The sequence below is a fragment of the Polaromonas sp. Polasp52 genome (assembly GCF_059491565.1).
The window spans coordinates 3566506-3621688 of sequence record NZ_CP168513.1; the positions used below are offsets into that span (position 1 = coordinate 3566506).

Annotated in this window: 52 protein-coding genes (2 of these 52 running past the window's edge); 23 read left to right on the forward strand and 29 right to left on the reverse strand. The window is 65.9% G+C overall.

All coding sequences use genetic code 11. The annotated features are described in order from the left end of the window. The 8 genes from urtA to alaC all read left to right on the forward strand — a co-directional run. On the forward strand, nt 1-173 hold the 3' end of the coding sequence (urtA, locus tag ACEN9P_RS16720) for an urea ABC transporter substrate-binding protein (RefSeq protein WP_495619865.1). The gene continues 1090 nt to the left of window position 1, outside the view; the window shows 173 of its 1263 coding nt (coding positions 1091-1263); its start codon lies off the left edge, out of view; it ends in the stop codon at nt 171-173. Nucleotides 174-402: 229 nt separating this feature from the next. Then, nucleotides 403-1980 carry an urea ABC transporter permease subunit UrtB gene (urtB, locus tag ACEN9P_RS16725; RefSeq protein WP_495619866.1) on the forward strand — a complete coding sequence of 526 codons (1578 nt, stop codon included), beginning with the start codon at nt 403-405 and terminating at the stop codon, nt 1978-1980. 2 nt (nt 1981-1982) lie between these two features. Then, nucleotides 1983-3122 (forward strand): urea ABC transporter permease subunit UrtC, encoded by a 1140-nt coding sequence (urtC, locus tag ACEN9P_RS16730; protein WP_495619867.1) that lies wholly within the window; start codon nt 1983-1985, stop codon nt 3120-3122. Then, on the forward strand, nt 3119-4003 hold the full coding sequence (urtD, locus tag ACEN9P_RS16735; RefSeq protein ID WP_495619868.1) for an urea ABC transporter ATP-binding protein UrtD: 885 nt from the start codon (nt 3119-3121) through the stop codon (nt 4001-4003). The genes urtC and urtD overlap by 4 nt, the downstream gene beginning before the upstream one ends. A 9-nt stretch (nt 4004-4012) precedes the next feature. Continuing rightward, the gene (urtE, locus tag ACEN9P_RS16740; RefSeq protein WP_495619869.1) at nt 4013-4705 is read left to right on the forward strand and encodes an urea ABC transporter ATP-binding subunit UrtE; all 693 of its coding nucleotides are present in this window, start codon (nt 4013-4015) and stop codon (nt 4703-4705) included. A gap of 163 nt (nt 4706-4868) precedes the next feature. Next, nucleotides 4869-5714, forward strand: coding sequence for a DUF817 domain-containing protein (locus ACEN9P_RS16745; protein WP_495619870.1), 846 nt, complete (start codon nt 4869-4871; stop codon nt 5712-5714). A gap of 42 nt (nt 5715-5756) precedes the next feature. Then, nucleotides 5757-6167: a ribosomal maturation YjgA family protein gene (locus tag ACEN9P_RS16750; RefSeq protein ID WP_495619871.1), complete on the forward strand. Its 411-nt coding sequence runs from the start codon at nt 5757-5759 to the stop codon at nt 6165-6167. A gap of 243 nt (nt 6168-6410) precedes the next feature. After that, on the forward strand, nt 6411-7619 hold the full coding sequence (gene alaC, locus ACEN9P_RS16755) for an alanine transaminase (protein WP_495619872.1): 1209 nt from the start codon (nt 6411-6413) through the stop codon (nt 7617-7619). On the opposite strand, the gene ACEN9P_RS16760 is transcribed toward alaC, so the two are convergent. The 6 genes from ACEN9P_RS16760 to ACEN9P_RS16785 all read right to left on the reverse strand — a co-directional run bounded on the left by ACEN9P_RS16760 (nt 7616) and on the right by ACEN9P_RS16785 (nt 13839). Further along, a complete protein-coding gene (locus tag ACEN9P_RS16760) occupies nt 7616-7957 on the reverse strand; it encodes a hypothetical protein (protein WP_074575804.1) in 342 nt (113 codons plus the stop codon). The two genes, alaC and ACEN9P_RS16760, sit on opposite strands and share 4 nt — an antisense overlap. A 138-nt stretch (nt 7958-8095) precedes the next feature. Then, entirely contained in the window at nt 8096-8584 is a 489-nt protein-coding gene (locus ACEN9P_RS16765) for a hypothetical protein (protein ID WP_495619873.1), read from the reverse strand. Nucleotides 8585-8804: 220 nt separating this feature from the next. After that, complete coding sequence (locus ACEN9P_RS16770) at nt 8805-9284, reverse strand: VOC family protein (RefSeq protein ID WP_477664330.1); 480 nt, start codon at nt 9282-9284, stop codon at nt 8805-8807. A 152-nt stretch (nt 9285-9436) separates the two neighbouring features. After that, nucleotides 9437-10267: an urease accessory protein UreD gene (locus ACEN9P_RS16775; RefSeq protein ID WP_477664331.1), complete on the reverse strand. Its 831-nt coding sequence runs from the start codon at nt 10265-10267 to the stop codon at nt 9437-9439. Between the two features lie 729 nt (nt 10268-10996). Continuing rightward, nucleotides 10997-11482, reverse strand: a complete 486-nt coding sequence (locus ACEN9P_RS16780; RefSeq protein ID WP_495619874.1) for a cyanophycin metabolism-associated DUF1854 family protein — start codon at nt 11480-11482, stop codon at nt 10997-10999. 14 nt (nt 11483-11496) lie between these two features. After that, complete coding sequence (locus ACEN9P_RS16785) at nt 11497-13839, reverse strand: cyanophycin metabolism-associated ABC transporter (protein ID WP_495619875.1); 2343 nt, start codon at nt 13837-13839, stop codon at nt 11497-11499. Between the two features lie 333 nt (nt 13840-14172). On the opposite strand from ACEN9P_RS16785, the gene ACEN9P_RS16790 reads away from it, so the two are divergent. Both ACEN9P_RS16790 and cphA read left to right on the forward strand, forming a co-directional pair. Continuing rightward, on the forward strand, nt 14173-16386 hold the full coding sequence (locus ACEN9P_RS16790; RefSeq protein WP_495619876.1) for a cyanophycin synthetase: 2214 nt from the start codon (nt 14173-14175) through the stop codon (nt 16384-16386). Beyond that, entirely contained in the window at nt 16386-18980 is a 2595-nt protein-coding gene (gene cphA, locus ACEN9P_RS16795; protein WP_495619877.1) for a cyanophycin synthetase, read from the forward strand. The genes ACEN9P_RS16790 and cphA overlap by 1 nt, the downstream gene beginning before the upstream one ends. 675 nt (nt 18981-19655) lie before the next feature. On the opposite strand, the gene ACEN9P_RS16800 is transcribed toward cphA, so the two are convergent. The 3 genes from ACEN9P_RS16800 to ACEN9P_RS16810 are packed head-to-tail and all read right to left on the reverse strand — an operon-like array spanning nt 19656 to nt 22254. Beyond that, complete coding sequence (locus ACEN9P_RS16800) at nt 19656-20423, reverse strand: ABC transporter permease (RefSeq protein ID WP_495619878.1); 768 nt, start codon at nt 20421-20423, stop codon at nt 19656-19658. Continuing rightward, nucleotides 20420-21244, reverse strand: a complete 825-nt coding sequence (locus tag ACEN9P_RS16805) for an ABC transporter ATP-binding protein (protein WP_495619879.1) — start codon at nt 21242-21244, stop codon at nt 20420-20422. Before ACEN9P_RS16805 ends, ACEN9P_RS16800 begins: the two co-directional genes overlap by 4 nt. A gap of 2 nt (nt 21245-21246) precedes the next feature. Further along, complete coding sequence (locus ACEN9P_RS16810) at nt 21247-22254, reverse strand: ABC transporter substrate-binding protein (protein ID WP_477663593.1); 1008 nt, start codon at nt 22252-22254, stop codon at nt 21247-21249. 745 nt (nt 22255-22999) lie between these two features. Between ACEN9P_RS16810 and ACEN9P_RS16815 the strand changes: the two genes are divergently transcribed. From ACEN9P_RS16815 to ACEN9P_RS16825, 3 genes are read left to right on the forward strand one after another with little or no spacing between them, the layout of a single operon-like run. After that, nucleotides 23000-23884 (forward strand): phosphate/phosphite/phosphonate ABC transporter substrate-binding protein, encoded by an 885-nt coding sequence (locus ACEN9P_RS16815; RefSeq protein ID WP_477663581.1) that lies wholly within the window; start codon nt 23000-23002, stop codon nt 23882-23884. A 3-nt stretch (nt 23885-23887) separates the two neighbouring features. Continuing rightward, on the forward strand, nt 23888-24967 hold the full coding sequence (locus ACEN9P_RS16820; protein ID WP_495619880.1) for a hypothetical protein: 1080 nt from the start codon (nt 23888-23890) through the stop codon (nt 24965-24967). Then, entirely contained in the window at nt 24964-25836 is an 873-nt protein-coding gene (locus tag ACEN9P_RS16825; RefSeq protein ID WP_477712831.1) for a phosphate/phosphite/phosphonate ABC transporter substrate-binding protein, read from the forward strand. Before ACEN9P_RS16820 ends, ACEN9P_RS16825 begins: the two co-directional genes overlap by 4 nt. Before the next feature lie 39 nt (nt 25837-25875). On the opposite strand, the gene ACEN9P_RS16830 is transcribed toward ACEN9P_RS16825, so the two are convergent. The 3 genes from ACEN9P_RS16830 to gcl are packed head-to-tail and all read right to left on the reverse strand — an operon-like array spanning nt 25876 to nt 29394. Then, a complete protein-coding gene (locus ACEN9P_RS16830) occupies nt 25876-26781 on the reverse strand; it encodes a 2-hydroxy-3-oxopropionate reductase (protein ID WP_495619881.1) in 906 nt (301 codons plus the stop codon). Between the two features lie 12 nt (nt 26782-26793). Next, on the reverse strand, nt 26794-27573 hold the full coding sequence (gene hyi, locus ACEN9P_RS16835; protein WP_495619882.1) for a hydroxypyruvate isomerase: 780 nt from the start codon (nt 27571-27573) through the stop codon (nt 26794-26796). Between the two features lie 27 nt (nt 27574-27600). Beyond that, a complete protein-coding gene (gene gcl / locus ACEN9P_RS16840) occupies nt 27601-29394 on the reverse strand; it encodes a glyoxylate carboligase (RefSeq protein ID WP_477663576.1) in 1794 nt (597 codons plus the stop codon). A gap of 133 nt (nt 29395-29527) precedes the next feature. Between gcl and ACEN9P_RS16845 the strand changes: the two genes are divergently transcribed. Further along, on the forward strand, nt 29528-30442 hold the full coding sequence (locus ACEN9P_RS16845; protein WP_477663575.1) for a LysR family transcriptional regulator: 915 nt from the start codon (nt 29528-29530) through the stop codon (nt 30440-30442). A gap of 25 nt (nt 30443-30467) precedes the next feature. Here the strand turns inward: ACEN9P_RS16845 and ACEN9P_RS16850 are convergent, their stop codons facing one another. The 6 genes from ACEN9P_RS16850 to ACEN9P_RS16875 all read right to left on the reverse strand — a co-directional run bounded on the left by ACEN9P_RS16850 (nt 30468) and on the right by ACEN9P_RS16875 (nt 37366). Beyond that, on the reverse strand, nt 30468-31169 hold the full coding sequence (locus ACEN9P_RS16850; RefSeq protein ID WP_477663574.1) for a GntR family transcriptional regulator: 702 nt from the start codon (nt 31167-31169) through the stop codon (nt 30468-30470). A 46-nt stretch (nt 31170-31215) separates the two neighbouring features. Further along, nucleotides 31216-32535, reverse strand: coding sequence for a C4-dicarboxylate transporter DctA (locus ACEN9P_RS16855; protein WP_495619883.1), 1320 nt, complete (start codon nt 32533-32535; stop codon nt 31216-31218). 211 nt (nt 32536-32746) lie between these two features. Further along, entirely contained in the window at nt 32747-34000 is a 1254-nt protein-coding gene (locus ACEN9P_RS16860) for a M20 family metallopeptidase (protein ID WP_477700941.1), read from the reverse strand. Nucleotides 34001-34005: 5 nt separating this feature from the next. Beyond that, nucleotides 34006-35772 (reverse strand): 2-oxo-4-hydroxy-4-carboxy-5-ureidoimidazoline decarboxylase, encoded by a 1767-nt coding sequence (gene uraD, locus ACEN9P_RS16865; RefSeq protein ID WP_495619884.1) that lies wholly within the window; start codon nt 35770-35772, stop codon nt 34006-34008. Between the two features lie 2 nt (nt 35773-35774). Beyond that, entirely contained in the window at nt 35775-36710 is a 936-nt protein-coding gene (gene puuE, locus ACEN9P_RS16870; protein WP_495619885.1) for an allantoinase PuuE, read from the reverse strand. Further along, a complete protein-coding gene (locus ACEN9P_RS16875) occupies nt 36707-37366 on the reverse strand; it encodes a GntR family transcriptional regulator (protein ID WP_477663569.1) in 660 nt (219 codons plus the stop codon). The genes puuE and ACEN9P_RS16875 overlap by 4 nt, the downstream gene beginning before the upstream one ends. 70 nt (nt 37367-37436) lie before the next feature. Here ACEN9P_RS16875 and uraH point away from each other — a divergent pair, with 70 nt between their 5' ends. Together uraH and ACEN9P_RS16885 are read left to right on the forward strand one after the other, a co-directional pair. Then, nucleotides 37437-37790 carry a hydroxyisourate hydrolase gene (gene uraH / locus ACEN9P_RS16880; RefSeq protein WP_495619886.1) on the forward strand — a complete coding sequence of 118 codons (354 nt, stop codon included), beginning with the start codon at nt 37437-37439 and terminating at the stop codon, nt 37788-37790. A 108-nt stretch (nt 37791-37898) separates the two neighbouring features. Beyond that, on the forward strand, nt 37899-38906 hold the full coding sequence (locus ACEN9P_RS16885) for a tripartite tricarboxylate transporter substrate binding protein (protein WP_477663567.1): 1008 nt from the start codon (nt 37899-37901) through the stop codon (nt 38904-38906). Nucleotides 38907-39136: 230 nt separating this feature from the next. On the opposite strand, the gene ACEN9P_RS16890 is transcribed toward ACEN9P_RS16885, so the two are convergent. Further along, the gene (locus tag ACEN9P_RS16890) at nt 39137-39673 is read right to left on the reverse strand and encodes a hypothetical protein (protein WP_495619887.1); all 537 of its coding nucleotides are present in this window, start codon (nt 39671-39673) and stop codon (nt 39137-39139) included. Between the two features lie 133 nt (nt 39674-39806). Here ACEN9P_RS16890 and xdhC point away from each other — a divergent pair, with 133 nt between their 5' ends. Together xdhC and ACEN9P_RS16900 are read left to right on the forward strand one after the other, a co-directional pair. After that, a complete protein-coding gene (xdhC, locus tag ACEN9P_RS16895; protein ID WP_477663565.1) occupies nt 39807-40670 on the forward strand; it encodes a xanthine dehydrogenase accessory protein XdhC in 864 nt (287 codons plus the stop codon). 144 nt (nt 40671-40814) lie between these two features. Continuing rightward, the gene (locus tag ACEN9P_RS16900; protein ID WP_477663564.1) at nt 40815-42020 is read left to right on the forward strand and encodes a urate hydroxylase PuuD; all 1206 of its coding nucleotides are present in this window, start codon (nt 40815-40817) and stop codon (nt 42018-42020) included. Between the two features lie 3 nt (nt 42021-42023). On the opposite strand, the gene ACEN9P_RS16905 is transcribed toward ACEN9P_RS16900, so the two are convergent. Further along, complete coding sequence (locus ACEN9P_RS16905; protein WP_495619888.1) at nt 42024-42959, reverse strand: LysR family transcriptional regulator; 936 nt, start codon at nt 42957-42959, stop codon at nt 42024-42026. Nucleotides 42960-43051: 92 nt separating this feature from the next. Here ACEN9P_RS16905 and ACEN9P_RS16910 point away from each other — a divergent pair, with 92 nt between their 5' ends. Together ACEN9P_RS16910 and ACEN9P_RS16915 are read left to right on the forward strand one after the other, a co-directional pair. After that, a complete protein-coding gene (locus ACEN9P_RS16910; protein WP_477663562.1) occupies nt 43052-44131 on the forward strand; it encodes a tartrate dehydrogenase in 1080 nt (359 codons plus the stop codon). Nucleotides 44132-44161: 30 nt separating this feature from the next. Next, nucleotides 44162-45169 carry a Bug family tripartite tricarboxylate transporter substrate binding protein gene (locus ACEN9P_RS16915; protein ID WP_477663561.1) on the forward strand — a complete coding sequence of 336 codons (1008 nt, stop codon included), beginning with the start codon at nt 44162-44164 and terminating at the stop codon, nt 45167-45169. A gap of 27 nt (nt 45170-45196) precedes the next feature. Here ACEN9P_RS16915 and ACEN9P_RS16920 read toward each other — a convergent pair whose 3' ends face one another. Beyond that, nucleotides 45197-45529: a DMT family transporter gene (locus tag ACEN9P_RS16920; RefSeq protein ID WP_495619889.1), complete on the reverse strand. Its 333-nt coding sequence runs from the start codon at nt 45527-45529 to the stop codon at nt 45197-45199. A 135-nt stretch (nt 45530-45664) separates the two neighbouring features. Between ACEN9P_RS16920 and ACEN9P_RS16925 the strand changes: the two genes are divergently transcribed. Then, the gene (locus ACEN9P_RS16925) at nt 45665-47014 is read left to right on the forward strand and encodes a glycerate kinase type-2 family protein (protein ID WP_495619890.1); all 1350 of its coding nucleotides are present in this window, start codon (nt 45665-45667) and stop codon (nt 47012-47014) included. Between the two features lie 57 nt (nt 47015-47071). Next, nucleotides 47072-48034 (forward strand): hypothetical protein, encoded by a 963-nt coding sequence (locus ACEN9P_RS16930; RefSeq protein ID WP_495619891.1) that lies wholly within the window; start codon nt 47072-47074, stop codon nt 48032-48034. 6 nt (nt 48035-48040) lie between these two features. Here ACEN9P_RS16930 and ACEN9P_RS16935 read toward each other — a convergent pair whose 3' ends face one another. From ACEN9P_RS16935 to ACEN9P_RS16945, 3 genes are read right to left on the reverse strand one after another with little or no spacing between them, the layout of a single operon-like run. Beyond that, on the reverse strand, nt 48041-49558 hold the full coding sequence (locus ACEN9P_RS16935) for an amidase (RefSeq protein WP_495619892.1): 1518 nt from the start codon (nt 49556-49558) through the stop codon (nt 48041-48043). A gap of 11 nt (nt 49559-49569) precedes the next feature. Further along, a complete protein-coding gene (locus tag ACEN9P_RS16940; protein WP_477663556.1) occupies nt 49570-50568 on the reverse strand; it encodes a Bug family tripartite tricarboxylate transporter substrate binding protein in 999 nt (332 codons plus the stop codon). A gap of 53 nt (nt 50569-50621) precedes the next feature. After that, nucleotides 50622-51755, reverse strand: a complete 1134-nt coding sequence (locus ACEN9P_RS16945) for an NAD(P)/FAD-dependent oxidoreductase (RefSeq protein WP_495619893.1) — start codon at nt 51753-51755, stop codon at nt 50622-50624. Nucleotides 51756-51831: 76 nt separating this feature from the next. Here ACEN9P_RS16945 and ACEN9P_RS16950 point away from each other — a divergent pair, with 76 nt between their 5' ends. After that, entirely contained in the window at nt 51832-52449 is a 618-nt protein-coding gene (locus ACEN9P_RS16950; RefSeq protein WP_495619894.1) for a helix-turn-helix domain-containing protein, read from the forward strand. Nucleotides 52450-52466: 17 nt separating this feature from the next. Here ACEN9P_RS16950 and ACEN9P_RS16955 read toward each other — a convergent pair whose 3' ends face one another. The 5 genes in view from ACEN9P_RS16955 to ACEN9P_RS16975 are tightly spaced (at most 17 nt apart) and all read right to left on the reverse strand, a layout consistent with a single transcriptional unit that may run on beyond the window. After that, entirely contained in the window at nt 52467-53108 is a 642-nt protein-coding gene (locus ACEN9P_RS16955; RefSeq protein WP_495619895.1) for a hypothetical protein, read from the reverse strand. After that, a complete protein-coding gene (locus ACEN9P_RS16960; protein WP_495619896.1) occupies nt 53105-53734 on the reverse strand; it encodes an SCO family protein in 630 nt (209 codons plus the stop codon). Before ACEN9P_RS16960 ends, ACEN9P_RS16955 begins: the two co-directional genes overlap by 4 nt. Nucleotides 53735-53742: 8 nt before the next feature. Beyond that, complete coding sequence (locus tag ACEN9P_RS16965) at nt 53743-54351, reverse strand: c-type cytochrome (protein ID WP_495619897.1); 609 nt, start codon at nt 54349-54351, stop codon at nt 53743-53745. A 17-nt stretch (nt 54352-54368) separates the two neighbouring features. Beyond that, nucleotides 54369-54971 (reverse strand): cbb3-type cytochrome c oxidase subunit II, encoded by a 603-nt coding sequence (locus tag ACEN9P_RS16970; protein ID WP_495619898.1) that lies wholly within the window; start codon nt 54969-54971, stop codon nt 54369-54371. After that, nucleotides 54961-55183 carry the 3' portion of a cbb3-type cytochrome c oxidase subunit I gene (locus ACEN9P_RS16975; RefSeq protein WP_495622191.1) on the reverse strand. Its footprint extends 1442 nt past the window's final position, so only the last 223 of its 1665 coding nucleotides appear in the window; the start codon falls outside the window, past its right edge — the gene reads right to left on this strand; its stop codon occupies nt 54961-54963. Before ACEN9P_RS16975 ends, ACEN9P_RS16970 begins: the two co-directional genes overlap by 11 nt.

Sequence of the window (55183 nt, forward strand, 5' to 3'; positions counted from 1 at the left end):
CGAAGATGGACGAGAAGAACCACCACCTGCACAAGTCGGTGTTTATCGGCGAGATCAAGGCTGATGGCCAGTTCAATGTGGTGTGGAAGACGCCTGGCCCTGTGAAGGCCAAGCCATGGTCTCCCTATATCGAGGGTAACGCTTCCAAGCCTGACGAGCCTGTGAAGAAGTAAGAGGCTGTGGGGTGGGTGAGGGCCGGTTGGCCCCCACCCTAACCCTCCCCCAGCGGGGGAGGGGATGAAGGCCCCTCAGTGTTTCTTTTCTTCTTTCTTGCTCCTTCCCCCACTGGGGGAAGGTTGGGATGGGGGCCAGCCGGCCTCCACACCCCAAGGAAGCTGCAGCCTGGGCACCAGACCGACTCACAAATCCGGTCCACGCGCCCAAGCTACAGGTTCTTTCCACATGCTGCTACGCCACCTACTTTTCTCAATACTCACGCTCCTGACAGCCTCCCACGCCCATGCCTTGACCGCTGAGGAGGTCAAGGGCATGGCCATTGGCGAGACCGAGGCGCGGGTGGAGGCTTTGGCCAAGGCCGCGGCGGTTGCGGACGACAAGACGGCGGCCTTTATCCAGGCGCTGTCTGACGACGCGGTGAAGACCAAGGGCGACAAGGTGTTTGTCGTGAAGGACGACAAGGCTTATGACCCGGTCACGGGTGCCGAGACGCCGCTGCCGGCCGATGCCGAGGATGTGATCAATCCCAATTTGATGCGCAGCGAGATTGACAATGCGCTGGCGGCGCTCAAGCTCTTCTCCAAAGACGAAAAGCAGCGGCGCGATGCGATCAAGACCCTGGGTGGCGACAACGACGAGGCCCGCCTGCCTTTGATCGAAAAAGCCTACGCGGCCGAGACCGTGCCCGAGCTGAAAAACCAGCTCGAGCTGATGCGCTCGGCCATTTTGCTGGGCAGCAGCGACAAGGCCAAGCGCCTGGCCGCGGCCGCGCAACTGGCCGGCAGCAAAAACCCCAATACCAAGACCGTGCTGATAGAGCGCCTGGGCACCGAGGCCGATGCCGACGTCAAGGTGGCTCTGCAGGCGGCGCTGGCCAAGGTCGAGGCTTCGCTGGAGTGGGGCAACAAGCTGGGCGCGATTTTCAGCGGCATCAGCCTGGGCAGCATCTTGCTGCTGGTGGCCCTGGGCCTGGCGATTACCTACGGCCTGATGGGCGTGATCAACATGGCGCATGGCGAGCTCATGATGATTGGCGCTTATGCCACCTATGTGGTGCAGGGTGTGTTCCAGAAGTACTTTCCGGGTCTGTTTGACTGGTACCTGCTGGCGGCCGTGCCTGTGGCTTTTATGGCCTCGGCGCTCATGGGCGCGGCGCTGGAGCGCGGGGTGATTCGCTTCCTCTACGGCCGGCCGCTGGAGACTTTGCTGGCCACCTGGGGTATCAGCCTGATGCTGCAGCAGCTGGTGCGCTCCATCTTCGGCGCGCAAAACGTCGGTGTGGAAAACCCGGTGTGGATGAGTGGCGGCGTGCAGGTGCTGGGCAACCTCTCGCTGCCTTACAACCGGCTGATCATCATTGTGTTTGCCGTTGCGGTGCTGCTGGGCGTGGCCTGGCTGATCAGCCGCACGCGCCTGGGCCTGTTTGTGCGCGGCGTCACGCAGAACCGGCCCATCGCCTCGTGCATGGGCGTGAACACCGCGCGTGTCGATACCTATGCCTTCGCGCTGGGCTCCGGCATCGCGGGCCTGGCCGGCTGCGCGCTGAGCCAGGTGGGCAATGTGGGCCCGGACCTGGGCCAGGGTTATATCGTCGACTCCTTCATGGTGGTGGTGCTGGGCGGTGTGGGCCAGCTGGCCGGCACCGTGTATGCCGCGCTGGGCCTGGGCATCCTGAACAAATTCCTCGAAGGCTGGACGGGCGCCGTGCTGGCCAAGATCGCCGTGCTGGTCTTCATCATCATCTTCATCCAGAAGCGGCCGCAGGGCATCTTCGCGATGAAGGGCAGATCGGCAGAGGCCTGATCATGAGCACCCCCATGGCAACCCCCAACACCGCGGCCTCCCGCGTGCAACTTCCCACCAAAGGCCCGCTGCTGACGCGCGGCGGCTGGAGCGCCTTCATGATGGCGCTGATCGCCGTCTGCGCCCTCGCGCCCGTGCTGAACCTCTGGGTGCCCGAGGGCAGCATGTTCCATATGAGCACCTATGCGGTGGCGCTGCTGGGCAAGATCATGTGCTACGCCATCTGCGCGCTGGCCATGGATTTGATCTGGGGTTATACCGGCATCCTGTCGCTGGGCCATGGCGTGTTCTTTGCGCTGGGCGGCTACACCATGGGCATGTATTTGATGCGCCAGATCGGCCGCGACGGCAATTACAAAAGCGATTTGCCGGACTTTATGGTCTTCCTGGACTGGAAGGTGCTGCCCTGGCACTGGGCCTTGAGCGACAGCTTTGTGGCCACCTCGATTTTGATTGTGGCGGTGCCCGGGCTGGTGGCCTTTGTGTTTGGTTTTTTTGCGTTCCGCTCGCGCATCAAGGGGGTGTATTTCTCCATCATCACCCAGGCCATGACCTTTGCGGCCATGCTGCTGTTCTTTCGCAACGAAACGGGGTTTGGCGGCAACAACGGTTTTACCGACTTCAAGCGCATTTTGAACATCCCGCTGGCCACGCCTTCCATGCGCATGACGCTGTTTGTGCTGACGGGCCTGACGCTGCTGGGCTTCTTTTTGTTCGCCAAATGGCTGGTGGGCAGCAAGTTCGGCCGGGTGCTGCAGGCCATACGCGACGCGGAAACGCGGGTGATGTTCTCGGGCTACAACCCGCTGGGCTACAAGCTCACGATCTGGGTGATCTCGGCCGTGATGTGCGGCGTGGCCGGCGCGCTCTATGTGCCGCAGGTCGGCATCATCAACCCGAGCGAGATGAGCCCGGCCAACTCGATTGAAATCGCCATCTGGGCGGCCGTGGGCGGGCGTGCGAGCCTGATTGGCCCCATCGTCGGCGCCTTTATCGTCAATGGCGCCAAGAGCTGGCTGACCGTGGCTTATCCCGAGTTCTGGTTGTACTTTTTAGGCCTGCTGTTTATCAGCGTGACGCTGTTCCTGCCCGATGGGGTGGTGGGCCTGGTGAAGAAGCTGCGCAAGGGAGGTGCGAAATGACACCCGACCTGCTTGAACAAGGCGCGCGCCGTGTGGAAGAGCGCCTGGCCGCGCTGAATGCCGGCAAAACGAACACCGAATCGGGCGGCCGCAGCGCCAGCGGCAGCCGCGTGGCCCACCCCGCGGGTGAGGTCGACGTCACCCACGGCCGCATTCTTTACCTTGAAGATGTGAGTGTGAGCTTCGACGGCTTCAAGGCCATCAACAAGCTGAGCCTGGACATCGCGCCCGGCGAGCTGCGCTGCATCATTGGCCCCAACGGCGCCGGCAAGACCACCATGATGGACATCATCACCGGCAAGACCCGGCCCGATGAAGGCACGGTGTTTTTTGGCAGCACGATCGATTTGCTGCGCCACAAGGAAGCCGAAATCGCCCAGCTGGGCATAGGCCGCAAGTTCCAGAAGCCCACGGTGTTCGAGCAGCTCACCGTGTTTGAAAACCTGGAGCTGGCATTAAAGACCAACAAGGGCGTGAAGCACTCGATGTTCTTCAGGCTGGACTCGGCCCAGAGCGACCGCCTGGCCGAAGTGCTGGTGACGATCCACCTGGCCGACAGCGTGGGGCGCCTGGCCGGCAACCTGAGCCATGGCCAAAAACAGTGGCTGGAAATCGGCATGCTGCTGATGCAGGACCCGAAACTGCTGCTGCTCGATGAACCGGTCGCCGGCATGACCGACGAGGAAACCGCGCGCACCGCCGAGCTGTTCCTCACGCTCAAGGGCCAGCACTCCCTGATGGTGGTGGAGCACGATATGAGTTTTATCAAGACGATTTCGGAGATCGTCACCGTTTTGTGTGATGGCTCGGTGCTGGCGCAGGGGACCTTGGACCAGGTGCAGGCAGACGAGCGGGTCATCGAGGTCTACCTCGGACGTTGAGGACACACCATGCTGAACGTCAAAAACATCAACCAATACTACGGCGGCTCCCACATCCTGCGCGACGTGAGCCTTGACGCCCACCTGGGCAAGGTCACGGTGCTGCTGGGCCGCAACGGCGTGGGCAAGACCACGCTGCTCAAATCGCTGATGGGCCTGGTGCCGATCAAGACCGGCACCATTGAATTCGACGGCAAGCCCATCCAGGCCGCGACGCCTTATGAACGCGCCCGCGCCGGCATAGGTTTTGTGCCCCAAGGCCGCGAAATTTTTGCGCGCCTGACGGTGGAAGAGAACCTGCGCATGGGCCTGGCCTACAAGAGCGCTGCGACGCCGATTCCGGCGGAGCTGTATGAGCTGTTCCCGGTGCTCAAGCAGATGCTGGGCCGCCGCGGCGGCGACCTCTCGGGCGGGCAGCAGCAGCAGCTCGCGATTGCGCGCGCGCTGGCGGCCAAGCCCAAGCTCTTGATCCTGGACGAACCGACCGAGGGCATACAGCCCAGCATCATCAAGGACATAGGCCGGGTGATACGCATGCTGGCCGACCGCGGCGACATGGCCATCCTGCTGGTGGAGCAGTACTACGACTTCGCGCAGGAGCTGGCCGACGACTACCTGGTGATGGAGCGCGGCGAGTTCATCGCGCGCGGGCAGGGCAAGGACATGGAAGCCAACGGCGTGCGGCAGCTGGTGGCGATTTAACTGGACTGGCCGCATCGCCTTGCGTCAAAGCCCGGTTCGTCCGGGCTTTTTTCCGTGTGCCAGAATCGCATCGGTCGCCGGCTGGCGGCCGCGAGGGGGCCACAGCCCAGGGGCATAACAAACCGGCTGTGGCAATCAATCAAGAAATAAAAGGTAGATGCCGATGGCTTTGCTCGCCTTGGACAACTGGCTGATGCGGGAAAAATCGCATGAAGGCCTGTCGGGGTTTCGCCGCTTTCTGGTGGAGTTCGGCTGCTTTGGCTTGAAGGAGGCCAGGGCCTGCCTGTTTGCCGGGCTGTTCTTTGCGGCGGTGTTCCTGGTGCCGCGAGCCGGCCTGGCCGGTATCCCGCGCTATGACCTGCTGCTGGTGATCGCATTGCTCATTCAAGGCTGGATGGTGCTGGCCAAACTGGAAACGCTGGATGAGCTCAAGGCCATCTGCCTGTTTCATGGGGTGGGTTTTGCGCTGGAGGTTTTCAAGACCTCGGGGGCTATCCAGTCCTGGAGCTATCCGGACTTTGCCTATACCAAGCTGTTTGGCGTGCCGCTGTTTTCGGGTTTTATGTATGCGGCGGTCGGCAGCTACATCATCCAGGCCTGGCGTTTGTTTGACCTGCGGATCCGGCACCACCCACCATACTGGATGGCGGTGGTGATGGCGGTGCTGGTTTACGCCAATTTTTTCACCCACCATTACTGGGGCGACTACCGCTGGTACATCGCGGCCTGCCTGGCGGGTTTGTACGCCAGGTCTTCGGTGATCTTCCGGCCCTATGACCGGGACCGCAGCATGCCCTTGCTGCTGGGCTTTTTGCTGATCGGCTTTTTTATCTGGGTGGCGGAGAACATCAGCACCTTCTTCAGCCTCTGGCACTACCCCAACCAGCTGGGCGCCTGGTCCCTCGTGCATGTGGGCAAATGGAGTTCCTGGTCGCTGCTGGTGGTGATGACCTTCACCATTGTGGCCAACCTCAAGCATGTGAAGGCGCGCATCCATGTGCCCGAGTGAAGCGGGCGGGCCGAGTGGGGCGGGTGGGGTTGGGCCCTTCGCATGAAGCTGCGTTTTGACCGCGAGGCGGCGCTGTGGGCCGTCCTTATTTTCATCATTGAAGTGCTGATCGCGACCGTGTGGTCGCAGCACCGCTGGCTGCGCGGTTTTGTCGGCGACGTGCTGGCGGTGGTGTGGGTGTACTTCTTGTTAAAGACCGTGCTCAAGGCCAACACCTTAAGCCTTGCGCTGCTGGCGTTTGCCGTGGGTTGCGGGGTCGAGCTTGGCCAGTATGCGGCGGCCGCGAACGGCTGGCATGTCGAGGACCGGGTGCTGCGGATTGTGTTGGGTTCGGTGGCCGACTGGATGGATGTGCTGGCTTATGCGGTCGGGTTTTTGGGGGTGCTGGGTCTTGAATCGTTTCTTGCGCGGCTGCGGTTTTTCCTTTCGCTCTCGCGGGGGGAGCAGGCGTAAATGCCCCGGCCAGGCATGGCGGCGCAACAACACCTGGTTGCTATCTAGCGAAAAGCTGCTCAAAAACTCAGCGAAGCGGTCCTGGCTAGGCGCGTCGCCGCAGACAGTGCTCAAGCACGGCAAGGCGGCGCAACAACGCCAGGAGAGTTTTTGAGCAGCTTTTCGGTTAGGATGCTTTCGGGCCGGCCCCATTGCCGGCCACGTCGCTCGGACGGTTCCGGGCGCTTACGTGAAAGTTATCCTATGTCCGCTTCCCCAGGCAAGCGCCGCTTTGCGCGCATTGACCGCCTTCCCCCCTACGTCTTCAACATCACGGCCGAGCTCAAACTCGCGGCGCGCAGGCGCGGCGAGGACATCATCGACATGAGCATGGGCAACCCCGATGGCGCCACGCCGGCGCACATCGTGGCCAAGCTGGTCGAGGTCGCGCAGCGGCCCGACACCCACGGCTACTCGGCCAGCAAGGGCATACCGCGGCTGCGGCGCGCGATTGCCCACTGGTACCAGAGCCGCTACCAGGTGAACATAGACCCGGACAGCGAGGCCATCGTGACCATAGGCTCGAAAGAAGGCCTGGCCCATTTGATGCTGGCCACACTGGACCGTGGCGACACCGTGCTGGTGCCAGACCCGAGCTACCCCATCCACATTTACGGCGCGGTGATCGCCGGGGCCGACATACGCTCTGTGCCGCTGACGCCGGACACGGATTTTTTTGCCGAACTTGAAAAAGCCATACGCGGCAGCTACCCCAAGCCCAAGATGATGGTGCTGGGTTTCCCGTCGAACCCGACGGCGCAGTGCGTGGAACTGGAATTTTTTGAAAAAGTGATCGCGCTGGCGCGCAAGCACGACATCTTTGTGGTGCACGACCTGGCTTATGCCGACATCGTGTTCGACGGCTGGAAAGCGCCCTCCATCATGCAGGTGCCGGGCGCCAAGGACATCGCGGTGGAGTTCTTCACGCTGTCCAAGAGCTACAACATGGCGGGCTGGCGCGTGGGCTTTATGGTCGGCAACCCCGACCTGGTGGCGGCGCTGGCACGCATCAAGAGCTACCACGACTACGGCACCTTCACGCCGCTGCAGGTCGCGGCCATCGCGGCACTCGAAGGCGACCAGCAATGCGTGAAAGACATTGCCGCGCAATACCAGGCGCGGCGCGACGTGCTCTACAAGGGCTTGACCGAGGCCGGCTGGCCGGTGGACTGCCCCAAGGCGTCCATGTACATCTGGGCGCGTATTCCCGAGGCCTACCGCAAGCTGGGCTCGCTGGAGTTCGCCAAACAGCTGCTCGACAAAGCCAAGGTGTGTGTGTCGCCCGGCATAGGCTTTGGCGACCACGGCGACGACTACGTGCGCTTTGCGCTGATCGAGAACGAGGCGCGGATTCGCCAGGCGGTGCGCGGCATCAAGGCCATGTTCAAGGCCGACGGCGTGCTGAAAGGCTAGTGGCCGCCGGCCTTGCTGTTTTTCGCGATTTTGGTTTCGGCGGTGTGCAGCTTTTGCTCCACCTCGGCGCGTTCCGAAATCTCTTTTTGCAGCAGCTCGTTGACGTGGGCCAGCTCTTCGGCCGACTCCTGGATCTTGTTTTCGAGTTCCGCGGTCCTGACCAGGGCCGTGGCGACGTCACCGGTCTTGACCGATGCCGGAATCTCTTTCTCCAGGACGTTGTTGATCACGAAGAGTTCCTGGGCCGATCGTTCCACCGCGTCCTGGACCGCGTCGTTTTTCTCGAGCGCGCGCGCCAGCTGGGGTTTTTCCGGGGAGGTGTGTGAGGAATCGGGCATGGGAGCTTTCGTGGAGGGCGTCGGGGGAGGCGAAGTTGCCGCGTGTCATGAAAAAAGAAGTGGGCCGCGTTGCGGCCCACCTTTGCTTCTGCTTCATCCGGGGTTTTCATCAAACCGCGGCGGAGCGAGTGGCAACTGTTATTGCGATGGCGCGGCGGCAGGCCCCGGGATCACCACAATATTTTCGGACGAGGTCTGCGGCTGTACGCGCACATTGGTGGCGTTGGCCGGAACGACCACGGTTTCCACCTGGCGTATCGCGCCGCCGCCGGCGACGCTGCCTTCTGTCTTGCCGTAACCCACGATGCGGGCCTGGCAGGCGATTAAATCTTCACCCTTGAAGATGTCGCAGCGCTTGAGGGCGTTGGCCTGGAAGTTGTTGCTGGCGTTGTCGACTTTGCCGGCACGCTTGGCGGCGTTGGCGTTGCGCACTTCGGTCATGCAGGTTTCACGGTCCTGTTGCGTGCGCCCGGTGAGGCAGGCGTTCATCTCGCTGCGCGCGTCGCCGGAAGCATCGATGCCGGTGGTGCCGGAGGCGATTTGCGCCGAGGCGCCCAGCGACAGCAGGGCGGCAAGGCCGAAGGCCGCTGCGCTTTGGGCAAGGCGGAAATACGGGGATGCGGTCATGGTCAAAACTCCTTCTTCGAACTCGACGGATGTCGATGAAGGCAGTCTGGGCCGGTGCCGCGGCGCGGCGTGAAAGGAAAAGCTGCGGGCCGCCCGTGCGCTATGGCCGTTCCCATGTAGGACGGGTCTTTCATGGGCCCGGCAGGCCCGCCAGAACACTGGATTCACATACAGATGGTGACGTGCCGCGGCAGCGGCGTGCCGGCCATCGCGGCCGGCATCAGCCCCGCCGTGCCGCCTCTATCGCGGCGACGTCGATTTTTTTCATGGTCATCATCGCGTCGAAGGCGCGTTTGGCTGCCGCGCGGTCCGGGCCGGAGACCGTTTCGAGCAGGACGCGCGGGGTGATCTGCCACGACAGGCCCCAGCGGTCCTTGCACCAGCCGCACTCGCTTTCCTGGCCGCCGTTGCCGACGACGGCGTTCCACAGGCGGTCGGTCTCGGCCTGGTCCTCGGTCGCGATCACAAAGGAGAAGGCTTCGCTGTGCTTGAAAAGCGGGCCGCCGTTGAGCCCCATGCAGGGGATGCCCGCGACGGTGAACTCGACCGTCAGGATGTCGCCCTGCTTGCCGTCGGGGTAGTCGCCCGGCGCGCGCATGATGGCGCCGACCTTGCTGTCGGGGAAGGTTTTGGCATAAAAGGTCGCGGCCTCCAGCGCGGCGCCGTCGTACCACAGGCAGATGGTGTTCTTGGGGATCATGGCGTGTCTCCTGAAACGTGGGTGGTGAAGCGAAGCCTTGCAATGACAGGCCTCATGGTAGCTATTACCAGGTATTACCAGGCCCCGGCCTGCCGGAGGGGGCTGATGCGCTTGTAGGCGCGCGCCTATGCCGCCACGCGCAGCACGGCGCTTTACATGGACCAGATGCGCGGCGTGGACGGCGCGAGCTGCCACAGCTCCTTGCGCCAGGCCTGCCAGACCTGCCTGAGCAGCGCCATGGCGGGCTCGACCACCGGCGAAAGCACGCGCAGCACGACGACCTGCGCATCGGGACTGGTGGCGCCGGCGCTGGACGCCAGCGAATGGGCCTGCAGGATTTCGCGCGCGCAGTCCAGCGCGAGCTCGCGGCGGGCGCGCTCCAGCTTGCTGCCGGCCACAAAAAATAATGTGGCCATGCAGCGCCGGCCGGCCAGGCCCACGGGGCTGTCCATCAGCAGCTTGTCGCTCGCGTCCAGGCGCGCGCGCTCCAGCCAGACGCCGGGCACTTCGATGTGCTGGCGAAAGCTGCCGCCCTCAAAAGGCTGGCCGGCAGCCGGCAGGCCCAATGCGGTGACGTCCCAGCCCATCAGCTCGGCGCCGGGCGCCAGCGCCATCGTGAGCCGGTTCTCGGCCAGGCAGCCGCTGTAGCAGATGGCCTCCAGCGGCAGCCATTCCATGCGCGCGCCGGCTTCGAGCGTGAGTGCGGTGTTTTGCAGCGCGGGCTCGCCGGTGGAGCGGTAAAAACGCGTGGCCCCCGGCGTGGTGATGAGGCCGTGCGAGCCGGCCGCGGCGCTAAAGGCCAGCTCCAGCGTGTCGCCGCCGACCAGGCCGCCGGGCGGGTGCACGATGACGTTGTGGCAGATGGTGTCGCCTTCGGGGTACAGGCTTTGCAGGATGCGCAGCGGCCCGCTGTGGCGGAAATGGGCAAGGGTTTTGCCGGCCTGGTGGGTGTAGTCGAGTGCGAGGGTCGCGGTCCAGGTCATAGGGTGGAGTTTAACTGGGGCTTCCCCCGTTTCCCCCTGTTGAAGAGCTTGGCCGGGTCTTGCTCCGGCGGGGCGCTCCCCTCTGACTCCTGCTGGCCGGGGTTGCCCGGCGGCAACTCACTTTCTTTTGCTTCGCCAAAAGAAAGTAAGCAAAGAAAAGGCGACCCTGGTGTCTGCGTCCCCTGCGCTGCGCTTCGGGGCAACCTGCGGTGCTCGGTCCAGGCGGGGTCTCGCTCGAACTCGCTACGCTGCGCTTCGCTCAGACAATCGCGATCCCTGATCCGCCTGAACCTGCGCTCCTCGGCGCATACACAAGGGGGTGGGAGAAAAATACCAAATACAGAAAACCACAAGGACACGCCTTGGCGTGTCCTTGTTTGCATTGATTTCTTCTTTGGTCTTTGTCTTCTGTCCCCGCTCCCGATTGCCCCGTCCTGGCTGGGCCGAGGAGCGCAGAGGCAAGCGGATCAGGGCTCGCGATTGTCTGAGCCGAAGGCGAGTTCGAGCGAGACCCCGCTTGACTCGAGCACCGCAGGTTGCCCGTAGCGCAGCGGAGGGACCCAGACTGCGGGTCGCCTTTTCTTTGGTGACTTTCTTTTGGCGAAGCAAAAGAAAGTTACTTGCCGCCGGGCAACCCCCGGCCAGCAAGCCTATGCAGAGAGAGAGCAGAAAGACGAAGAGAGGAGAAGGAGAGAAGGGGGAGAGCGCACAAGCCGGAGCAAGACCCGGCTAAAGAAACCTCTCCAGCAGCCGACGTGACGCGCGATCCAAAGCCGTCATGTCGCGCACGCTGTACTGCACCCCCTGGCTGCCGGCAATCAAAAGCCCGGTCCGCGCCAGCCGCCGTATGTCCTCCTCACCTTTGAGGATGAACGAAGTCTCGCCCCGGTCGGTCTCGACCGTCCAGACGCTGGGCGTGCCGAAGCTGGAGACGCTTTTGAGCCGCGTGATCTCGGGCACAAAATCGCGCAGCGCGAGTTCTTCCTCGAGCAGCGCGCGCGCCGCCGGCGCCACGGCCCGCAGGCTGTCTACCCAGGCAACTTCGTGGCCCTCGGTGTTGACCAGCGAGATGCCTTCGTCGGGGGCGGCAATCGGGAAGGCGCGCACCGGCACGACGCTGGCATGCGGCTGGCCGGCCGCGTCGATAAAGACCAGGCGGCCGGAGGCGTCGCGCGCCAGCGGCAGGGATGAGCCCGGGGTCGTGGAATCAGTCATGGCGATTTCCTGGCTTATGCGTTGTTGACGTGCTGGGCCGCATGGGCGATCTGCGAGGTGGCCACGGCGATGCGGCGCTCTTCGGCTTCCAGGCCGCCCTCTTCGTTGTCGACCTGGCGCGCCTGGGCTTCATACAGCCGCCAGTACGCGCCCTGTTGGGCCATGAGTTCATCGTGCGGGCCGACTTCGACCACCTGGCCGCGGTCCATCACCACCAGGCGGTCGGCCTTGCGCAGCGTCGACAAGCGGTGGGCAATCGCAATCGTGGTGCGGCCCTGCACCAGGTTGTCCAGGGCGCGCTGGATTTCTTTTTCGGTCTCGGTGTCGACCGAGGACGTGGCCTCGTCGAGGATCAGGATGCGCGGGTCTATCAGCAGCGCGCGCGCAATCGAGATGCGCTGGCGCTCGCCGCCCGACAGGCCCTGGCCGCGTTCGCCGACCAGCGAGTCGTAACCCTGCGGCAGGCGCAGGATGAATTCATGCGCATGGGCGGCGCGCGCGGCCGCGACGATCTCGGCGCGCGTGGCGCCGGGCTTGCCGTAGGCGATGTTCTCGGCAATCGTGCCGAAGAAGAGGAAGGGCTCCTGCAGCACCAGGCCGATGTGGCGGCGGTAGTCGGCCACGCCGAAGCGGCGTATGTCGGTGCCGTCGACCTGGATGGTGCCGTCACTCACGTCGTAAAAGCGGCAGATCAGGTTGACCAGCGTGCTTTTGCCGGAGCCGCTGTGGCCCACCAGGCCTATCATCTCGCCGGGCCGTATCTGCAGGTCCAGCCCGCGGATCACCGAGCGGTTGCCGTAGCGAAAGCCCAGGTTCTTCATGTCGATGCGGCCCTCGAGCACGCCGGTCTTCACCGGGTTGGCGGTCTCGGGTACGTTGGAGACATGGTCCAGGATGTCGAAGATGCGTTTGGCGCCGGCCGCGGCCTTTTGCGTGACCGAGACGATGCGGCTCATGGAGTCGAGCCGGCCGTAGAAGCGGCCTATGTAGGCGATAAACGCCGTCAGCACACCGACCGTGATCTGCTGCCGGGACACCAGCCAGATGCCGAATGCCCACACCACCAGCAGGCCCACTTCGGTCAGCAGCGAGACCGTGGGCGTGAACAGCGACCAGGTCTTGTTGAGCTTGTCGTTGACGGCCAGGTTGTGCTGGTTGACCTCGCGAAAACGCTGGGCTTCGCGCTTTTCCTGGGCAAAGGCTTTCACCACGCGGATGCCGGGAATGGTGTCGGCCAGCACATTGGTCACGTCCGACCAGACGCGGTCTATCTTTTCAAAACCGGTGCGCAGCTTGTCGCGCACCACGTGGATCATCCAGCCTATGAAGGGCAGCGGCAGCAGGGTCACCACCGCCAGCCAGGGGTTGATGGAAAACAGGATGACCGCGGTCATCACGATCATCAGCACGTCGGTGGCGAAATCCAGCGCGTGCAGCGACAAAAACACGCAGATGCGGTCGGTTTCCGAGCCTATGCGCGACATCAGGTCGCCGGTGCGCTTGCCGCCGAAGTAGTCCAGCGAGAGCTCCAGCAGGTGGTCGAAGGTGGCGGTGCGCAGGTCGGCGCCTATGCGCTCGGACACCAGGGCCAGCAGATAGGTGCGCGCCCAGTTCAGCGCCCAGCCCAGCAGCGCCGCGCCCAGCAGGCCGCCCAGCAGGGCGCCGACCTTCCAGGGCTCTATCTGCTGGCCGTTCTGGAAGGGGATCAGCACGTCGTCCATCAGCGGGATGGTCAGGTAGGGCGGCACCAGCGTGGCGGCCGTGGAGGCCAGCGTCAGTAGAAACCCGGCCAGCAGCTGGTGGCGGTAGGGGTGGGCAAAGCGCCAGAGGCGCAGCAGCACCCAGGTGGAGGGCGGCGTGTGCAGCTCGCGGGCGCAGGCCGGGCATTCCTCGCTGTCGGGCGGCAGCGGCAGGTCGCATTCGGGGCACAGGGCCGCCTCGTCGGCCGGGGGGGCCTCGGCCAGGCCCTGGGCGGCCTGCTGCTGGACGAACAGCCGCACCAGGCGCAGCGCCTGCACATTGGCGCCCAGGGTAAAACGCCAGCCGGCCAGGCGGGTGCCGCCCTGGTGCAGCTCCAGCGTGCCCACGCCGGCATGGTCGAAATGGCGCAGCGACAGGCCGGCCAGGCCCTTGCCGGCCGCGTCCACCGTGGGCCAGGACGCCCATTCACCGCCGGGGCCGCGGGCCAGCAGGCGGCGGTCCGTCAGGGCCAGCAGGCCGGGGGCGAAACGAAGTTGGCTGTCCAGGTCAACCGTAAGCGTACACAGAACGTTTTCCTGGGTTGCAAGTTGTGAGCGAAGCCCCGCCAAGGCGGGGTCGGTTAGGCTGGAGTCGTCTGCCGGGTGTTTGTGTTGCATTGTGTTGGTGAATTCTTGGCGTCCCGCATCTGGCGCGGCTGGGTTTTCGCAGGTTTTGTCTTCGCGCGTGGGGAACCCGAACAGGGGATTTTCGCCGAATGCGGCCTGGAACGACAAATTTGACCCTCAATCCCCGAAAATGGCGAAACCGGCTGCCGGCCCCCACCTCCAGCCAGGCTCGTTCGCGATAAGAACAAAGACACAACGCACATAACGAGACATACAGGGATCCACAGGGGCCTTCACCGGCCTCACACTGAAATTCATCGGCCAGGACCGCCGCTTTGCACCGACGGGTGCGGCCGCCCTGCCTGGCCGACCATGCTGCGAACCATGAGCCCTCAGGACGACATCAAGCTGCTGCGCATCAACTACCTGCGCGGCCCCAACATCTGGACTTACCGGGCCGTGCTTGAGGTCTGGCTGGACCTCGGCAAACTCGAGGACTTCCCCTCCAACGAGTTGCCGGGCTTCAACGACCGCCTGGTCGCGCTGCTGCCGGCCCTGCTTGAGCACCACTGCGGCGTGGGCGAGCGCGGCGGCTTTATCCAGCGCCTGCGCGAAGGCACCTGGTCCGGCCATGTGCTGGAGCACGTGGTGATCGAGCTGCTCAACCTGGCCGACATGCCCACCGGCTTCGGCCAGACGCGCAGCACCTCGCAGCGCGGCGTCTACCGCATGGTGTTCCGCGCGCGCGACGAGCAGGTCGCCCGCACCGCGCTGGCCGAGGGCCACCGCCTGCTGATGGCCGCCATCAACGCCACGCCCTACGGCCCGGCCGATGTGCAGGCCGCCGTTGACGCGATACGCGACAAGGTCGACGACTGCTACCTCGGCCCCAGCACCGCCTCCATCGTGGCCGCCGCCACCGACCGCCGCATCCCCCACATCCGCCTGAACGAGGGCAACCTGGTGCAGCTGGGCTACGGCGCCAGCCAGCGCCGCATCTGGACGGCCGAAACCGACCTGACCAGCGCCATCGCCGAGGGCATCGCCCACGACAAGGACCTCACCAAAAGCCTGCTGGCCACCTGCGGCGTGCCAGTGCCCGAGGGCGAGATCGTCGCCACGGCCGAAGAGGCCTGGGAAGCGGCCGAGGACATAGGCCTGCCGGTGGTCGTCAAACCCTCCGACGGCAACCACGGCCGCGGCGTCTCGCTGGACCTCAAAACCCGCGCCGAGATCGAGGCCGCCTTCGCGGTGGCCGCCCGCCATGGCAGCGAAGTCATGGTCGAGCGCTTTGTGCGCGGCCATGAGCACCGCCTGCTGGTCGTCGGCGGCCGCGTTGTCGCCGCCGCGCGCGGCGAAGCCGCCTGGGTGACCGGCGACGGCAGCTCCACGGTGTCGCAGCTCGTCGACGCCCAGCTCAATACCGACCCGCGCCGCGGCGTGGGTGAGGACTTCCCGCTGGGCCGCATCAATACCGCCGAAGACGGCGCCGTCATCCTCGACCTGCAGCGCCAGGGCTTGGCGCCCGATGCCGTGCCGGCCGCCGGCCGCGAGGTGCTGATACAGCGCAACGGCAATGTGGCGCTGGACTGCACCGACGCCGTCCACCCCGAGGTCGACCATATCGTCTCGCTGGCCGCGCGCGTGGTGGGCCTGGACATCGCAGGCGTCGACGTGGTCGCGCAGGACATCTCGCGCCCGCTGCACGAGCAGGGCGGCGCGATTGTCGAAGTCAACGCCGGCCCGGGCCTCTTGATGCACCTCAAGCCCGCCGAAGGCGCGCCGCGCCCGGTGGGCCGCGCCATCTGCGACCACCTGTTCCCGCATTCGTCCGACAGCGATAACCCCAACGACGGCCGCATCCCCATCGTCGGCATCGCCGGCTCCGCCGGCAACTACCGCGTCGCGCGGCTGGTGGCCTGGCTGCTGCACCTGTCGGGCCGGCACACCGGCCTGGCCTGCCAGGCCGGCCTCTTCCTGGACCAGCGCTGTGTGGACGCCTCCGACTGCGCCAACTGGGAAGCCGGCCAGCGCCTGCTGATCAACCGTGCGGTGCAGGCCGCCGTGTTTGAAAACGGCGCCGACACCATTCTGCGCACCGGCCTGCCTTACGACAAATGCCAGGTCGGCGTGGTCACCGACCTGGGCGGCGCCCAGGGCCTGGCCGAGTTCGACATCACTGAAGACGAGCAGATGTTCAAGGTCATGCGCTCGCAGGTCGATGTGGTGCTGCCCAGCGGCGCCGCCGTGCTCAACGCCGGCGACCCGCGCATTGCCGAGATGGCCGAGCTTTGTGACGGCGAAGTGATCTTCTACAGCACCGACCCCAAGGCCGCGGCCATCGCCTCGCATTGCGCCCAGGGCGGCCGCGCGCTGTATGTGCGGCAGGACCAGGTGGTGCTGGCCACCGGCGCCAGCGAGGCCTTTTTGCCCGGCCTGGGCAAGCTGGGCGCCTGGCGCGAACGCCGCGGCCTCACCGAAGACGCCCTGCTGGCGGCCGTGGGCGCCGCCTGGGCCCTCGGCATTCCGCTCAACCTGATAGGCGCCGGCATGGAAGCCTTTGAAACCACCCCTAAAACCGCCGGGAGTGCCGAATAATGGAAGTGTCCCGCATCCGCGCCCTGCGCGGCCCCAACCTCTGGAGCCGCCACACCGCGCTCGAAGCCATCGTGGCCTGCAGCGCCGTTGAATGCAACATCTCCGGCCTGGCCGGCTTCGAGCCGCGCGTGCGCGCGCTGTTTCCCGGCATGGGCGCGCTGCGCCAGACCGGCCACGCCGGCCCCGTCTCGCTGGCCCATGTGCTCGAGGCCGCCGCGCTGGCGCTGCAAACCGCCGCCGGCTGCCCCATCACCTTCAGCCACACGGCCGCCACGGTTGAAGCCGGCACCTACCAGGTCGTCGTCGAATACAGCGAGGAAGCCGTGGGCCGCCTGGCCGTTGAGCTGGCCCAGGCCTTGATCCACGCGGCCCTGCGCGATACCGCCTTCGACCTCGAGGCCGCGATTGCCCAACTGCGCGACCTTGACGAAGACGAGCGCCTGGGCCCCAGCACCGGCGCGATCGTCGATGCCGCCGTCGCGCGCGGCATTCCGTATCGCCGCCTGACCAAAGGCAGCATGGTGCAGTTCGGCTGGGGCGCCAAGCAGCGCCGCATCCAGGCCGCCGAAGTCGATTCCACCAGCGCGGTGGCCGAATCCATCGCGCAGGACAAGGACCTCACCAAAAAGCTGCTGCGCGCCGCCGGCGTGCCCGTGCCGCTGGGCCGCCCCGTCACCGACGTCGACGACGCCTGGGCCGCGGCCCGGCAGGTCGGCCTGCCGGTGGTCGTCAAGCCGCAGGACGGCAACCAGGGCAAGGGCGTGACCGTCAATATCACCACGCGCGAACACCTGGAGGTCGCCTACAAGACCGCCGCCGAACACGGCGAGGTCATGGTCGAGAAATTTTTGCCCGGCAGCGACTTCCGCCTGCTGGTGGTCGGCAACAAGCTGGTCGCCGCCTCGCGGCGCGAGCCGCCGCAGGTGGTGGGCGACGGCCTGCACACCGTGCGCGAACTCGTCGACATCGTCAACCAGGACCCGCGGCGCGGCGAAGGCCACGCCACCTCGCTGACCAAGATCCGCTTTGACGACATCGCCGTCGCGCGCCTGGAGGTGCAGGAGCTCACGCCCGAATCGATTCCCGCCAAGGGCCGGCGCGTCATCCTGCGCAACAACGCCAACCTCAGCACCGGCGGCACCGCCACCGACGTCACCGACGACGTGCACCCCTCGGTTGCCGCGCGCGCCGTGGCCGCCGCGCAAATGGTGGGCCTGCACATCTGCGGCGTCGACGTGGTCTGCGAAAGCATGCTGCGCCCGCTGGAATCGCAAAACGGCGGCGTCGTTGAAGTCAACGCCGCGCCCGGCTTGCGCATGCACCTGTCGCCCTCCTACGGCAAGGGCCGCGCCGTCGGCGTGGCCATGGTCGACGAACTCTTCCCTCCCGGTGACAACGGCCGCATCCCGATCGTTGCCGTGACCGGCACCAACGGCAAGACCACCACCACGCGCCTGATCGCCCACCTGATGGCCGCAGAGGGCCTGCGCACCGGCATGACCAATACCGACGGCGTCTACATCAACGGCCGGCAGACCGACAGCGGCGACTGCAGCGGCCCCAAGAGCGCGCGCAACGTGCTCATGCACCCCGACGTCGACGCGGCGGTGTTCGAGATCGCGCGCGGCGGCGTGCTGCGCGAAGGCCTGGGCTTTGACCGCTGCCAGGTTGCCGTCGTCACCAACATCGGCAGCGGCGACCACCTGGGCCTGAACTACATCACCACCGTCGAAGACCTGGCCGTGCTCAAGCGCGTCATCGTGCAGAACGTCGCGAACACCGGCTATGCCGTGCTCAATGCCGCCGACCCCATCGTCGCCGACATGGCCGCCACCTGCCCCGGCAAGATCATCTTCTTCGCGGCCGACCGCCACCACCCGCTCATGGCCACGCACCGTGCCCAGGGCAAACGCACCGTCTACATCGACGGCCCCATGCTGGTCGCCGCCGAAGGCGCCTGGGTCGAGCGCATCCCGCTGCAGGGCGTGCCCGTCACGCGCGGCGGCAGCATCAGCTTCCAGGTCGAAAACGTCATGGCGGCCGTCGCCGCCGCCTGGGGCGCGGGCCTGAACTGGGACACCATCAAGAGCGGCCTGGCCAGCTTCGTCAACGACGCGCACAACGCCCCCGGCCGCTTCAACGTCATGGATTACAAGGGCGCCACCGTGATCGCCGACTACGGCCACAACCCGGACGCCATGCGCGCCCTGGTCGCCGCCGTCGACGCCATGCCCGCCACGCCGGGCCAGCGCCGCAGCGTCGTCATCAGCGGCGCCGGCGACCGCCGCGACAGCGACATCCGCGACCAGACCATCATCCTGGGCAGCGCCTTCGACGACGTCATCCTCTACCAGGACGCCGCCCAGCGCGGCCGCGCCGACGGCGAAGTCATGGCTCTGCTGCGCCAGGGGCTGGAAGGTGCCGTCCGCACCCGGCGCATCGACGAGATACGTGGTGAGTTCCTGGCGATAGACACCGCGCTCGAGCGGCTGTCACCGGGCGATCTTTGCCTGGTGCTGGTGGACCAGGTGCAGGAAGCGCTTGAGCATTTGGCTGCTCGGGTCAGGGAAGCCAAGGAAAAAGTAGCGCACTGAGGCCGGGGCTTGCTCCGGCCTTCGCGCTCTTCCTCTTCATCCTCCTCTTTCCTCTGCTGTGAGCTGCTGGCCGGGTCTCGCCCCGGCGGGCGACCTACTTTCTTTTGCTTCGCCAAAAGAAAGTAGGCAAAGAAAAGGCGACCCTGGTGTCTGCGTCCCTACGCTTCGCTACGGGCAACCTGCGGTGCTCGGTCCAGGCGGGGTCTCGCTCGAACTCGCTACGCTGCGCTTCGCTCAGACAATCGCGAGCCCTGATCCGCCTGAACCTGCGCTCCTCGGCGCATACACAAGGGGTGGAGACAGGAATACCTAAAACAACAAGGACACGCCATGGCGTGTCCTTGTTGGTATTGATTTTTTCTTTGGTATTTGTCTTCTGTCCCCGCTCCCGATTGCCCCGTCCTGGCTGGGCCGAGGAGCGCAGACGTAGGCGGATCAGGGATCGCGCTTGTCTGAGCCGAAGGCGAGTTTGCGCGAGACCCCGCCGTAGTCGAGCACCGCAGGTTGCCCGCAGCGTAGCGGAGGGACCCAGACTGCGGGTCGCCTTTTCTTTGGTGACTTTCTTTTGGCGAAGCAAAAGAAAGTTACTTGCCGCCGGGCAACCCCGGCCAGCAGCTCTAAGCAGAGGAAGGAGTGGTAGAAGGAGGAGCGCGCCCGCTGGAGCAAGACCGGGCGTTAATGAGAACCTCTATGAGCCCACCCAGTTGTATGTTTCTCAACATAACTAAACAACTCATACATCGCCATCGCCATCGCCCCAATCACCACCAACCCGGCAAACGCCAAGGCCAGCCGCTGCTGCGAACCGGCACTCTGCATCAGGTAGCCAATGCCTGAGTCGCCGGCCGTCATTTCGGCCAACACCGTGCCGACAAAGGCCAAGGTGATGGAGACCTTGAGCGAGGCAAAGAAGTAGGGCATGGAGCGCGGCAGGCCGACCTTGACGAGTACGTCCCAGCGTTTGGCGCCCAGCACGCGCAGCACGTCTTCAAGTTCGGGCTCCAGTGTGGCCAGGCCCGTGGCCATGTTGACGGTGATGGGGAAAAACGAGATCAGGAAGGCGGTGAGGATGCCGGGGCCTATGCCTATGCCGAACCAGACAATCAGGATGGGGACAATCGCGGCCTTGGGCACGGCGTTGAAAGCCACCAGCAGCGGATACACCGCCGCATAGGCCAGGCGCGACGAGCCGACTAAAAAGCCCAGCAGCACGCCGACGATGATGGACAGGCCGAAACCGACCAGGGTGACCCAGAAGGTTTTCCAGGCGGCTTCGGCGATCGGCGTGGCGAACTCGGCCATGGCCTGGGCAATCGCCAGTGGCGCGGGAAAAATGAATTCGGGCACCGTGAAGGCGCTGCACACCAGTTGCCACAGCAAGACCACAGCCGCCAGCAGCGCCCAGGGTGCCCAGCGCTCCAGCTGTTTGTTGTTCAGGGTCATGGCGTCGCCCCGCCGCGCACCGCGCCTATGTGGCCGCGCAGCTCGTGCACGATGTCGCTGAATTCGCTGGTGTAGGTCACTTCGAGGTCGCGCGGGCGCGGCAGGTCGATTTCGCGCCGCACCACAAAGCGGCCAGGGCTTTTGCTCATCACGTACACCGTGTCGGCCAAAAACACCGACTCGCGCAAATCATGCGTGACCAGGATCACGTTAAAGCGCTGCTCGGTCCAGAGGTCGCGCAGGATGCACCAGAGTTCCTCGCGCGTGAAGGCGTCCAGCGCGCCAAAGGGCTCGTCGAGCAGCAGCATCTTGGGTTCGTGGATCAGCGCGCGGCAAATGCTGGCGCGCTGCTGCATGCCGCCCGAGAGCTGCCAGGGGAATTTGTCTTCATAACCGGCGAGGCCCACCTTTTGCAGCAGGCGGCGCGCGCGTTCCTCGAACTCCTTGCGCCTGGCCTTGAACTGGCTGCGGTAGGGCTCGACGATTTCCAGCGGCAGCAGCACATTGCCGACCGTGGTGCGCCAGGGCAGCAGCGAGGGCGCCTGGAAGGCCATGCCCGAAATTTTGAGCGGCCCGGTCACGGGCCGGCCGTCGATCAGGATGCGGCCGGACGAAGGCATCTTCAGGCCCGTGGCCAGTTTCATGAAGGTGGACTTGCCGCAGCCCGAAGGCCCGACGATGGCGATGAACTCGCCTTGCCGCACCTGCAGGTCTATGGCCTCGACGGAAAATTGTTTGCGTGCGAGCAGCTCGTCGTTATACGCAAGCCAGACGTCGCTGAAATCAACGAAGTGATGGGAGTCGGCTGTAGCCAGGGACATGCTTATTTCTTGGGCACCGGCAATACATTGAGTTCAGCCGCCGTCGGCAGGAAGCTGCCGTTCCACACCAGCGCAGGGTCAACGCGGGTCTTGGTGCCGAAGGCGTCCGACACCTGCGAGGCCATCAGCGTAAGGCGCGGGGCTTTCACCTGGCCGAAGCCTTCGGCGCGCGCGTCGGGGCTGTTGACCACGGTGTCTATGGCCAGGCGCAGGCGGCGCACTTCCAGCGGCACGTTGATGATGCCGTCGCGCGCCTTGACGAATTCAATCGCGGCGGCCGGGTCGGCCACCACGTCTTTCACGCCCTTGGTGAAAGCCTGCAGGAAGGCCTTGACGGCCTCCGGGTGCTCCTTGATGAGTTTGGGCGAAGCGATCACCACATTGCCGTAGTGCTTCACGCCGAAGTCGGCATAGGGCAGCACCACCACGTCCTCGGCCTTGACGCCGCGCGCCTCGAGGTTGAGCAGCGAGGTGAAGGTAAAGCCGGTGATGGCATCCACCTCGCCGCGCGCCAGCATGGTTTCGCGCAGCGGCGGGTCCATGGTGACCCACTGGAAGCCGGTGACCTTGTTGGCCTTGGCAAACACCGGGAAGGCGCGGCGGCCGGCGTCGAACACCGGTGCGCCCATTTTTTTGCCGTTGAGGTCGGCCGGTGTTTTGATGCCCGATTTCTTGAGCGCCATGACCGAGGCCGGCGTGTTGTTGTAGACCATCATCACCGCCACCGGCTTGTTGGGTGCGTCGGGGTTGTTGGCGTGGAACTCCATGACCGAGGCCAGGTCGGCAAAACCCATGTCGTAAGTGCCCGAAGCCACACGCGTGACCGCACCGCCCGAGCCGTTGCCGGCATCCACCGTGACGTCCAGCTTGTTGGCCTTGAAGTAACCCTTGGCCACAGGCGTGAGGAAGAGCGCGGAAGGGCCTTCAAAACGCCAGTCGAGCTGGAATTTGATGGGGGTGTTCTGCGCCTGCGCGCCCAGGGCCGTCAGGGCAAGCACGGCCCCGGTCATCAGGGCGGCCAGGCGGGGGAGGGCAAAAGCGCGGTTTTTCATATCGGGAAATTTCTTATAGGGGTGGCGAAAAGAGGAGCGAAAGGGGCGGCAGGCGGATTCCATGGAAGAGGCTGCGGCCGTGAAGCAAGGCAAACCCCAAAACGATACAGCAAAAACAGTGCCTGCCGTGCCTGCGGAGTAGAACTTTCGGCTTGACGCGAGGAGCCCGCTGTTGTCTTCCGGACCGGCGGGCTTGGCAAGCTGGCGGCGCGCGTTGGCTAAAGCGCAACAGATATGCCCTTCGACTGCTGTCAATGCTCGCAGCTTGTAATTTCTCACCGAATGGAATTGGGTGATTGCGCTTGTCATATTTGTCATATTTTTGGCGCATGCACTTGCCGGATCTCCGCTTCAATGATCCTGCTGCCGCTACGCGGTCTCGGGGGGGCAGCCTTGGCTGCTTAAAAAAAAGAAAGCTGTCCGTCGGGGGATAGGGGGCCCCGGGGATGACAGCTGTCGTTACAGCTGTTTACGTTTGATCGGGGCCGGCGGGATTGCATGCGTGGGCTCCACCCGCTTTTACCTGTCAGTCCTGACAGGAAAGCACCCCCAGGCAGTCTTTGACTATTTTCGCGGCCCGTCCATAGAGTGCCATTGTGTGAGAGGGATTAAGCCGCAAGGCCGCACTGCTTCCCAAGCCTTTGCAAAGCCTTGGGGCGGCGGCTGAAGCGATCTAACAACGATGTATTCAGACAGGGATTTCATGAAAACGCCTTTTTCGCTGCTGCGCCGCCAGATGTTGTCTATCCTGGGCCTGGGGGTCCTGACAGGGGGGATGGGGGCAGCAGGCAGTGCCTGGGCCCAGGCCGCGGCAGCCGGCAAAAAACCGGCGGCCACGGGAGCGGGAGGAGGCAACTGGCGCTTTCTGATCAATGAAGCCGTGGGAGGCGATACCAACTCCTTTGTGCTGACCAACCGCTACCGGCCGGTCGCCGATTTCATCACCGCCCAGCTCAAGGGCCGGCCCATCGTGGTGGAGCCCATGGTCGACATCAAGCGCTTCATGGCGGTGGCCCAGGGCGCCAGCAAGCCCGAGTTCGTCTTCGGCAAGTCCGTCAACCAGCTGGCCAAGCTGGTGCGCGACAACGGCTACCAGCCGGTGGTGCGGCGCGCAGATCCCTACAAGGCGGCCTTTATCGTGGCCAAGGACTCCCCGATCAAAACCCTCACGGATGCGGCCGATTCAAAGGTCATCATGCCCGACGAGTTCGCGGCCACCAGCGCGGTGGCCCTGGCGGAACTGCGGCGGCAAAAACTCAGCCAGATCCGGGTGACGCATGTGCGCTTCCAGGAGGAAGTCGCGCAGTTCGTGAAATCCGGAATGGGCCAGATTGGCGTGGTCAACCCCACCATCGCCAAAAAGTGGGTGGAAGACGGCGGGCGCGTGGTGGCTGAAACGCAGCCGGTGGTGAACTGGTCGATTCTGGCCGGCCCCGGCGTGGCCGCGGACACGGTGCAGCAGCTGCGCGATGCGCTGCTGGCCGCCAGTCCCGAAAGCGCCGCCGTGCTGGCATCGATGGGCGTGAAGGCCTGGGCCAAAGCCGAAAGAAAGGATTACCTGGATTTGTTGGACTACACGAGGGAGTAAAAAATGAACGTGTTGCTTCGAACGGGTCAGTTTTCGTTGTCGACATGGCGAACCGGGTTGCTGGCCGCCGTGCTCGCGCTTTCCTGCGGCGCACAAGCCCAGGACAAAAGGGCCGTGCCGCCCAACATCGAGCGGGCCGCGGCGGAAATCGCCGCGGAACTCGCGAGCAACTGCCCCCTGGCGCCGGCCGGCGATGTCGGCGCCTACAACCAGTGCCGGCAAGCCCTGTTCGGCCCCAGCCAGCTGCGCGCGCACGTGGCGCCCATCATGCTGTGGGGCCGGCAGAACAAAAAAGAGAACGCCACGCTGCGCCAGACCAACCTCACGCAGTTCGCGCCGGACGCCTGGACCGGCATGTATGCGCCGCTGTTCATGTTCAACGGCCGGCATACCGTGGAATGGGTGGCCGACGAGAAGATGTTCCTGGTGCGGCTGGAAGCGGCTTTTCGCAACCGCCTGGCGCCGGGCCAGTTTCCCTACCCGTTCTGGCACGACGAAGCCAAGTGGGCCATGTACGAGAACGCCCGCAGCATGATGCTGTGGATGAGCCCCGAGACGGCGACCATCAAGGTGGCGCAGTTCACCGACGTGGGGCCCACACCGCTGCTGCAGCCGGTGGTGGCGGTGCAGCATGAGAAATACCAGGGCCCCTGGCTGTGGACCGACGAAAAAGGCCACACCCAGCCGGCGGTGACCCTGTTCGACGGCCTGTACCGGCCGGAAAACCCCTATCTGGGCAGCGTGGACAAGCGCTACCGGGACCTGGCAGCGCAGATGCGCGAGTCGCAGTGCGTGAACTGCCATGTGCCCAACAACCCCGACAAGATGAGCCGCCTGGTGCTGCTGTCGACGCCCGCGCATGCCGCGGCCGAAGTGGACCGCTTGATCAAGGCCGTGCGGGAGGACCGCATGCCCATGGACGAGTTCAGGTTGAGCTACGCCCTTTCCGAAGACAACAAAAAATGGCTGCTTGAGAGTGCGCTGGCATTCAAGGCAAGCCTGACCGCTGCCAGGCAATGGGAGGACGAGGCAGCAAAGAAGACCGTGCAATCCGCTATCAACCCTTTGAAGGTGATCAAATGAATACTGCATTGCTGTCACACGTAACCGGTCGCCGCGCGGTTCTTCGCGGCGTGGTGGGCGCCGCCGCGGCTGCCGTGGCCTGGCAGGGCTTTCCCTCGATCAGCTGGAGCCAGCAGCAGGCCGGTGGCGCGGAGCGCTGGCGGCTGCTGATCAACGAGGCGGTCACGGCGGACCTCAGCATTTCCATGCTGGCCCTGCGCTACCGCGGCTGGGCCGACTACCTGGGCGGGCAGATCCGCAGCAAGCAGGTGGTAGTCGATCCTGTCATCGATATCCAGAATTTCGTGCGGCAGGCATCGTCGGACCAAAAGCCGCTGATGATCTTCGGGAAATCCGTCAACCAGCTGTCCAAGCTGGTTCGCGATGGGGGTTACCAGCCCCTGGTGCGCCGGCCTGAGCCCTACAAGGCGGCGTTTATCGTGAACAACAATTCGCCGATCACCAGCATCGGCCAGCTCAGCGGCAAAAAAATCCTGATGCCCGATGAGTCTTCCGCCACGGTGGCGGTCGCGCGCGCCGAGATCCGCCGCATGAATGTGCGCGAGCCCTATATTTCCTACACGCGCTACCAGGATTCCGTCTCGGCCCAGGTGGCGGCAGGCCTTGCCGAAGTGGGCGCGGTCAATCCAACGCTGGCGAGGAAATGGCAGGAAGGCGGCGGCCGCATCATCGGTGAAACCCAGCCTGTGGTGAACTGGTCGGTGCTGGCCGCTCCCGGCGTGCCGGCCGACATGGTCAGCAAGCTGACGGAGTCGCTGCTGGCCATGAACAGCCAGTCGGCCGGCATTCTGTCGGAGATAGGCGTCAAGCAGTGGGTCAAGGCCGACCGCAAGGAATACCTGGCCCTGCTGGACTACACCCACGAGTGAGGTGAATCGGCGCGGGCTCTAGGCGCGTTCAGGGCACATTCAGGGCGCGACCGGATGCCCCGCCATGGCCTCCAGGGCCAGCACCAGGGCTGAATGATCGGCCTGTGCATGGCCCAGCGCCGCGCAGGACTGCATCAGCTGCGCGGCATTGGCCGTTTGCGGCAGCGCCACGCCTAGGGCCCGCGCGCCCTGCAGCGCGAGGTTCAAGTCCTTCTGGTGCAGCGCGATGCGAAAACCCGGCGCGAAGCTGCGTTTGATCATGCGCTCGCCATGCACTTCAAGAATGCGCGAGGCCGCGAAGCCGCCCATCAGCGCTTCGCGCACCTTGGCCGGGTCGGCGCCGGCCCGGGAGGCGAACACCAGGGCCTCGCCGACGGCGGCGATGTTGAGCGCCACGATGATCTGGTTGGCCACCTTGCAGACCTGGCCGTCGCCGGCGCCGCCTACGCGCGTGACGTTCTTGCCCATCAGCGCGAGCAGCGGCCTGACGCGTTCAAAAGCCTGCTCCTCGCCGCCCACCATGATGGTCAGGCTGGCGGCCTTGGCACCGACCTCGCCGCCCGAGACCGGCGCGTCCAGGTAGTCGCAGCCCAAGGCCTGGATTTTTTCCGCGAAGCCGCGCGTGGCGATGGGGTCTATGGAGCTGCAGTCGACTACCACCTTGCCTGGGCCCGAGGCCTTGAGGCCGGCCGCCACGCCCAGCTCGCCGAAGAGCACGGCCTCTACGTCGGGCGTGTCGGGCACCATGATGAAGATGATGTCGGCCCGCTCGGCCACGCCCTGGGCCGTGGTGCAGAGGGTGGCGCCGCCGCCCGCCAGCGCCTCGGGCACCGTGCCGCGGGTGTTGACGAACAGCATGTGGCCGGCCTTGAGCAAATGGCCGGCCATGGGTGCGCCCATGATGCCCAGGCCTATGAAGCCGAGTTTGAGTCCTGACTTGATCATGACGGCCTGCCTTTATGCGGTGAGCGCGCTGCGCCAGCCCAGGCCCGCGGCCGTGGTGGTTTGCGGTTGGTATTCGCAGCCTATGGCACCGGTGTAGCCGATGGCGTCGATGTGGCGCAGCAGCCAGCGGTAGTTGATCTCGCCGGTGCCGGGTTCGTGGCGGCCCGGGTTGTCGGCCAGCTGGATGTGGCCTATGCGGCCCAGGTGTTTGCTGAGCGTGGCGGCGAGCTCGCCCTCCATGCGCTGCGCATGGTAGATGTCGTACTGCACAAACAGGTTGTCCGAGCCGACTTCATCGGCGATGGCCAGCGCCTCATCGGTGCGGGTCAGGAAGAAGCCGGGGATGTCGTAGTGGTTGATGGGCTCCACCAGCAGGCGTATGCCGGCCCGCTTGAGCGCGGCGGCCGCGTGGCGCAGGTTGGCGACCAGGGTGGCGTGGGCCTCTTCCCGCGCCACGCCGGCGGGCAGCTTGCCCGCCAGGCAGTTGAGCTGTTTGCAGTCCAGCGCGGTGGCGTAGCCGATGGCGCGGGCCAGGCCTTCGCGGAATTCGGCCTCGCGGCCCGGGTGGCAGGCGATGCCGCGTTCGCCGGCTTCCCAGTCGCCGGCCGGCAGGTTGTGCAGCACTTGCGTCAGGCCGTTGTCCCTGAGCGCGGCGGCCAGCGCCTGCTTGGGATAGGCATAGGGGAACAGGTATTCCACGGCGTCGAAGCCGGCGGCGCGGGCGGCCGCGAAGCGCTCCATGAAGGGGAGCTCGGTGAACAGCATGCTCAGGTTGGCGGCGAATTTCGGCATAAGGGTCATCTTTCGGTCGGGTCGGGTTCAGTCAAGCAGCGCGCAGTCAATCGCGGTGGGCGCGTCGGATTTTTTCAGGGCGAGTTCCTCGAACTCGTTGATGTTGTCGATCTCGGTGCCCATGGCGATGTTGGTCACGCGCTCCAGGATCACCTCGATGACCACGGGCACCTGGAACTCCTTCATCCAGGCCTCGGCCTGGCGCACGGCGGGCGCGAATTCCTCCTGCCTGAGCACACGCAAGGCCTTGCAGCCCAGGCCCTCGGCCACCTTGAGGTGGTCCACGCCGTAGCCCCTGACGGCCGTTTCCTCTTCAGGCGTGTTGATGTTGTCAAAACCCAGCTGCACGCAGTAGTCCATCTCGAAGCCGCGCTGGGCCTGGCGTATCAGCCCGAGGTAGGAGTTGTTGACCACGATGTGCAGGTAGGGCAGCTTGAACTGCGCGCCCACGGCCAGTTCCTCGACCATGAACTGGAAGTCGTAGTCACCCGACAGCGCGACGATCTTGCGCGTGGGGTCGGCGGCGCGCACGCCCAGCGCGGCCGGCACCGTCCAGCCCAGCGGGCCGGCCTGGCCGCAGTTGATCCAGTGGCGCGGCTTGTGCACATGCAGGAACTGCGCGGCGGCGATCTGCGACAGGCCTATGGTGCTGACATAGCAGGCGTCGTCGCCGAAGGCATTGTTCATGCACTGGTAGACGCGCTGCGGTTTCATGGGCACGCTGTCGAAATTGGTCTTGCGCAGCAGGGTGCGCTTGCGCTCCCGGCATTCGGCCGCCCATGGGCCGCGGTCCTTGAGCCGGCCGTCGGCCTTCATCTCGCCGGCCACTTGCACGAAGAGCTCGAGCGCCAGCTTGGCGTCGGAGACGATGCCGTAGTCGGGTGCGAAGACGCGGCCTATCTGCGTGGGCTCTATGTCCACGTGCACGAACTTGCGGCCCCGGGTGTAGACCTCGACCGAGCCGGTGTGGCGGTTCGCCCAGCGGTTGCCCATGCCCAGCACGAAGTCGGAGGCCAGCAGGGTGGCGTTGCCGTAGCGGTGGCTGGTCTGCAGGCCGCACATGCCGGCCATCAGCGGGTGGCTGTCGGGAATCGCGCCCCAGCCCATCAGGGTGGGGATGACGGGCACGCCGGTGATCTCGGCCAGTTGCACCAGCAGGGGCGAGGCGTCGGCGTTGATGACACCGCCGCCGGCCACGATCAGCGGCCTGGCGGCTTCATTGAGCATGGCCAGCGCTTTTTCAACCTGGGCGCGGGTGGCGCAGGGTTTGTAGACCGGCAGCGGCGAATAGGTGTCCGGGTCGAACTCGATCTCGCCCATCTGCACGTCAAAGGGCAGGTCTATCAGCACCGGCCCTGGCCGGCCCGAGCGCATCAGGTGAAAGGCCTGCTGGAAAGCGCGCGGCACCTGGGCGGGTTCGCGCACCGTCACGCTCCACTTGGTCACGGGCTTGGAGATCGATTCGATGTCGACCGCCTGGAAGTCTTCCTTGTACAGCCGCGCGCGCGGCGCCTGGCCGGTGATGCAGAGGATGGGAATCGAGTCGGCCTGCGCCGAGTAAAGGCCGGTGATCATGTCGGTGCCGGCCGGGCCCGAGGTGCCTATGCACACGCCGATGTTGCCGGGGCAGGCGCGGGTGTAGCCCTCGGCCATGTGCGAGGCGCCTTCGACGTGGCGCGCCAGGATGTGGCTGATGGTCCCCTGCTTGCGCAAGGCCGCGTACAGCGGGTTGATCGCCGCGCCGGGAATGCCGAAGGCCTGGGTCACGCCTTCTTTTTCCATCACCCAGACCGCGGCCTGGATGGCTGTCATTTTTGCCATGCTTGAACTCCTTGGATGGAGCCGACTGTAGGCAGGCATGGCGCCGCGCGGAAGGCGGCGGGCCGCCATAAAAGCTATTCCATCCAGGAATAAACGGCCCCGGGATTCACCGATAACTCACTATGATGAAAGCATGGACAGATTGCAGGCAATGCACATGTTTGTGCGTGTGGTGGAGACCGGCAGCTTCTCGAAAGCGGCGCGCGAATTCGCCACCACCCAGCCCACGGTGACCAAGCAGGTGGCGGCCACCGAGGCGCGCCTGAAGGTTCGGCTGCTCAACCGCAACACGCGCGGCGTCAGCCTCACCGAGTCGGGCGCGCTGTACTACGAGAAATGCAAATCCATCGTGCGCGAGGTGGAAGAGGCCGACAGCGTGGCGCGGCTGCGCCAGACGCAGGCCCAGGGCCTGCTGCGCATAGGCACTTCGGTGGCCTTCGGCCGCCGCGTCATCGTGCCGCTGGCGCTGGAGTTCATGGCCAGGCACAAGCAGGTGCAGCTGGACCTGAGTTTTGAGGACCGCTATGTCGACCTGGTGGCCCAGGGCATAGACGTGGCGGTGCGCATGGGCAAGCTGGCCGACTCCACGCTGGGCGCGCGCTTCCTGGGCATGAACCCCTGGGTGCTGGTGGCCTCGCCGGCTTACCTCAAAAAGTCGGGCACGCCGAAAAAGCCGGCCGATCTCAGCGGCCACAACGCGCTGGTCTACAGCAGCGTGCAGGGCGACGACGTCTGGCGGCTGTTCACGCCCAAAGGCGAGCCGGTGACGGTGCCGGTGACCGGCCGCCTGCATTCGAACAACCTCTCGGCGGTGCTGGCGGCGGCGCGCGGCGGCCTGGGCATCGCGGCGCTGCCGCGTTATGTGGCGGGCGATTCACTGGCCTCGGGCCATATCGTGGAAGTGCTCAAGGACCATGCCCTGCCCGAGCAGGAAATCCATGCGGTGTTCCCTTCGCCCAAGCTGCTGCCGGGCAAGGTCCAGGCCTTTGTGGCTTTCCTGCAGGGGCGCTTCGGCGAGCGCTGGTGGGAGACCCTGCCCAAGGCCTGAGAGGGCCTGAGGTGGCTTTGGCCCTTTAGCCGGCCTTGCGCAACGGCGGCCGCGCCAGCTGCGTGAGCGCCGCGCGCAGGCGCTCGCCGCCGGCCGCGGTATCGGGTGCCGACGAGCCCAGCGCGGCTTCGACGCTGCCGATGTGCGCGAGCATCAGTTCACGGGCCGACTCCAGCTGGCCTTGCTCCAGTGCGGCCACGATGGCCGCGTGCTCGGCGCAGGACTGGCCCGCGTCATGTTTGGACTGGTAGAGCGAGGCGGCCAGCGTGGTGCGTGCGGTCAGGTCGCGCAGCACGTCGCACAGCAGGCGCTGGCCCAGGCATTCGGCCAGGCAGACGTGGAAGTCGGCCAGCAAAAAGGCCCGGGTGGCGGCGTCGGCCTCTTCGATGGCCTGCTCTTCCTGGGCAATGTGATCACGCAGCCTGTGCAGCACCGATTGCAGCGGCCGCCCGGCCTCGCGAAGAATGCCGCCCTCGATGATGCGCCGGGCCGAGAAGGCGTCGCGCGCTTCCTCGACCGAAGGTTCGACCACATACCAGCCCTTGCGCGTGCGCACCTCCACAAAGCCGCGCGCCTGCAGCTGCATCAGCGCTTCGCGCACCAGGGTGCGGCTGACGCCGAAGAGCTCGGCCAGCTCCTGCTCTCCCAGGCGTTCGCCGGGCGAGAGTTTCTGCGCGAGTATGGACTCGACGACCTGCTGGGCGATCTGGACCTGGCTGCTGCTCATGGTGCTGCGAGTGTAGCGGCTGGGGTTCAGCGCGGGTGGCGGTTTGTCAAGCCTTGGCCGGGACGGCGCCGACTTCGATGTCCATGTCGTCCTCGGTGGGCGGCACATAGCGGCCGTCGAGCACCGCATGGGCGCGTTCGCGGTCTATGTCGCCTTCCCAGGCCGCCACCGCGACGGTGGCCACGCAGTTGCCGATCAGGTTGCCCAGGGCCCGGGCGATGCCCATGAACCAGTCCACCGACAGCACCAGCACCAGGCCTATGGCCGGGATCGCGGGAATCGCCTGCAGGGTGGCGGCCAGCACCACGATGGCCGAGCCGGGCACGCCGTGCGCGCCCTTGGAGGTGACCAGCGAGATCGCCAGGATGGTCAGCAGGTCGGCCATGGAGATGGGCGTGTTGGTGGCCTGGGCGATGAAAACGGCCGCCAGCGTGATGTAGATCGAGAAGGCGTCGAGGTTGAAGGAGTAGCCCGTGGGAATCACCAGGCCGACGGTGGAGTCGCGTATGCCCATGCGCTTGAGCTTGGCCATGATCTGCGGCAGCACGCTGTCCGACGAGGTGGTGGCAAACACCACCATCAGTTCCTCGCGCAGGTACTTGAGCAGCTTGAACAGGCTGAAGCCCGACAGCCGCATGATGGTGCCCAGCACCACGGCCACGAAGATGATCACCGCGCCGTAGAACAGCACCACCAGCATGCCCAGCTGCTTGAGCGAGCCTATGCCGTACTTGCCGACGGTGAAAGCGATGGCGCCCAGCACGCCCAGCGGCGCGAGCTTGATGATGATGCCCATGGTCTTGAACAGCACGTGGGCCAGGTCGTCGACCAGGCCGACCACCTTCTGGCCCCTGTCGCCCAGCATGGCCAGCGCGCAGCCGAACAGCACCGAGAACAGCAGGACCTGCAGCACGTCGCCGTTGACGAAGGCGCTGACCGCGGTGGTGGGGATCAGCTTCATGAGGAACTCCACCGTGCCGCCGCCGGTGAGCTTGCCGGCGTTTTCGACATAGGCGCCCATGGCCTTGGGGTCCAGCAGCTTGGGGTCCACATTCATGCCGGCGCCGGGCTGGAACACAAAGGCCAGCACCAGGCCTATCACCAGGGCGATGGTGGTCACCACCTCGAAGTAGATCAGCGACTTGACGCCGACGCGGCCGACGCGCCGCAGGTCGCCCGCGCCCGCGATGCCGTGCACGACAACGCAGAAGACGATCATGGGAATCAGCATCTTGATCAGCTTGATAAAGCCGTCGCCCAGCGGTTTGAGCTTGACGGCCGTCTCCGGCCAGATAAAGCCGACGAGCACGCCGACGATGAGGGCCAGGATCACCTGGCCAAACAGTGAGCGGAAAAACTTGGGCATGGCAGTCTCCGGAAGAGTCGTTGCGGGGTAGCAAGTTCTTGCGGGCAAGACTTGCATACAAGAAATGTAGACAAGTAGTTTTGGCGCTACCACAGGGTTATCCCGGGCGATTCCAGCTGATTCGGTCAACACTGACGCAACCGTTCGCGCGGGTGCCGCAAAGCAAAACACCCGCCGTGGCGGGTGTTTGATGGGGGCGGGGCGGCCTGGCTCAGGCCAGCAGGTCGCGCAGCGTGCGCGCGATCACCTTGGTGGCGCGGCGCAGGTCTTCGAGCTCCAGGCGCTCGTCGGCGCGCTTGGCATGCGATTCGAGCACGGTGCGCGGGCCGGCGCCGTAGATCACGCCGGGAATGCCGGCTTCGGCATAAAGGCGCACGTCGGTGTACAGCGGTGTGCCCATGGCCGGGATTTTCTGGCCGAACAGCGCCTCGCCGTGCTTCTGGATGGCCTCGACCAGCGGCTGGTTGCCGGGCAGCGGCCGCATGGAGTTGGCCAGCAGCAGGCGCTTGATGTCTACCGTGATGCCCTTGCGTTCAGCCGCAGCGTCGGCGATCACCTGGCGGATGTTGGCTTCGACCTCGGCCGGGTTCTCTTCGGGGATCATGCGGCGGTCCAGCTTGAACGTCACCTTGCCGGGCACCACATTGGTGTTGGTGCCGCCCTCGATGCGGCCCACGTTGAGGTAGGGGTGCTTGATGCCCTCGACCCTGGACGTGACCTGCTGGTAAAGCGCGTTCTGCGCATAGAGGGCATTCAGGATGTGCACCGCGCCCTGCAGCGCATCGACGCCGGTGTCGGGAATCGCGGCATGCGCCATCTTGCCGTGCACCGTGACTTCCATCTGCAGGCAGCCGTTGTGGGCGGTGACGACTTCATAAGAGAAGCCGGCCGCGATCAGCAGGTCGGGTTTTGTCAGGCCTTGTTTGAGCAGCCAGCCCGGGCCCATCTCGCCGCCGAATTCCTCGTCGTAGGTGAAGTGCAGTTCGATAGCGCCCTTGAGCGGCGCGCCCAGCGCCTCAAGCGCGCGCACCGCGAAGGTGAAGCTGGCGAAATCGCATTTGCTGACGGCGGAGGCGCGGCCGTAGATCTTGCCGTCCACGATTTCGCCGCCGTAGGGGTCTTTGGTCCAGCCCTCGCCGGGCGGCACCACGTCCCCGTGGGCGTTCAAGGCAATGGTTTTTCCCTCACCCTTTCCTTCGCCGCTACCGCCATATTTGCGCCGCACGATCAGGTTGGTGATGGACTCCATGCCATAGCCGCGCACTTCGGCTTCGGGCACGGGGTGCTTTTCGGCTTCGAAGCCGAAGGCCTTGATGAGTTCGGCGGTGCGCTCGGCATGCGGCGCGTTGTTGCCCGGCGGCGTGTCGGTGGGCACGCGTATGAGCTGCTGCAGGAATGCGGTTTCCTCGTCGAAGTGGGCATCTATCCAGCTGTCGAGCTTTGCGTAGTCTGTGGAAAAGGTCATGGTGGTCAGGGGGCGAGATGGGTGAGCAGATGGGTGAAAGCCTGGATCGCAAGCTCGATGTCGTCGCTGGTGCTGCTTTCCAGCGGGTTGTGGCTGATGCCGGAGTTCTGGCCGCGCACAAACAGCATGGCCTGCGGCATCACCTTGTGCAGCTTCATGGCGTCGTGGCCGGCGCCGCTGGGCATGGCATGCAGCGGCACGCCCAGCGAGTCGACCGCGCGCTCCCAGCGCTGCTGCCAGGCCGGCGCGCTGGGCGCGGCGGCGGCGCGTTCGGTCAGCTCGGTCGTGAAATGCACGCCGCGGCGTTCGCAAATCGCCTTGAGTTCGGCCAGCACGTCGGCCACCAGCGCGTCGCGCTGCGCATCGACGGGCGCGCGCATGTCCAGCGAAAACAGGCAGCGCCCCGGCACCACGTTGATGGAGCCGCTGGGCACCTGCAGCATGCCCACGGTGCCGACGGAGTCGCCGTCCTGCGCCGCGCGGCGCTCCACATACAGCAGCAGCTCGGCGGCGGCTGCGGCCGCGTCGCGGCGGCGGTTCATGGGCGTGGTGCCGGCGTGGCTGGCCATGCCGCTGATTTCGCAGAGGTAGCGCACATTGCCATTGATCGAAGTCACGATGCCCAGCGGCAGGTCCAGCTCGTTGAGCACCGGGCCCTGCTCGATGTGCACTTCGACAAAACCCAGGTAATTGCCGGCGTCGCGCTTGATAAGGGGGATGTCCTCGGGCTTCAGGCCGGCTTGATGCATGGCCTCGCGCATGGTGATGCCGTCGGCGTCCTTCTGCTCCAGCCACTCGGGCTTGAAGTCGCCTATCAGTGCGCCCGAGCCCAGGAAGGTGGCCTTGTAGCGCTGGCCTTCCTCTTCGGCAAAGCCCACGACCTCGATGTTGAAGGGCAGGCGCTTGCCCTGGCGGTGCAGCTCGCGCACGCAGGCCATGGGCGCGAAGATGCCGAGCCGGCCGTCGTACTTGCCGCCGTTGCGCACGGTGTCGTAGTGGCTGCCGGTCAGCAGGGTCTTGGCACCCGGCGCCGAGGCTTTGTAAACACCCACCACATTGCCCACCGCATCGATGCTCACCTCGTCAAAGCCGCAGTCGCGCATGGTGCTGCTGATGTAGGCCGCGCAGGCGCGGTGTGCGTCGGTCAGGTAGGTCACCGTGAGCTGGCCTTTTTCAAGGTAGCCCGGGTCGCTGTACTGCGACAGGGCTTCGTGCCAGTCCCAGACATCGTTGCCCAGCGCGGGCGTGGCCGCGAACTTGTCGTTGAGCCTGAGTTCCACCACGCGGTGGATGTTGCGCAGGTTTTCCTGCAGCTCGAAATCGGGGTGGTTGAGCAGGCGGCGCGCGAAGGTCTCGATGATCTGCTGGCGGCTCAGTCCGGTGCCGCGCGGGCCGCGCACCGCGAGGATAAAGGGGAAGCCGAATTTCGCGTTGTAGTCGGCATTGAGCTTTTGCAGCGTGGCGAATTCTTCGGGCGTGCAATCCGTGAGGCCGGCCTTGCCTTGCTCGTTGGTCGACTCCGCAGTGAGGGATTTGCTCACCATGGCCTTGCCGGCAAGCTCGGGGTGGGCCTGTATGAGTTTGACCTGCGCGTCCTTGCCGGCGCCCCGCAGCACCTGGGCCATCGCGTGCTTGAGATGCGCCAGCGAGCGGAAGGGGCGGGCGTCCAGCGCTTTTTCGGCTACCCAGGGGGAGTGCTCGTAAAGCCCGTCCAGCAGTTGCAGCGCCTGCTCGCGCGGCGCGGTGTTGACCTGTTCAAGGGTGATGGCCATGTTCAGCTTTCCTGCCGGGGCATGTAGGAGTGGGTGGCCCGCCAGTGGCGGGCGATGTCTATGCGGCGACAGACCCAGACGCGGTCGTGTTTTTGCACATGGTCCAGGAAACGCTGCAGCGCCACGATGCGGCCGGGCCGGCCCAGCAGCCGGCAGTGCATGCCTATGCTGAGCATTTTGGGCGACGCGTCGCCTTCGGCATACAGCGCGTCAAAGCTGTCGCGCAGGTAGATGAAAAAGTCCTCGGCCTGCGCAAAACCCTGGGGCAGGGCAAAGCGCATGTCGTTGGTGTCCAGCGTGTAGGGCACGACCAGCCGCGGCACGACGGCGCCGTCGGTGCGTGTGACCTCGGTCCAGAAGGGCAGGTCGTCGCCGTAGTAGTCGCTGTCGTATTCAAGCCGTCCGTCGTCGGCCACCAGCCGGCGCGTATTGGGGCTGTCGCGGCCGGTGTACCAGCCCAGCGGGCGTGTACCGGTGAGTTTTTCAATCGCGTCCAGGCCCAGGCGCATGTGTTCGCGCTCGGTGGCTTCGTCGACCTGCTGGTAATTGATCCAGCGCCAGCCGTGGCAGGCGATTTCGTGGCCCAGTTCGGTGAAGGCCGCGGCGACCTCGGGGTGGCGCTGCAAGGCCATGCCGACGCCGAAGACGGTCAGCGGCAAGCCGCGCTTTTCAAACTCGCGCAGGATGCGCCACACGCCCACGCGCGATCCGTATTCGTAAATGCCTTCCATGCTCAGGTGGCGGTCGGCGTAGCTGGGCGGGTTGGCCATTTCGGACAAAAACTGCTCGGAGCCGGCGTCGCCGTGCAGCACCGAGTTCTCGCCGCCTTCTTCATAATTGAGCACGAACTGCACGGCGATGCGGGCCTGGCCGGGCCAGTTGGCATGCGGTGGGTTGCGGCCGTAGCCAATCAAATCCCGTGGGTATTTTGAGTTCATGACAGCGCCATCGAAATATCGTTGGTCGGTACCTTGCGGTCGAAGGCCAGGTTTTCCTCGACGTGCAGCAGGTGTTCGTTCATGAGGCGCACGGCCAGCGCCTCGTCCCGGGCGGCCAGGGCCTTGACGATTTCGGCGTGCTCGTCGTTGGAGTGTTCGGCGGCGGTGGCCGTCTGGTACATCAGCGTGATCAGCGCGCAGCGCGAGATCAGCTCGCCCAGCATCTGCGCCAGCACCTCGTTGCCCATGAGTTCGGCCATGCGCACATGGAAGTCGCCCAGCAGCTCGGTGCGGCCGGGCACGTCGTCCAGCGCGGATTTCTCGCGCGCCACGTGCTCCTTGAGCGCCTTGATCTTGGCGGGCGTGACCTCGCGCACAAAGGCGCGCGTCATTTCGGCTTCCAGCATGCGGCGCACCGCGAACACCTGGCGCGCCTCCATCGCCGAGGGCGCGGCCACAAAGGCGCCGCGCGCCGGCTCCAGGCGTATCAGCCGGTTCTTCGACAACTGGAACAGCGCCTGCCGCACCAGCGTGCGCGAAACCCCGAAATGGTCGGCGAGTTTTTGCTCCGCCAGCTTGGTGCCCGGGTGCAGCCGGTGCTCCACAATGGCCTTGGTCAGCGCCTCGACGATGGCATGGGTGGTGGATGATTCCATCGGGCCATGATAGCCGCATATTCAAAAACTGTATACACTTTTGGTAAACCGAAATCACAAAGGGACTGCCATGGGCTTGAGCACACATGTACTGGACACCATGCACGGCGTGCCGGCGGGCGGCATGAAGGTCTCGCTGTTCACCATGCAGGGCGGGCAGGCCGCGCTGGTAAAAACCTTCACCCTGAACGCCGACGGCCGCAACCCGGACGGGCCGCTTTATGACAACGCCAGCCTCAAAGCCGGCACCTACCGCCTGGTGTTCGAGGTCGCGGCGTACTTCAAGGCGCGCGGCGTGGCGCTGCCCGAGCCGGCCTTCCTGGACCAGGTCAGCCTGGACTTTGGCGTGGCCGACACCGGCAGCCACTACCACGTGCCCCTGCTGGTCAGTCCCTGGAGCTACTCCACCTACCGCGGCAGCTGAGCGGGCCCCGGCGGCGCCCTCAGGGAAAACACGGTCGCCGCCGTGTCATCCCCGCGTCATGGGGCGCGGCGACAATCAACGGTTTTGGTCACTTCTTCCCCTTCCCCCATGAATGTCAAGCCAATGGGCGCCCTGAGCCGCCGCCAAGCCCTGCTGCTGTCCGCAGGCACCGCCGCCAGCCTGGCGCTTCCCGCCGCCATGGCGCAAGGCCCTTCCGGCGTTTACCCGGACCGTCCAGTCAAGATCGTGGTGCCCTTCGCGCCCGGCGCCGGCACCGACGCGATGGCGCGGCTGGTGGCGCAAAAACTCGGTGAGGTGCTGAACGCCACCTTTGTGGTCGACAACCGCGCCGGCGCCTCGGGCGCGATAGGCACGCAGTTTGTGGCGCAGTCACCGGCCGACGGCTACACCCTCCTGCTGGTGGCCTCGCCCTTTACTACCGTGGCGGCTTCGCTGCCCAGCGCCAACTACGACCCGCTGCGCCACTTCACGCCGGTCGGCATGATCGCCAGCGGCCCGCTGGTCTGGGCCGCCAACACCAAGCTGCCGGCCAACAACATGAAGGAACTGGTGAGCCTGGCCAGGCAAAAGCCGGGCGCGCTCAATTACGGTTCAGCCGGCGCGGGCGGCGTCAACCACCTGGTGCTGGAGCTGCTCAAGGCCCGCACCGGTACCTTCATCACCCACATCCCCTACCGCGGCGTGGCGCCCGCCACCATGGACATGATTGGCGGGCAGATCCACCTTGTCACCGGCACCATCCCGGCGCTGCTGCCCTTCATCAAGAACGGCAGCGTCAAGCCGCTGGCCGTGACCAGCGCCAAGCGCTCCAGCGCCCTGCCTGACGTGCCCAGCATGGCCGAAGCCGGCCTGCCCGGCATCGACGTGGTCAACTACTTTGCGCTCATGGCCCCCACCGGCACCCCGCCGGCCATCGTCAACACCCTCAACGCCGCCATCAACAAGGTGGTGGTCATGCCCGAGGTGGTCACCCGCTTCAAGGCCGACGCCGTCGAAGCCGCACCCGGCTCACCTGCGCTGCTGGGGCACTTCATTGAGGCTGACTACCGTGCCTGGCGGAACGTGGTGAAGACGCAGAACTTGCAGATTGAATAGCGGCCAGGCCTGAAAAGGGCCACCGCAGGCGATGCGAAGCGAGCCGATCAAGGCCAGCATGAGCCGCGGAACCGGCTTTGCCGGGCCGCAGGCGGGCGGCCCCGAGGGGCTGGAGCCCGCGGCTCCAAGCCTGCCTGCGCAGGCTTGGACGGGCGACAGAGGCGAAGCGTCTCGCGAGCCGCGGCCTGCAAGGCCTCGGGAGCTACACGAAGTGAACGACCGTGGGGGCCCTAATCCTGTCCTTCGGTGAGCGTGTCCAGCTGGAATTTCCCGCTCTTGTGCCACAGCCAGGTATCGGTATAGACCACCTTGCCCATGCGGGTGGGCGCCGGGAAGGGCGAAGCTTCCTGGATCATTTTGGTGATTTCCGCCATCACTTCGGGGGCGTGGCGCGGGGCGCGCATCCAGTCCATATGGGTCACGCGGCCGCTGCGGTCGATTTCCACATTGAGCACGCCCACCGCATACAGCAGCGGCGGCATGCGGCCTTTGTAGACGCGCTCGTGATTGAGGCCGTAAATGTGCGTGGCGCCGTCTTCCCGGTAAGCGCGCGGTGTGGTCGCCCCTGAGCTTCTGGCGGAGCCTTTCGGGCCCGCAATAGGCCCGATGACCGGTGAGTCGGGTGCCGCGGCTGGGCCGGCGGGCGTGGCCTCGGGGGCCGTCTTGCAGGCGCTGACCACGGCGGCCGCAACGCCGGACAGCAGGGCCACCAGCCAGAAGCGGCGCGGGGCGGTGGAGGAAGAAGAAGGCATTTCGGGTTTTGTCATGGTTTGCCTTTCGGCGGTTCATGGGATTTTGTGTATACCCGTCATCATGCGCGCGAAGCGCGCGCTGCCCGGGTGGTGCTAAGGTCTAATTTAGCCCACTATTCCATCCGCTTACAGCGCAAACACGTCACCAATGGTTTCCCGCAACACCGGTTTGTTACTGGAGTCCCTGCTGGCCCGCCTGGCTTCGTCGCCGGCGGTGCTGGTGCAGGTGGCCCAAACCCAGGGCTCGGTCCCGCGCGAGGCCGGCACCTGGATGGCGGTGTTCGCCGACGACATCGTGGGCACCATAGGCGGCGGCCACCTGGAATACGAGGCCATAGCCCGGGCCCGCGCGCTGCTCGGCGGCGGTAGCCCGGCGGATGCCGGGGCGCTGGTGCGCGTGGCGCTGGGCCCTTCGCTGGGCCAGTGCTGCGGCGGTGTGGTGCAACTGCGCTTTGAGCCGGTGCAGGCCGGTGATGCGGCGGCGCTGGCGTTACGGCTGGGTTCGCCGCGGCTTACGCCGGTGGCGCTGTTCGGCGGCGGCCATGTGGGGCACGCGCTGGCGCGGGTGCTCGCGCCTTTGCCGTTTGAGCTGAGCTGGGTAGACAGCCGCGACGGCATATTTCCGGACAGCGTGCCGCCGCGCGTGAGCTGCGAACATTCCGATCCGGTGCAGGCCGCCGTGCCGGGCCTGGCGCCGCAATCACGTGTGCTGATCATGAGCTTCAGCCATGCCGAAGACCTGGATGTGCTGGCCGCCTGCCTGAAGCGCCAGCGTGAGCAGGGCGATTTGCCCTACATAGGCTTGATAGGCAGCAAGAGCAAATGGGCGGCCTTTCGCCACCGGCTGGAGGCCAGGGGCTTCACGCCGGCCGAGCTCGCGCATGTCACTTGCCCCATAGGTGTTCCGGGCATCACGGGCAAGGAGCCCGAGGTGATCGCCGTTGCTGTCGCTGCCCAGTTGCTGCAGACCATCGATGCAAACCGGGAGAAGGCCGCGAAGGCTTTGCGCTGAGCGTCAAAGCCGATAAACTTGCACCACCAGGTCGCAGCGGAGCCGGGAAAGCAGGTGGCCAAGCCGCAAGCTTTCTCTTGTTCGTGACCCGTTTTCTGCTTACAGCGCCCGCAGTGGTGAGCAGCCTTGCACAAGTTGAGCGCTATGGAAAACTACCTTCTCGACTGGGCCAACCTGCTGCTGCGCTGGGTCCACGTCATCACCGCCATCGCCTGGGTCGGTTCCTCGTTTTATTTTGTCTTCCTCGACAGCAGTCTCACGCCGCCCGTGGATGAGGACTTGAAGAAGCAGGGCGTGAGCGGCGAACTCTGGGCCGTGCACGGCGGCGGTTTTTACCACCCCGTCAAATTCGCCGTCAGGCCGCCGCAGCTGCCGGCCCACCTGCACTGGTTCTACTGGGAAAGCTACAGCACCTGGCTGTCGGGCTTTGCGCTGTTCACGGTGTCCTACCTCTGGCATGCAGGCACCTACCTGGTCGACAAATCGCTGATGAACTGGTCGCCCGGCGCGGCCGCGGCCGTGGCGCTGTCATTCTTTGTGGTGTTCTGGATGCTCTACGACGGCATCTGCCAGCTGTTCGGAGGGCGGAAGAACGGGGACGCCATCGTCGGCGCGCTGGTTGCGGTGCTGGTCTGCATCGCCTCCTGGCTGGCCTGCCATTGGTTTGCCGGGCGCGCGGCCTTTTTGCTGGTGGGCGCCATGATGGCCACGGCCATGAGCGCCAATGTGTTTTTCTGGATCATCCCCGGCCAGCGCAAGGTGGTGGCCGCGATCAAGGCCGGCGAGCCTGTGGACCCGGTGCACGGCCAGCGCGGCAAGCAGCGCAGCGTGCACAACACCTACTTCACGCTGCCGGTGCTGTTCGCCATGCTGAGCAACCACTACAGCTTCACCTGGAGCCATCCGCAGAACTGGCTGGTGCTGATTTTGATGATGCTGGCTGGCGCGGCGATACGCCAGTTTTTTGTGCTGCGCCACGGCTACAAGCTGGGCCGCAACCGGCATCCGCTGGCCTATGCGCTGGCCGGTGTGGCCGTCATCCTGGGTGTCATTGTCTGGATGAAGCCGGCGCCTACCGCCGTGGCTGCGGCTTCCGCCACCCCGCCGGCAACAGGCTACGGCCAGGTGCAAACCATATTGGCGCAGCGCTGCTACCAGTGCCACGGCGAGCAGGTGCAGATGAAGAATGTGCGCCTGGATTCGCCCGCGGCCCTCAAGCTGCACGCGACGCAGGTCTACCAGCAGGCTGTGGTCACGCGGCTCATGCCCATGAACAATGCGACCGGTATCACCGAGGCGGAGCGGCAGGTGATCAAAAGCTGGTTCGACGCCGGCGCCAAAACAGAGTAGCGCTTACCAGTCGGTCGCAAGCCCCGCGGCCCGTGTCGACGGCTTCTCGAAATGCCGCGCCAGGAAATCCACAAAAGCCTTGACCCGGGCCGAATACTGGTGGCGGGCCGGGTAGACCGCATGGATGTCGGCCGCCGGCGTGCGGTAGTTCTCCAGCACCTGCACCAGCCTGCCGCTGCGCAGGTATTTGGCGATGTCCCATTCGGCGCGCATCAGGATGCCGTGGCCGTCCAGCGCCCAGTTCACCGCGATCTCGCCGTCGCTGGTGCTGAGGTTTCCGTGCACCTTGACGGCTTGCGTGTGTTTGCCTGATGCCAGGCGCCAGATGCCGTAGGCCTCGTCGCCCTGGCGTATGCCTATGCAGTTGTGCCGCGCGAGGTCGTGCGGCACCTTGGGTGTGCCGTGGCGCGCCAGGTAGGCCGGTGAGGCGCAGAGCAGGCGGCGGTTCGGCGCGATCAAACGCGCCACCACGCGCGCGTCGGGCGGCTCGCCAAAGCGTATGCAGACATCAAAGGCGTCCTCGGTCAGCGGCGGCGGGTTGACCGTGAGCTGCAGTTGCACCTCCATCTCGGGATGGGCTTTGACAAAACGCGAGATCAGCGGCGCCACGTGGCTGCGGCCAAAGCCCAGGGTGGCGTTCACGCGCAGCAGGCCCTTGGGCGCCGCCACGGCGCTGGAGACCTGCTGCTCCATGTCGTCGATGTCGGCCAGGATGCGGCGTGCGTGCGTGAGGTAAATCTCGCCTTCCTGTGTGAGGCTGGCGCGCCGCGTCGTGCGGTTGAGCAGCTGCGCGCCCAGCCTGGCCTCCATCTGCGCCAGCCGCTTGCTGACCGCCGCCGTGCTGACGCCCAGCTCGCGGGCCGTGGCCGACAGGCTGCCGTAGCGTGCCAGCAGGTTGAAAAAAGCCATCTCGGAAGGGGCGGGGTTGGACGGGGTCATTCGTAACTTGAAGTTAACAATGGCCTCACTTTACGAGATTTTGTTGTCCCCGCCAATCGCTACATTGGACGCCTCACAACCCGAGGAATCCCATGAAGACTTACAAGATCGCCTGCATCCCCGGCGACGGCATCGGCAAGGAGGTCATTCCGGCCGGCCAGCAGGTGCTGCAGGCCCTGGCCGCCACGCAAACCAATTTCCGCTTCGAATTCACGTCCTATGGCTGGGGCGGTGACTGGTACCGCGAGCACGGCGTCATGATGCCCGACAAGGGGCTGGACGAGCTGCGCGACAAGGACGCCATCCTGTTCGGCTCGGCCGGCGACCCGCACATCCCCGACCACATCACGCTGTGGGGCCTGCGCCTGAAGATCTGCCAGGGCTTTGACCAGTACGCCAATGTGCGGCCCACGCGCATACTGCCGGGCATAGACGCGCCGCTCAAGCGCTGCGCGCCCGAGCAGCTCAACTGGGTCATCGTGCGCGAAAACTCCGAAGGCGAGTACGCGGGCGTGGGCGGGCGCGCCCACCAGGGCCACCCGATCGAGGTGGCGACCGATGTCTCCATGATGACGCGCGCCGGTGTCGAGCGCATCATGCGCTACGCCTTCAGGCTGGCGCAGTCGCGGCCGCGCAAGCTGCTCACGGTGGTCACCAAGTCCAACGCCCAGCGCCACGCCATGGTGATGTGGGACGAAATTGCGCTGCAAATCAGCAAGGAGTTCCCCGACGTCAGCTGGGACAAGGAGCTGGTCGACGCCTGCACGGCCCGCATGGTGAACCGCCCGGCCTCGCTGGACACCGTGGTCGCGACCAACCTGCACGCTGACATCCTGAGCGACCTGGCCGCCGCGCTGGCCGGCAGCCTGGGCATCGCGCCCACCGGCAATATCGACCCCGAACGCCGCTACCCCAGCATGTTCGAGCCCATCCACGGCTCGGCCTTCGACATCATGGGCAAGGGCCTGGCCAACCCGGTCGGCACCTTCTGGAGCTGCGTGATGCTGCTCGAGCACCTGGGCGAGCACGCCGTCGCCGGCCAGCTGATGCAGGCCATCGAATCGGTGACGGCCAACGCCTCCCTGCACACGCGCGACCTGGGCGGCCAGGCCACCACGGCGCAGGTCACCAAGGCGGTCTGCAGCTGCTTTGCCGTGGCCGCGGCAGCCTGATTCCAGAAAACAGACACAAGGAGACAAGACATGCGATCACAAGAACAAGGACGCGGCGGGCATTTTTTAAGGCTGGCCCACGCGCTGGCCCTGGGTGCCTTGGCGGCAACGAGCTTGACGGGCGCCCCGGCTTTTGCGCAGGCCTGGCCCGCGCGGCCCATCAGCCTCATCGTGCCTTTCCCGGCGGGCGGCACCACGGACGTGCTGGCACGCGCCGTGGGCCAGGAGCTGTCGAAAAGCCTGGGCCAGCCGGTGGTGGTGGAAAGCCGGCCCGGCGCCGGCGCGACGCTGGGCGCGGATTTTGTGGCCAAGTCCAAACCCGACGGCTACACCTTGCTGATGGGCGCGGTGCACCACACCATCGCCACCAGCGTGTACAAAAAACTGCCTTATGACTTCCAGAAGGATTTCGCGCCCGTCAGCACTGTGGCGCTGGTGCCCAATGTGCTGGTGGTGAACCCGGCCGTCCCGGCGAAGAATGTGAAAGATCTGCTGGCGCTGGCCAAGGCGGAGCCCGGCAAGCTGACCTACGGCTCCAACGGCAACGGCACGGGCCAGCACCTCATAGGAGCGCAGTTTGAAAGCATGGGCGGCGTGCAGATGCTGCACGTGCCTTACAAGGGCAGCGGGCCGCTCACCACCGATTTGCTGGGCGGGCAGATCACCATGTCCTTTGACACCATCACGCCGGTGCTGCCGCACATCAAGGCGGGCAAGCTGCGCGCGCTGGCCGTGACGACAAACAAACGGTCTGCGGCCTTGCCCGATGTGCCCACGCTGGACGAAGCCGGCCTGAAGGGTTTTAACCTCGGCACCTGGTTCGGCGTGCTGGCGCCGGCGGCCACGCCCAGGGACATCGTGGCGCGCCTGAGCACCGAACTGGCCAGGATCGTCAACTCGCCGGAGTTTCGCAAGAAGATGGACGACATAGGCGCCGAGCCCGTGGGCAATACGCCCGAACAGATGGCGCGGCAGATCGCGGAAGACACCGAACGGTTCGCGAAGCTGGTGAAAGACGCCAAAGTCGCGATTGAGTAGAGCGCCCGGCCGTGGTGCCGGCCCTCGTCACGCCGTGGTTGATTTCGAGAACAGGTTGAGCACCACCACCCCCGCGATGATCAGCGCCATGCCCACCATGCCCCAGAGGTCTATCTTCTGCTGGTGGACAAAAAAGCCGGCGACGCTGATCAGCACAATGCCCAGGCCGGACCAGATCGCATAGGTCACGCCGGTGGGGATGGACTTCATGGTGACCGTGAGCAGGTACAGCGCCACGCCGTAGCCCGCGATGCTGATCAGCGAAGGCACCAGCCGGGTGAAGCTCTCGCTGGACTTGAGCGCCGTGGTGGCGATGACTTCGGCAACGATGGCAATGCCCAGGGCCAGATAGGCGTTCATGCGTGTCTGCTTTCTGCTTTGGAAGAGGAAGGGTCATTCTAGGCAGCGCGTGTTTTGGCCCTATCCCCCAAACCCCGTGGGTTTGCCGGGTTACTGCCCGGTTACCACGGCACAATCGAGGGTGGAGACATTTCAATGACCGCAGCCAAGACACCCCACACGATTCCCGACGCCACCCGCCAGCCGCGCGAGTTCCTCGAGCACCTGTACCGCGCCGCCGTCACGCGCGCGCTGCCGCTGGAGAACACCGCGCGCTACCTGCCCCAGCCGCCCACCCAAGCCAGCGGCGGCCGCACCATCGTGATAGGCGCGGGCAAGGCCGGCGGCTCCATGGCGCAGGCGGTCGAGGCCTTGTGGCCGGCCGACGCGCCGCTCGAAGGCCTGGTCGTCACGCGCTACCACCACATCCCGCCGCGGCCCGAAGGCCTGAAGCAGCGCATAGAGATCGTCGAGGCCGCGCACCCGGTGCCTGACGCCGCCGGCCTGGCGGCCGCCCAGCGCATCCTGGCCATGGTGCAGGGCCTGACCGAAAACGACCTGGTGCTGTGCCTGATCTCGGGCGGCGGCTCGGCCCTGCTGACCCTGCCGGCCGAGGGCCTGACGCTGGAAGACAAGCAGCGCATCAACAAGGCGCTGCTCAACAGCGGCGCGAATATTTCCGAGATGAACTGCGTGCGCAAGCACCTCTCGGGCATCAAGGGCGGGCGCCTGGCCGCGGCCTGCGCGCCGGCGCGCGTCGTGACCCTCACCATCAGCGACGTGCCGGGCGACGACCCGTCCATCATCGCCAGCGGCCCCACGGTGCCCGACGCGACCAGCTGCGCCGAGGCGGTGGCGATTTTGCAGCGCTACGGCATTGAAGTGCCGGGCGCCATCATGAGCCTGCTCGAGCAGGGCGCGCTGGAAACCCCCAAGCCCGGCGACGCCGTCTTCACCGGCCATGAGGTGCACATGATCGCCACGCCCCAGCAGTCGCTGGAAGCCGCCGCCGCCGCGGCGCGCGCGGCCGGCTTGCAGGCCTACATCCTGAGCGACGAGATGGAAGGCGAATCGCGCGAGGTCGGCAAGGTGCATGCGGCGCTGGCGCGCGCCGTGGCGCACAAGGGCCAGCCCTTCAGCAGGCCCTGCGTGATTTTGAGCGGCGGCGAGACCACGGTCACCGTCCGCAAGCAGCCCGAAGGCACGCCGCGCGGCCGGGGCGGGCGCGCCGGCGAGTTCTGCCTGGGCCTGGCGCTGGCTTTGCAGGGCCAGCCCGGTGTGTATGCGCTGGCGGCCGATACCGACGGCATAGACGGTGTGGAAGACAATGCCGGCGCCTTTGTGGCGCCCGACACCTTGCAGCGCGCGCTGGCCAAAGGGATGAAGATAGACCAGTACTTGGACCGCAACGACGCCTATGGCTATTTCGAGCCGCTGGGCGGGCTGGTGATCACCGGCCCTACGCACACTAACGTCAACGACTTCCGGGCACTGCTGGTGTTGTAACCAAACGCATGTAAGCAGGGACGTTACAGTGTGGGCTGGTTCGCATGAGGAGTCTGCATGTCCAACGGCAAAAATACACCGTCATCCCTTGACGCCCGCGACAAAGCGGCGATCGAGAGCGCGATCGAAAAGATCAACCGGCAGCTCAAGATACTGCGGGCCTTCAAGGTATCGGTGACGCAAACGGACTGGGACTCGAGCGTGGAGTCCCTGCAAAAGAAAATCAACACCACCTTGGCCGACAGCTTTGGCGCGGGCACGCCCGAGTACCGGCAGTTCGCCGTTGCGATTCAGGATTTCCTGCTGGATAAAACCTTTGGTGACCGCTTCTCGGACGACGAACGCCAGCAAAAAGTCAAGGAAGGCGTCGACCTCGCCACGGTTCGCGTGACTGAAGCCAAAAAACTGCTGACCGAGCGCCTTGAGGGTTCGGCCAGCGCCGCGCCGGAGGCGGCCCCGGTTGTGGAGGCGGCCCCGGTATCGGCACCGCCTCCGCCACCGGCACCGCCTGAGCCCGCAGCAGCACCCCCTGAGCCTGAGCGTCCCCCAGCACCAGCCCCCGCGCTTTCATCTTCCACTCCAGAGAGGATTCCCATGTCCAAGACCGAATTCCCTTCTCCCTCTTGCGCCACGGCGCCCGGCACCCGTGTGGCCATCCTGGGCCTGGGCGGTGATGCCGTGGGCGATGCGTGCGAGTTCGTGGAGCGGCTGGGCCTGGAGGCGGCGGTACTCGACGCCGTTTCCATCGACCAGCTTGAGGGGCTGCGCAATTTAGGGTTTGTGCTGCTCCTGCCGGGCAACAAACCTGATTCGCCCGCGGCCATGCTGGCCATAGGCTTCATGCTGGCCGCGCTAGGCCGCAGCCGCATTGCCTGCCTGCTGTCCGGAGACGACACTCTGCCGGATGTCCTCAAGGGCGCGACCAGCATGACGGTCGACGAGGGGGGCTTGTGGCAGCTGTTGCTGGCGCGTGAGATGAAGCGCGCGGGCCTGGACGTGGACCTGAACCGCGCCGTGTAAGCGGCATCAGACCGCCGTCAGGCCGCCTCCACCCTGGACGCCCGCCGTTTCAGGCGGATGCGTCACGATGGACTTGAGCTCAGGCCGGGCCGCCTGCAAGGCCTGGAGGTCGGGCACAGGCCTGCGCAGGTTGTCGCTGCCCGCAAACACCTGTTCCAGCGCCTGGCTTGCGGCCAGCAACTGCGCGTCGCCATGCAGCCGCCCTATGACCTGCAGGCCGAAGGGCATGCCGTGTTCGTCCTTGCCGCAGGGCAGGGCCAGCGCCGGGTTGGTGGCCAGCGTCACCACATAGGTCAGGCCCAGCCAGTGGTAGTAGTTGCGCATGGCCTGGCCGTCAATATGGCCGGCGAACAGTTCGGTCCAGGGGAAGGGCGTGACCGGCGTGACCGGCGCCAGGATCAGGTCGTACTGCTCGAAGGCTTTGGCAAAGCGGCGCGAGATGCGCGTCTGCTCCAGGTGCGCCCAGGCGCGGTCGGCCAGCGTGATGGCTGCGGCGATCTCCATGTTGTCGCGCACATTCGGCCCCAGCGTTTCCGGGGCCTTGCGGTAGGTGTCGGCAAAGGCCGCGACAAAACTCTCGGCGCGCAGCGTGTCGAAGGCGCGGTCGGCGTCGCCCAGCTGCAGGTCCACCGGTTCGCAGCTGGCCACCAGCGGCCGTACGGCTTCCACGCGCTGGCGGAACACGCGGCGTATCTCCGGGTCCACGATGCACATGCCGAAATCTTCCGTGGTGCCTATGCGCAGTGTGGACAGGTCCACTGGTTTGAGCGGCCAGAAGGCGGAGGCATCCACCGGGTAGGACAGCGGGTCGCGCGCATCGGCCCCCACGCTGGCGGACATCAGCAGCGCCGTGTCTGCCACATTGCGGCCCATGGGCCCCAACACCGAAATGACCGACCAGCCCAGCGGGCGTGCGTCATTGGCCACCAGCCCCGGCGAGGGCCGCAGGCCGACCACACCGCAGAGCGAGGCCGGTATGCGCAGCGAGCCGCCGGTGTCCGAGCCGGTGCAGATAGGCAGCATGCCGGCCGCCAGCGCCGCCGCCGAGCCGCCCGAGGAGCCGCCCGCATTGAGCGCGGGGTTAAAGGGGTTGCCGGTCGCGCCCCAGACCGGGTTGCGGGTGTTGGCGCCCGCGCCCATGTCGGGCACATTGGTCTTGGCCGTGACGATGGCGCCCGCCGCGCGCAGCTTGGCCACGAGGGCATTGTCCTTGGCCGGCACATTGCCGCGCAGCCCCACGTTGCCGTAGGTGGTCAGCAGGCCCGCGGTGTCCTGCAGGTCCTTCACGCCCAGCGGCAGCCCGTGCAAAGGCCCCAACGGGCCGCCGCGCATCACCTGCGCCTCGGCCTCGCGCGCGGCTTCGCGCGCGCGCGTGAAGTCGGTCGCGCAGACCGCGTTGATGGCCGGGTTGAGGTTTTCGATGCGGCTGATGCAGGCGTCCATCAACTCCACCGGCGACACCTGGCGGCTGGCGATCAGGCGGCGGAGTTCTATGGCGGAGAGGTCTGGCAGCGTGGAGGGCATGGTGTGTTTGTTCAGTCGGTTTTGATTTGCGAACGTTCGGCCAGCGTCTTCATGCGCGCGATCTCGGCGGTGACCATGCCGGACCAGTCGGGAACCGCGGTGTAGCCGGGTTCAAAACCGGCCCCCTTGAGCTTGTCGATGATCTCAGGGTTGGCCATGACCGTGGACAGGGCTTTTTCGAGGCGCGCCTTGACGGGTGCCGGCACGCCCTTGGGCACCACCACGGCCAGCCAGGCGTTCATGTCGACTGCGGGGTAGCCGGCTTCGGCCATGGTCGGCACATTCGGCAGCAGGGCCGAGCGCTTGTTCATGGCCACGGCCAGCACACGGATCTTGCCGGACTTGAGCTGCTGCGAGGCCGCGACCACGGTGTCAAAAGACACCGGGATCTGCCCGCCCATCAGGTCGGTCATCAGCGGGCCGGAGCCCTTGTAAGGCACATGCGTCATCTTCAGGCCCGTGGCCGTGTTGAACATCGCACCGGCGAAATTGGAACTGGTGCCGTTGCCGAAGCTGCCGTACAGGTATTTGTCCGGGTTGGCCTTGGCGGCGGCCACAAACTGGTGCACGTCGGTGGCGGTGACCGAAGGGTTCACCAGCATCGCCAGCGCCACCGAGCCCACCAGGCCGATGGCCTCAAAGCCCTTGGCCGGGTCGTAGGACAGCTTGGGCTGCAGGGCAGGGTTCAGCGTGAAGGTGGAGTTGGAACTCACCAGCAGCGTGTAGCCGTCGGGCTTGGCGCTTGCCACCGCGGCCGCGCCTATGGCGGTGCCGGCGCCCGGCTTGTTTTCGACCACCACGGGCTGGCCCAACTGGTCGCCCAGGGCCTTGCCCAGGATGCGTGCCAGCACGTCGGCTGCGCCGCCGGCCGGGAAGGGCGCGACCAGTGTCACGGGCCGCTCCGGAAAGTCCGCGGCCTGGGCGGGCCCGCCCACGGCTGCCAGCCCGCAGAAGACGATGCCGCTGGCGATCAGCGCGCGGCGCAGTGCATTGAATGACATGTGATCCATGGTAGGCCTCTTTTGAAGTTTCGGTCGAGAGTGGGACGGGGGTGGTGTCAAGGTCATCGCAGGCGGGCGGGCGACAGTGCGCGGGCCTCCAGGCCCTGCCGCAACAGTTCTTCGGGCAGCGCGGCCTCACGCAGCAGCGCATCGGCCAGCGCGCTCGCGCCCGCCGCGCTCTGGATGCCGTAGCCGCCTTGCGCCGCGAGCCAGAAAAAGCCGGGGCTGGCGTCGTCATGGCCTATCACCATCTCGCCATCGGGCACAAAGGAGCGCAGGCCGGCCCAGGTGCTCGCGGGCCGGCGTATGGTCAGGGTGGTGACGCTTTCAATCTGGTGTATGCCCATGGCGATGTCCAGCTCCTCGGGCACCACGTCGTGCGGCACCGTGGGGTCCGCATTGGCGGGCGAGCCCAGCAACTGGCCCGCGTCGGGCTTGAAGTAATAACTTTCATCGACACCGACCACGGCCGGCCAGTGCGAAGCGTCCACGCCCTCGGGGCCCTTGAAGGTGAAGGCACTGCGCCGGTGCGGCACCAGGCCTATGGGCCGTACGCCGAACACGGCGGCCAGCTCATCAGCCCATGCACCCGCGGCATTCACCACGGTGCGGGCGCGCAGGGTTTGGCCGTCGCTGAGCTCCACGGTCCAGCAGCGGCCGTCATGCACGGCTCGCGTCACGCCGGCGCTGGTGCGCAGTTCGCCGTCTGCCCCCGCCTTCTGGCGAAAGCCGCGCAGAAAACCCTGGTGCAGGGCGTGCACATCCATGTCCTGCGCGCCGGCGTCGTAGAGCGCGCCGTGCACCAGATCGGGCCGCAAACAGGGCACATGGGCCAGCGTGGTGCGGGCGTCCAGCGTCTGCAGGCCGGGGCAGTTCGTCAGCAATTCCTTGCGGGTGTTCGCCAGCTCCTGTTCCTGGCCGTGCGTGGCCAGGTAGAGCACGCCGCGCGGCTGCATCAGGTCCGGGGCAAAGCCCTCGGGCGGCCGCTCGTAGAAGGCCCGGCTGGCGCGTGTGAGCGCCCGCACCATGGGCGGCCCGTAGGTTTCCATGAACATGGCGGCCGAGCGGCCCGTGGAGTGGTAGCCCGGCTGGGACTCGCGCTCGAGCAGCGCGACGCTGCGCTGGCCGGCCAGGCGCCAGGCCAGGGAAGCGCCCGCAATGCCGGCACCGACGATCAGTATGTCAAATTCTCGCATTTGAGAATTCTCACATGCGAGAATCGTGCCTGTCCAGCCGATTTACCCGATTTGCCCCAAACAAAGGGAAAACACCATGTCCGCCCGCCCAGCACGATCCGCCCGCGCCCCCGCTGCCGCCCCCGAGGCCGACCGCGTGCAACTCGGCCTGAGCCTGCGCGGCCATCGCAAGGCCCGGCGGCTGACACTCAAGGAGCTGTCCGGCCATTCCGGCGTGGCGCTGTCCACCCTGTCCAAGATGGAGCTGGGCCAGATCTCGGTCAGCTATGAAAAGCTGGCCGCCGTGGCCCGGGCGCTGGCGCTCGATGTGGGGCAGCTGATAGACGCGCGTGGTGCAGCGCCGGCGGGGGCTGCGGCACCCGTCGTGGTGTGGTCTGAAGCAGGCGGGGAGGCGACCTATAGCTCGGGCCACTACGACTACCGCGCGCTGGCCAACGGCTTTCCGGGAAAACGCATGACGCCCGTGCTGGGCCGCGTCATGGCGCGGCAGCGGGAACAGTTCCCCGACTTCATCCGCCATCCCGGGCAGGAGTTTGTCACGGTGCTTTCCGGCCGGGTACGCATCGAGTTTGAAACCGGTGAAATCGTCGAAGTCGGGCGCCATGAGTCGGCCTATTTCAACAGCGGCGTCGGCCACATCTATACCTCGCTGGGCCGTGCCGACGCGCGGATACTGGTGGTGATGAGCGAGTAGCCGCGCTCGCGCAAGACTCAGTGCGCTGTGGGGTCGGTCGCCGCGGCGGCATCGCCGGGCAGGGCCGCGGCGTCTCTCTGCATCAAGGCGCGCACCAGCCAGGCAAACCATGCCGCGGCAATCGCCGCCGCCATCCACACCAGCATCTGCCCCAGCCGCGCCTGGTCGTCCAGCAGGTAGGCGTTGCAGACGCGCAGCGGCGAAGTCTCATACAGATTGCCCACCACCGCCATCATGGGCAGCACATTGCCCAGGAAGAATCCCTGCACCAGCAGGCCCGCCGGCCGCCATGACAGGCGGATCGCGGCGCCGCAGGCCAGCAGGGCCAGGTATTTGAGGGTTTCGATTCGGCTGTCGACCAGCGCCAGGTCCAGCACGCGGGGAATCATCAAGATCGCAAGTACCAGCGCGGCGGCGAACAGGCCGCTGATGCCGTGGGCATTCCACAAGTCCAGGCGCGCCGTCCAGCGGCGCGGCAACGCCGCACAGAGCAGGTAGCCGGCCAGCGCCAGCAAAGGGTATTGCACCAGCATGTGAAGCGTCATGCTGGCTTCCAGGCCGTGCCGCGTACCGGGCCAGGCCAGCAGGCACAGCAGGGCGGCGGCCATCATTGCCTGGGTGCCGCGTGAAGGGGCGGCCGGCACCTTCACGGACTTCATGGCAACGGCGCGGCGGCGCCCGCGAGGTGCCGCGCATAGTCCAGCGCGAACTGCTGCTCGGCATAGTCAAAGATGCGAACCAGCCGGCCTTTCTGGTCGACGACCAGCAGTGCCGCGTTGTGCTCAAAATCGCCGCGCCCGTCGGGCACCACCACGACCTGGAAATCCGCCAGCAGGCGCTGGGTGGCCCGTGGGTCCGGCATGCGCGCAAAACGCCATAGCGCGGGGTCGGCGCTCAAGCGCGCCGCATAGGCCTGCAGCACGCCGGGTGTGTCGTGGCTGCCGTCGAAGCTGATCGACAGCAGCTTGACCTTGCCGCCGCCCTCCCGCAGCGCGCGCTGCAGTTGCTGGAAACTGCTGCCCATCGCGAGGCAGACGGTCTGGCATCGTGTGTAGACAAAATCCACCAGGGTGACGGACTGCCCGTCCGCCAGATATTGCGACAGCGCCTGCGGGCCTATGCCGGGCCCGTCGACTTCGACCGCCGGGCTGGGTACCGGTTGCAAGGCGACCTCTAGCCGGCGCGCGCCCTCGGCGGTCCAGACCTGGAAATCGTGCGTCAGCCACGCGGCGGCGGCATAAGCCGCCAGGGCCAGCATGGCGCTCAGCAAGGCGGTGCGAAACATGGGAAAGCTCAGGAGGCTTTGCCCGCCAGCGACTTGAGTTCGGCGCCGCCGTTAAAGGGCGTGGTGCGCGTGCCGGCCTTGCGTTCGGCTTCGAACAGTTCAGGCTTGATGGCGCCCGCCTTGTTGGACCATTCGGAGCGGATATAGCTGGCCACCGCGGCCAGCTCGGCGTCACTGAGTTGCGGGAAGGCCGGCATGGCGCCCTTGAAGCTGTTGCCCATGACGCTGATCTCGCCCGTGACGCCATGCAGCAGGATGTTGGCCACGGTGCGCTCATCGCCGGCCACCCATTCGGAGCCGTCCAGCGGCGGGAACACCCCCGGCAGCCCTTTGCCGCTGGCCTGGTGGCAGGCCGCGCAGTTGGCGGTGAACAGCTGTTTGCCGTTGGCGGATGCGCCCGCGGCGGGGGCGGCCGGGCCGGACAGGTCGGCCAGGGTGCGTTTGTCGCCGAGGTCGGCGCGGCCGAATGAGCCGGACAGCGCGATGTAGCCCGCACCCCACAGCACCAATGCCGCCGCCCCGACCAGGAAGAGCAGTGGAATGGGCTGGCTTTTTTCGGAGGGTTCGGCCTGTTCGCGCTCCTGTGCCCGGCTCTCGGAAGTCTTGTCGTTCTGCATGGCGTTACCTTGTGGGGTCAGGGCTTGGGGGCGGGCGGCAGCACCGGGTAGGTGTGGTTCAGGCCCTGCAGGTACTTGACCAGGTCCAGCGCCTGGGGCGTGGGCACCACCACCTGGCCCACGTTGGGCCCATAGGCGGGCGGCAGGGCCAGCGGCGTCTCGCCTTCGCTTTCCGCGTCTTTGGCGTCCTTGACGACGAAGAGGTAGGGGTAGGACGGCATGATGGAGCCGGGCACATAGGCGCGCGGCTGGTACAGGTGGCCCAGGTGCCAGTCCTTGCTGGGCTGGCGCACCCCGATGTTGAACAGGTCGGGACCGGTGCGCATGCTGCCCAGCAGGTGCGGCTTGTCGTAGAAATAATCGCCGGGCACCGAGGCCCGGCCCCAGCCGCGCTCCGCATCGGGGCCGAAATTGCGGTCGCGTGGCTGCTGGCTGTGGCAGTACACGCAGCCGTTGGCGATATAGACCTCGCGCCCGCGCAGCTGCGCGCTGGTGTAGCCCTTGAGCTGCTGCGGCGGCTTGATGTCGCGCACCTGCATATAGGGCATGACGACCAGGGCCGCCGTGGCAATGCCCAGCGCCACCATGGCGCCGGAGGCCAGCTTGACTTCATTTTCCATGTGCAGCCCCCAGTTCCGTGCTTTGCGGCTCGTTGGGCCAGAACAGGGCGGCGCCCGCGCGGCCCGGCCCGAAGCGCAGCGCCATGGCCAGGAAATGGCCGACGAACACCAGGTGGCTGAGCACCATCAGGCTGCCTCCCACGGACCGCCACTGGAGGTAGGGCAGGGTGACCTCCACCGAAGCCATGAAGGGCCGCGCGGCGTCCAGCATG

What these genes read in the sequence shown, in the direction of transcription:
- urtB (WP_495619866.1), top strand. Translation starts at nt 403, where the DNA reads ATGCTGCTACGCCACCTACTTTTCTCAATACTCACGCTCCTGACAGCC.
- urtC (WP_495619867.1), top strand. Translation starts at nt 1,983, where the DNA reads ATGAGCACCCCCATGGCAACCCCCAACACCGCGGCCTCCCGCGTGCAA.
- urtD (WP_495619868.1), top strand. Translation starts at nt 3,119, where the DNA reads ATGACACCCGACCTGCTTGAACAAGGCGCGCGCCGTGTGGAAGAGCGC.
- urtE (WP_495619869.1), top strand. Translation starts at nt 4,013, where the DNA reads ATGCTGAACGTCAAAAACATCAACCAATACTACGGCGGCTCCCACATC.
- ACEN9P_RS16745 (WP_495619870.1), top strand. Translation starts at nt 4,869, where the DNA reads ATGGCTTTGCTCGCCTTGGACAACTGGCTGATGCGGGAAAAATCGCAT.
- ACEN9P_RS16750 (WP_495619871.1), top strand. Translation starts at nt 5,757, where the DNA reads ATGAAGCTGCGTTTTGACCGCGAGGCGGCGCTGTGGGCCGTCCTTATT.
- alaC (WP_495619872.1), top strand. Translation starts at nt 6,411, where the DNA reads ATGTCCGCTTCCCCAGGCAAGCGCCGCTTTGCGCGCATTGACCGCCTT.
- ACEN9P_RS16760 (WP_074575804.1), bottom strand. Translation starts at nt 7,957, where the DNA reads ATGCCCGATTCCTCACACACCTCCCCGGAAAAACCCCAGCTGGCGCGC.
- ACEN9P_RS16765 (WP_495619873.1), bottom strand. Translation starts at nt 8,584, where the DNA reads ATGACCGCATCCCCGTATTTCCGCCTTGCCCAAAGCGCAGCGGCCTTC.
- ACEN9P_RS16770 (WP_477664330.1), bottom strand. Translation starts at nt 9,284, where the DNA reads ATGATCCCCAAGAACACCATCTGCCTGTGGTACGACGGCGCCGCGCTG.
- ACEN9P_RS16775 (WP_477664331.1), bottom strand. Translation starts at nt 10,267, where the DNA reads ATGACCTGGACCGCGACCCTCGCACTCGACTACACCCACCAGGCCGGC.
- ACEN9P_RS16780 (WP_495619874.1), bottom strand. Translation starts at nt 11,482, where the DNA reads ATGACTGATTCCACGACCCCGGGCTCATCCCTGCCGCTGGCGCGCGAC.
- ACEN9P_RS16785 (WP_495619875.1), bottom strand. Translation starts at nt 13,839, where the DNA reads ATGCAACACAAACACCCGGCAGACGACTCCAGCCTAACCGACCCCGCC.
- ACEN9P_RS16790 (WP_495619876.1), top strand. Translation starts at nt 14,173, where the DNA reads ATGAGCCCTCAGGACGACATCAAGCTGCTGCGCATCAACTACCTGCGC.
- cphA (WP_495619877.1), top strand. Translation starts at nt 16,386, where the DNA reads ATGGAAGTGTCCCGCATCCGCGCCCTGCGCGGCCCCAACCTCTGGAGC.
- ACEN9P_RS16800 (WP_495619878.1), bottom strand. Translation starts at nt 20,423, where the DNA reads ATGACCCTGAACAACAAACAGCTGGAGCGCTGGGCACCCTGGGCGCTG.
- ACEN9P_RS16805 (WP_495619879.1), bottom strand. Translation starts at nt 21,244, where the DNA reads ATGTCCCTGGCTACAGCCGACTCCCATCACTTCGTTGATTTCAGCGAC.
- ACEN9P_RS16810 (WP_477663593.1), bottom strand. Translation starts at nt 22,254, where the DNA reads ATGACCGGGGCCGTGCTTGCCCTGACGGCCCTGGGCGCGCAGGCGCAG.
- ACEN9P_RS16815 (WP_477663581.1), top strand. Translation starts at nt 23,000, where the DNA reads ATGAAAACGCCTTTTTCGCTGCTGCGCCGCCAGATGTTGTCTATCCTG.
- ACEN9P_RS16820 (WP_495619880.1), top strand. Translation starts at nt 23,888, where the DNA reads ATGAACGTGTTGCTTCGAACGGGTCAGTTTTCGTTGTCGACATGGCGA.
- ACEN9P_RS16825 (WP_477712831.1), top strand. Translation starts at nt 24,964, where the DNA reads ATGAATACTGCATTGCTGTCACACGTAACCGGTCGCCGCGCGGTTCTT.
- ACEN9P_RS16830 (WP_495619881.1), bottom strand. Translation starts at nt 26,781, where the DNA reads ATGATCAAGTCAGGACTCAAACTCGGCTTCATAGGCCTGGGCATCATG.
- hyi (WP_495619882.1), bottom strand. Translation starts at nt 27,573, where the DNA reads ATGCCGAAATTCGCCGCCAACCTGAGCATGCTGTTCACCGAGCTCCCC.
- gcl (WP_477663576.1), bottom strand. Translation starts at nt 29,394, where the DNA reads ATGGCAAAAATGACAGCCATCCAGGCCGCGGTCTGGGTGATGGAAAAA.
- ACEN9P_RS16845 (WP_477663575.1), top strand. Translation starts at nt 29,528, where the DNA reads ATGGACAGATTGCAGGCAATGCACATGTTTGTGCGTGTGGTGGAGACC.
- ACEN9P_RS16850 (WP_477663574.1), bottom strand. Translation starts at nt 31,169, where the DNA reads ATGAGCAGCAGCCAGGTCCAGATCGCCCAGCAGGTCGTCGAGTCCATA.
- ACEN9P_RS16855 (WP_495619883.1), bottom strand. Translation starts at nt 32,535, where the DNA reads ATGCCCAAGTTTTTCCGCTCACTGTTTGGCCAGGTGATCCTGGCCCTC.
- ACEN9P_RS16860 (WP_477700941.1), bottom strand. Translation starts at nt 34,000, where the DNA reads ATGACCTTTTCCACAGACTACGCAAAGCTCGACAGCTGGATAGATGCC.
- uraD (WP_495619884.1), bottom strand. Translation starts at nt 35,772, where the DNA reads ATGGCCATCACCCTTGAACAGGTCAACACCGCGCCGCGCGAGCAGGCG.
- puuE (WP_495619885.1), bottom strand. Translation starts at nt 36,710, where the DNA reads ATGAACTCAAAATACCCACGGGATTTGATTGGCTACGGCCGCAACCCA.
- ACEN9P_RS16875 (WP_477663569.1), bottom strand. Translation starts at nt 37,366, where the DNA reads ATGGAATCATCCACCACCCATGCCATCGTCGAGGCGCTGACCAAGGCC.
- uraH (WP_495619886.1), top strand. Translation starts at nt 37,437, where the DNA reads ATGGGCTTGAGCACACATGTACTGGACACCATGCACGGCGTGCCGGCG.
- ACEN9P_RS16885 (WP_477663567.1), top strand. Translation starts at nt 37,899, where the DNA reads ATGAATGTCAAGCCAATGGGCGCCCTGAGCCGCCGCCAAGCCCTGCTG.
- ACEN9P_RS16890 (WP_495619887.1), bottom strand. Translation starts at nt 39,673, where the DNA reads ATGACAAAACCCGAAATGCCTTCTTCTTCCTCCACCGCCCCGCGCCGC.
- xdhC (WP_477663565.1), top strand. Translation starts at nt 39,807, where the DNA reads ATGGTTTCCCGCAACACCGGTTTGTTACTGGAGTCCCTGCTGGCCCGC.
- ACEN9P_RS16900 (WP_477663564.1), top strand. Translation starts at nt 40,815, where the DNA reads ATGGAAAACTACCTTCTCGACTGGGCCAACCTGCTGCTGCGCTGGGTC.
- ACEN9P_RS16905 (WP_495619888.1), bottom strand. Translation starts at nt 42,959, where the DNA reads ATGACCCCGTCCAACCCCGCCCCTTCCGAGATGGCTTTTTTCAACCTG.
- ACEN9P_RS16910 (WP_477663562.1), top strand. Translation starts at nt 43,052, where the DNA reads ATGAAGACTTACAAGATCGCCTGCATCCCCGGCGACGGCATCGGCAAG.
- ACEN9P_RS16915 (WP_477663561.1), top strand. Translation starts at nt 44,162, where the DNA reads ATGCGATCACAAGAACAAGGACGCGGCGGGCATTTTTTAAGGCTGGCC.
- ACEN9P_RS16920 (WP_495619889.1), bottom strand. Translation starts at nt 45,529, where the DNA reads ATGAACGCCTATCTGGCCCTGGGCATTGCCATCGTTGCCGAAGTCATC.
- ACEN9P_RS16925 (WP_495619890.1), top strand. Translation starts at nt 45,665, where the DNA reads ATGACCGCAGCCAAGACACCCCACACGATTCCCGACGCCACCCGCCAG.
- ACEN9P_RS16930 (WP_495619891.1), top strand. Translation starts at nt 47,072, where the DNA reads ATGTCCAACGGCAAAAATACACCGTCATCCCTTGACGCCCGCGACAAA.
- ACEN9P_RS16935 (WP_495619892.1), bottom strand. Translation starts at nt 49,558, where the DNA reads ATGCCCTCCACGCTGCCAGACCTCTCCGCCATAGAACTCCGCCGCCTG.
- ACEN9P_RS16940 (WP_477663556.1), bottom strand. Translation starts at nt 50,568, where the DNA reads ATGGATCACATGTCATTCAATGCACTGCGCCGCGCGCTGATCGCCAGC.
- ACEN9P_RS16945 (WP_495619893.1), bottom strand. Translation starts at nt 51,755, where the DNA reads ATGCGAGAATTTGACATACTGATCGTCGGTGCCGGCATTGCGGGCGCT.
- ACEN9P_RS16950 (WP_495619894.1), top strand. Translation starts at nt 51,832, where the DNA reads ATGTCCGCCCGCCCAGCACGATCCGCCCGCGCCCCCGCTGCCGCCCCC.
- ACEN9P_RS16955 (WP_495619895.1), bottom strand. Translation starts at nt 53,108, where the DNA reads ATGAAGTCCGTGAAGGTGCCGGCCGCCCCTTCACGCGGCACCCAGGCA.
- ACEN9P_RS16960 (WP_495619896.1), bottom strand. Translation starts at nt 53,734, where the DNA reads ATGTTTCGCACCGCCTTGCTGAGCGCCATGCTGGCCCTGGCGGCTTAT.
- ACEN9P_RS16965 (WP_495619897.1), bottom strand. Translation starts at nt 54,351, where the DNA reads ATGCAGAACGACAAGACTTCCGAGAGCCGGGCACAGGAGCGCGAACAG.
- ACEN9P_RS16970 (WP_495619898.1), bottom strand. Translation starts at nt 54,971, where the DNA reads ATGGAAAATGAAGTCAAGCTGGCCTCCGGCGCCATGGTGGCGCTGGGC.